This window comes from Pseudomonas sp. CFBP 13711 (genome assembly GCF_014842265.1).
In the GTDB taxonomy this organism is placed as follows: domain Bacteria; phylum Pseudomonadota; class Gammaproteobacteria; order Pseudomonadales; family Pseudomonadaceae; genus Aquipseudomonas.
In genome coordinates this window covers 114830-170478 of sequence record NZ_JACYVI010000006.1, presented here as the reverse complement: position 1 = coordinate 170478, position 55649 = coordinate 114830, and the positions used below count along the sequence as shown (strand labels likewise).

Below are 55649 nucleotides of genomic sequence, written 5' to 3'. Positions count from 1 at the left end.
ATCAAACACATCCCCTGTGGGAGTGAGCTTGCTCACGAAGACGGCATTTCAGCCGCTGAATTTATAGCGGATGCACCTGCCCATTCGCGAGCAAGGTGGATCGCCACCCCGGTCGCTCCCACAAATTACCTGTCAGTAGATACATCTGCGGCGTCTTCTCACACCGCGCTTTCTTGCATCAAACACATCCCCTGTGGGAGTGAGCTTGCTCACGAAGACGGCATTTCAGCCGCTGAAAGTTTGGTGGATGTACCGGCCCCTTCGCGAGCAAGCTCGCTCCCACAAATTACCTGTCAGTAGATACATCTGCGGCGTCGTCTGACACCGCGCTTTCTTGCATCAAACACATCCCTTGTGGGAGTGAGCTTGCTCACGAAGATGGCATTTCAGTCGCTGAAAGTTTGGTGGCTGTACCGACCCCTTCGCGAGCAAGCTCGCTCCCACAAATTACCTGTCAGTAGATACATCTGCGGCGCCTTCTGACACCGCGCTTTCTCGCAGCAGACACACCCTTGTGGGAGTGAGCTTGCTCACGAAGATGGCATTTCAAGCGCTAAATTTGTAGCGGATGTACCGGCCCCTTCGCGAGCAAGCTCGCTCCCGCAATTCCGATGCCGGCAGATACATCAGCGTTCTGGCGCGGAACGGCAGCACGTTGCTGAGGCCACGCATCCCAAAGCCTCAGCCCAAAATCCCGCGCACGATGAAGTACAGCAGCGAAGGCCCCAGCAGGCAGCCGAGCCCCGTGTGGAAGGTCGCCGTGAGCGCGCCGTAAGGCACCAGCCGCCGGTCCGTCGCCGCCAATCCGGCCGTCACGCCGCTCACGGTGCCGGCCAGACCGCCGAAAACCATCGCCGAGCGCGGGTTATCCAGCCCCATCCAGCGCGCAGCCATCGGGGTGCCGACCATCACCAGAATGGCTTTGATCAGACCGGTCGCGATCGACAGCGCCATCACATCCGAGGTCGCGCCCAATGCCGCACCGGTCACCGGCCCGACGATGTACGTCACTGCGCCCGCGCCAATGGTGGTGATGCTCACCGCATCGCGATAGCCAAACGCGTACGCCACACAGCAACCGACAATGAATGGCAGCAACGTACCCAACAGCAGCGAGAACGCGCCGATCCAGCCGGCCTTTTTCGCTTCGGTGGCCTGCACTTCGAAGGCCGTGGCGACGATGGCGAAATCACGCAGCATCGACCCGCCCATCAGGCCGATCCCGGAGAACAACGCCAGGTCCGCCAGCCCTTTCTGGCCACCGGTCATCGTGCCACCCACCCACGCCAGCACCAGGCCGATGACGATCGCAATGGCCGAACCATGAATGCGCCCGAACGTCAGGCGCTTGGACAGCACCACCGAAATCCACATCACCACGCCCACCACGGCGAACGCGGTGACCAGGCCCTGGCTGATCAGGTCTTTCTGAATGAGCTCCCACATATCAGCGGCCTCCTGCTGGCGAAACAGTCGGCGCGATCACCGGCAGCGGGTGCGCGAGTTCGTCTTCTTTGGGCAGTGGCTCGCCCTTGTTGATGCGGCTGATGACTGCAATCGTGCAGCCACAGACCACCACCGACACCACCGCCGCGATGACCGCGATCGGCCCGCCCTTGAGCGCCGTCACGACGTTTTGCTGAGCGGCCATGGCCACGACGACCGGGATGTACATGGCGCCCCAGAAGCCGACGCCCATTTCGCAGCCTTCGCTCATGCCGCCACGCTTTTGCATGAACAGCCGCGCGCAGATCAGCAGGATCATCGCGATCCCCACGCCGCCCACGTTGGATTTTACGCCCAGCAGCACGCCGAGCAGATCACCGAGAATCACCCCCGCGAGGGTGCAGATTGCGAGTAACGCCACGCCATAAATCACCATTGTTCTTATCCTCAAATTGCATCGTCGAAGTTGTTGTTTTTGTGTTCCTTCGAAAGCAGCAGTCGGTTTATGAGTGGCGGCGTTCCTCCTCTCGCGACAGCGCGCTGAGCGTGTCCAGCCGGGCGCCCTGAAAGGCGACGACCGATCCTTGTTCGAAAACGCGACGCGCCAGGCCTGTCAGCACGGTGCCCGGCGGCAGTTCGATGTGCAGCCGCGCACCTCGCTCGTAGACGGTTTGCACCGTGCTGCGCCAGTCGATCACCCGGCACATGTTGAACGCCAGATCGTCGCGGACCTTGTCGGCGCTGAGCATCGGCCGCGCGGTGCTGCCGCTGAGGTATTTCAGCGTCGGCGCTTTCACGGAAACTCGTGCGAATGCATCGGCAAGGGCGCGTGCCGGTTCGGCCAGCAGTTCGCAATGGGACGGTACGCTGACCGCCAGCCGCTTGGCCGCCGCAGCGCCCTGCTCTTTTGCGAGCGCAGCGACGGCCGTTATGGCTTCGTCTCGGCCAGCAATAACGAACTGGGTATCAGCGTTGATGTTGGCCAGATAGACCGGCGTCTCAACGCTGTGAATGCGTGCGATCAGGCTTTCGACCGTGGGTTGGTCCAGCCCGATCAGCGCGGTCATGCCGTAGCCCTGTGGATAAGCGCTCTGCATCAGCTCACCCCGCAGCGCCACCAGACGCACCGCATCTGAAAAATCCAGAGCCTCCGCGATCACCGCCGCCGGATAAGCACCGATGGACAAACCTGCGACCATGTCGGGGGGGTTCCCATCGGCCATCAGCACTCGGGCGCAGGCGACGCCCGCGATTAACAGGCACAGCTGAACAGCTCGCGTCGATTGCAGGGAGGCGGCCGTATCCAGCGTCAGGACGTCCTCGCTCAATGCAGCGCTCGCTTCTGCCAGGCACTGTTCAACCAAGGAGTGCTCCGGCAGCCCGTGGAGCATGCCCGGCTGTTGCGCGCCCTGGCCGGGAAACGCCCAGAAACTGCTCATGCCGCAACCGCCTGCGCCAGCCAAGGGTTATCCACAAGCCGCGCGCCGTCTTCGGCTTTGAGCAGCACCTGGCGTGACGGTCCTGCCCACTCGCGCAGCGCGACTGCACCAAAGGGGGTTTGCAACTGAAGGTCGATGCGACACACCGCGCTGGCAAGCTGATCGACCAAACGACCGGCGTGCTGGCGATCAAGAAAATCCGGGGTGCGCAAGATGAGATCGAGATCGCTGTCCGCGTGCAGCACGGCTACGCCACTCGCCAGCTCGAAACCGGCGCCACCCGCCACGCCCCACGGCAGGCCGAGCGCGTCCATCACTGGACGAATCTGCTGCAAGGCTCGCAACGCCGGCCAATCAGCGTCAGCCGTCATGTCGATCAACGCCTCAGGCCGCACGCGCCGCTGCACATCATCAAGTTTCATGTGGGTGGCGTAGCGCTGATCCCGGGACTGACCTCTCACGCCCACCGCTACCAGTCCTGCCCCGACACGAGCGCGGCGCACTACCACCGGATGACCGAGGCCGATGGCCTCGAACGCCCACGCCGGCGCGTCGATCGGCAACGCAGCCGTCGGCAGAGCCCACAACAGGTCGTGGGGCAGCACCGGCTGGGAACTACTCATTACCACTGCGCCCGCAACAGCTCGCGGACTTTCGACGACGCCCCACGGTTCGGCGCGCCGAGGCGTGAACTCAGGTCATTGGCGCCGGCCAAGGTGTCTTTGATCGCTGCAATCAGGCAGTCCTGAACCAGGGTGATATCCGAAACGCTGGGCTGTTCGATCTGGCTGACCGACAGGGTTTCCCACAGCAAACCGAGGCTGGCGTAGCTGTCGATGTCGTAGGCCATCGGCGGCACGCTGGCAGCGAGTTTTTCCAGTTCCTCGACGCTGCGCAGTGTCACCCGCGCTGCAGATGCCTTGCCCATGGCGTGAACCATCACACCCGGGTCGCGCAGGGCAATCAGCCGATTGGCCTGATAGCCGTGGGCGAGAAACGCACCGGACATCGCTTTGCCGACCAGTAGGCCAATTACCGGATGCCCGGCCAGGCGCGCCCGAGCATAGGCGTCAACCGCGCCGGCCAGTGCCTGGTGAATACCCAGCGCTTCTTCGCGGCGGCCATAGGCCTGACTCGGCACGTCGATGATCGCGATCAATGTCCGCTTGCTGTCGCTGTCCCGATCCAGTTCGATGGCGCCGTCCACGGCCTGGGCCAGACCCCATCCTTCAAGCAATCCGACTTCGCCGCTTTGTGCGCGGGGAAAGCGGTTGGCAGGGTCAGCGACCACCGCCAGGAATCGCGCCGGGCGATCACCCAGTACGCCATCCGCTGCTTTCACCGACGCCGGCAGCCCCGCCACTTCAGCAGCGTTTGCGGCCAGCGCGTTGAACCAGTTCAATCCACGGAGTGAGTAAGCACTCATGACCGGTCTCCTTGATAGGCAGCGCGCACCGAAGCGGGCGCTATCTGCTGGGCAGTCTCCACGTGCGACAAACGCTCGAGGAACCACGCGTATCGACTGCTGCGTTCCTGCTCGGGCTTGCCCTTGTGCAACAACGCATGCACCTGTTGCTGAATGGCGCTGATGTCGTCGGCGACAAAGGCGTCCACCAGACCGCTGGCAAAACGTTGCTCGCCCCCGGTCAGGCTCCAGATGAACGGCCGGTCGCGGGAGTCGTATTCTTCAATGCCGGCTTCCTGCTCGATCACTTGCGGGCCGTTCAGGCCGAGACGCGCTTCCTGAGTGACGACCAGATAACTGCACAAGCCCGCCGCAATCGACATGCCGCCGAAGCAGCCGACGCTGCCTGCCACTACGCCGATCACCGGCTGATAGCGACGCAGATCAACAATCGCGGCGTGAATGTCAGCGATGGCCGCCAGTCCGAGATTGGCTTCCTGCAAGCGAACGCCCCCGGTTTCCAGCAACAGAACGGCTGCGGTGGGAATGCCCTTGCGATTGTCTTCGGCGGCCAGCTCCAGCGCGCCAGCCATCTTCGCGCCGCCGACTTCGCCCATGCTCCCGCCTTGAAAGCCGCCCTCGATGGCGCAGATCACCACCGGTTTGCCCTCGATCGTGCCTTTGGCGATCACCACGCCATCGTCGGCCTGGGGGACGACGCCTTGCTTGGCGAGCCAAGGGGAGACGAGGCGCTCGAAGGGATCGATCAGCTCACGAAAACTGCCGTCATCCAGCAGTGCGCGCGCGCGTTGCCGGGCGCCGAGCTCGACGAAACTGTGCTGCTGCAGAAGCCGCGTGCTGTCAGTCATGACCGACCTCCTCGAAACCTTGCTCCAGGCGCAGCCGAACCACGCCCGGCGTGGCGCCGAAATCATGAATGTCGATGCTCATGGCCGGCGGCGTTTGGCCGTCGAACATGCGCTGAAAGAGGTTTTCCCAGCGCGCCGAACTGCCGTTGACCGACGTCAGCACCTGAATCGTCAGCTTGCCCGGCTGGCCCGGTTCAAGCAGCACTTCCAGATCACCCGAACCGACACAACCCACCAGCGCGCGCCCCCTTGGCGGCTGCCCGGCGGGGAATTCAAAAGAAAGGGTTTCCATGATCAGACGTTCCTCGTTGCATCGCCGAGCGCAGGCTCCAGGCGATCAATAAACAGGCAAGCGGCGAGCAAATCGGCGGCGCCGCCGGGGGAGGCGTTCAGGCCCAGCAGTTGTTGATCCAGCTGATTCAGCGCGCGACGGCCGCTGAGGGTCGCGCTGCCGCCGGCGTCCAGTACCCGCTGCGCACCGTGTTGCACGGCGTGCAGGCCTGCTTCACCCGCGCGATACAGCACGCAGGTATCGGACAGCGTGGTCATGATCGCCAGCAGCGCATCGAGTCGCGCGTTCTGCTCGCCATGTCCGGCGCCGCGGCTGCGGAGGAGTTGCGGCAAGCCGGTTTGGATGACGGCAGGGAAACCCGCTTGCGCTTGCTCCCGGGCGCCCATTGCGCCGTATTTCTGCGCAACGGTTTGGCCATGGCTGTGGCTCTGGTTGGCGGTCTGGTGACGATCCTCGATCAAGGCCAGATCGCCAGCACGTTGGCAAAGCGCTTCCGGGGAAAGCTCATCGGGATTCAGTGCTGCCGCGGTGACCAGCAAACCCAGTGCCCAGATCGCGCCGCGATGGGTATTCACCCCGTTGGTCGTGCGCATCATCGCCGCTTCGCCTTCGCGACCGAGGCGTCCGATGGTTTCCCGCAACAGCGGATTGATCTCGCCGATGGCAATGGCGGCGTCGGCCATCTGCTTGAACGCGGGCCATAGCGACAGCGCTGATGCGTGCATCAGACCCAGGTGCAGGTCCGTGTGGGCGCCACTGCTGCGACGATCAACCAGCGCCGGTTTTGGCGACAGGTCGGCTTCGTCGATCAGTGCATCAACCGCCAGATCAGCCAGGCGATCAGCCAGCGAGGCAGAACCGGGCGCGGCATCGAAAGTCTCGAAAGCTACGTTGAATGCGCGCATCACCAGCTCCTGAATTTCGCAGGCGGGTTGTACAAACCGCCGGACCATTCCACCAGTTCGGCGATGCTCTTGGCGGCAAGCAGTTCGCGGCTGGCGTCGGTGCGGCGAATGCCCAGGTCTTCGGGGAGCGCGATCAGCCCTTCGCGGCGCATACGGGCGGTGTCTTTGGGGTTGTGGCGCAGGCCGATGGAGGTCACGCCAGCGACGGCGGCGATCATGGCCTGACGCTCTTCCAGGCTGCGCGCCTTGTACAGATAGGCGATGCCTTCTTCGGTCACCAGGTGAGTGACGTCGTCGCCGTAGATCATGATCGGCGCCAGAGGCATGCCGCTTTTTTTCGCGACTTCGACGGCATCCAGTGTCTCGACGAACGTGGGTTTGCCGCCCTCCTGGAAGGTCTCGACCATTTGCACGACAAGCTTCTTGCCGCGCTCAAGATAGGCGTCCGGCCCGTCACCGCTCTGCTGGCGCATGTCCAGCCAGGCAGGCGTGGCGTGACGTCGGCCGCGCGGGTCGTGGCCCATGTTCGGCGCGCCGCCGAAGCCGGCGAGGCGCCCGCGGGTGACGGTGGAGGAATGGCCGTCGCCGTCGACTTGCAGCGTGGCGCCGATGAACAGGTCAACCGCGTATTGCCCGGCCAGCTGGCACATCATCCGGTTGGAGCGCATGGAGCCATCGTGACCGGTGAAGAACACGTCGGGCCGTGCCGCAATGTAGTTTTCCATGCCCAGTTCGGTGCCGAAGCAATGCACGCTTTCGACCCAGCCGCTTTCGATGGCGGGGATCAGCGTCGGGTGTGGGTTGAGCGTCCAGTTGCGGCAGATCTTGCCCTTCAGGCCCAGAGATTCACCGTAGGTCGGCAGGATCAGTTCGATCGCCGCGGTGTTAAAGCCAATGCCGTGGTTGAGGGACTGAACGTTGTGTTTTTCGTAGATCCCGCGAATCGCCATCATCGCCATCAGCACGTGCACCGGCTTGATGTGACGCGGGTCGCGGGTGAAAAGCGGCTCGATGTAGAACGGCTTGTCGGCGACGACCACGAAGTCGACCCATGACGCCGGGATGTCCACGCGCGGCAGGTCGCTGACGTCATCCACCAACTGGTTGACCTGCACGATGACGATGCCGTCGCTGAAGGCGGCCGGTTCGATCAGGGCGGGAGTGTCTTCGGTGCTGGCGCCGGTGTAGATATTGCCGGCGCGGTCAGCCATGAAACCGGCCGAAAGCACGACGTTGGGAATCAGGTCGACCAGCAGCCGGGAATACAGCTCGATGTAGGTATGAATCGCGCCGATTTCCAGCAGGCCGTCTTCCAGCAACTGGCTGATGCGCAGGCTTTGGGTACCGGCGAAAGAGAAATCCAGCTTGCGGGCGATGCCACGTTCGAACAGGTCCAGATGCTCGGCCCGACCCACGCTGGGCATGATCATGTGCAGGTCGTGGAGCTTGCCGGGATCGGCCTTCACCAGTGAGCGCGAAAGGAAATCCGCCTGCTTCTGGTTATTGCCTTCAAGTACCACGCGATCGCCCGGCGCAATCAGCGCCTCAAGCGCCGCGACAATCTTGTCGGTGGGCAGTACAACGCCATCGGCGAAGGAACGCACCAGGTCGAGCCGTCGCAGTTTTTCAGTGCGACGACGCGACCAGCGCGGGTCAAGTTTCGTTGTTGTGGTCATGCTGACTCCACGAGTTCGCTGTCGTGGGGCAGATTAGGAGGGGCGGCGGCTCGGCATCAATCAAGCAAATGCGCTAATCATTACCGTGAGAGTAATGATCAGTCGGGCCAGTTGATCTGATAGCGGGTGCTGCGCCCGCCGCCCGGAAGTCTACGCAGGCAGTCTTTTCCCAACAGATCTGCGAGATGCCGAGTGGCGGTGGCTTTACTGACCTTGGCGAGCGCCTGGTATTGAGCGGCGCTGATGCCGTCGGTGAAACCCGCGTCCGGCCTCTCCGACAACAGGTCGCCATTCAGCAAACGGTTGAGCACTTTGATTTGCTCGGTGGATAGCCCGTCATCCCGATGGGCTTGCCAGAATCTCGCCTTCGCCAAAACCCGGTCGATGCGCTGGATGGCCTGCTCAAACGTATGGAGCAGCGTCTGCAAAAACCAAACGAGCCACTCAGTGATATTCAGCCCACCGCGCTGGGTCGCCTCCAGAATCCGGTAGTAGTCCTGACGGCGGGCTAGGATGCTGACGGACATGGCGTAAAAGCGTATGGCCTGGTGTTCGCCCTGGGCCATGGCCAGATCAGTGATTGCGCGGGTCAAACGTCCGTTGCCATCGTCGAACGGGTGCAGCGTCACGAACCAGAAATGTGCGACGCCCGCGCGGATCAGCGGGTCGAGGGTAGGGTCGGCGCGGCTACTGTTGAACCAGTAGAAAAAGTCATCGAGCTTTTGCTCCAGGCCTTCGCGCGGAGGTGTTTCGAAATGCACCACGGGTCGGTCAATGCGACCGGACACGACCTGCATGGGTTCGGGGCCCCTAAGCACGCCAACCTGGATGGGCTTTGCCGTCAGCGCGTTCGTCTCGGGAAACAACAAGCGATGCCAATGCATCAGCCGTTCGGACGTCAGCGGGGCGTCATGTTGTTGGGTGGCATCCAGCATCAACTCTGCCAGACCCCGTCATATTCGGCTCAAGGTATGAGCCGAATATGCGGTTTATTCGGCTCATCGTCTAGGAGGGATTGGGCGTGATCGGCAATATCACCTTCAGCAAGCACTGAGCCGCTACCTGGAAGCCGAGATGCGCCAGATGCAGGCTATTTCGGACGGCATAGCAGATGCCAACGCAGCAAACCTTACCGATATCGAATCTGTAAAAGCGAAATACTTCAGCCTGATATGAGCCGGCTTCCGCTGGCAGTTCCTGGATGCTCCAGACAGACACAGGTTGAGCATGCTGGAGATCAAATGGTGGGAGCGAGCTTGCTCGCGAAAGAGCCGGGACAGCCGCTAAATCTTCAGCGTTTGAAATACAGCTTTCGCGAGCAAGCTCACTCCTACAGGGGGCTGTGTCCGGTATGCAATCTGCGGCGGCTGACATGCATTCGTGGGAGCGAGCTTGCTCGCGAATTGGCCGGGACAGCCGCTAAATCTTCAGCGGCTGAAATACTGCCTTCGCGAGCAAGCTCACTCCTACAGGGGGCTGTGTCCGGCATGCAATCTGCGGCGGCTGACATGCATTCGTGGGAGCGAGCTTGCTCGCGAATAGGCCGGGACAGCCGCTATAACTTCAGCGTTTGAAATGCAGCCTTCGTGAGCAAACTCACTCCCACAAGGGCTGTGTTGGGCATGAAATCTGCGGCGGCTGACATGCAGGCGTGGGAGCGAGCTTGCTCGCGAAGGGGCCGGTACATCCACCAAATCTTCAGCGTTTGAAATGCAGCCTTCGTGAGCAAGCTCACTCCTACAGGGGGCTGTGTCCGGTATGCAATCTGCGGCGGCTGACATGCAGTCGTGGGAGCGAGCTTGCTCGCGAATAGGCCGGGACAGCCGCTAAATCTTCAGCGGCTGAAATACAGCTTTCGCGAGCAAGCTCACTCCTACAGGGGGCTGTGTCCGGTATGCAATCTGCGGCGGCTGACATGCAGTCGTGGGAGCGAGCTTGCTCGCGAATGGGCCGGGACAGCCGCTAAATCTTCAGCGGCTGAAATACAGCTTTCGCGAGCAAGCTCACTCCTACAGGGGGCTGTGTCCGGCATGCAATCTGCGGCGTTTGAGAGCCGGGAAGTCTCTTACAAATTCGGCGTCATCTGAACCAACCCCGCCTCCACCAGCCACTCCTCCAGCGCCACAAGGTCAGGGATCTTCGCGACTGTCTCGCCCACTTGTACCGCGGCCAGTTCCAGCTCGGCCAGCGGCACGTCGACGTAGCTGAGTTGGCTGTCGAGTTTGCAGGAGCGCGGAATGCCTTGGGTCAGCAGCGCGATGAATTTGAGGTCAGGGCGGCCGCCGAGTGCGTTGAGCACGACGATGCGGGCGCGGCCTCCGACCCGGGCGCGGCTGCCGCAGGCGGCCTCGAAACTGAGCAGCGGCAAACTGCGGTTACGCCAGTTGATCGGGCCCAAATACCACTGCGGTGCGGCGGGGTCGGCAACGCTGTCTTGATAGTCGATCAGCTCGGCGACGGCGACGTTGGGCAGCAGCAGGTGCCGATCACTCAGGGGGATGAGCAATCCGGTCAGGCTGGTCAGCCGCGCCGTTTGCGTCGTGGTGTCAGACATGGGCGTGGCTCCAGTGAGCAATGCTTTGCAACAGAGCGGCTTCCTGATACGGCTTGCTCATGTATTCGTTCACCCCCAGCGCCATGGCGTGGTCGCGGTGCTTCTGCCCTGATCGCGACGTGATCATGATGATCGGCAGGTGCTTCAGGGCGTCGTCTCCGCGGATCTTGCTGACGACTTCAAAGCCGTCCATGCGCGGCATTTCGATGTCCAGCAGCATGATGTCCGGGGTGTGCTCCTGCAGCAGCGCCATGGCATCGACCCCATCTTTGGCCGTCAGCACGTTCATGCCGTTGCGTTCCAGCAGGCGGCCGGTGACCTTGCGCACCGTCACCGAGTCATCCACCACCATCACCAGCAACGGCCGCGCCTGTTCGGGTTCGACATAGCGCACCGGCGCATGCCCGGCGACCTGCAACGCCAGCAGCTTGGCGTGAAAGCGCCGGATGTGCGCAAACAGGTCGAGAATCAGCACCACGCGGCCGTCGCCCAGAATGGTCGCGCCGGCAATGCCGGGTATCGACGAAAACTGCGGACCCAGGTTCTTCACCACGATCTCCCGCGAGCCGGCCAACGTATCCACCTGCACCGCAATCCATTGATCGTGTACGTGCACGAGAAGCACCGGCAGCGGTTGGGTCTGTGTCTGGCCGCCCAGTTTCGGCGGATGACCGTTATTGAGCAGCTCGCCCAGATAACGCAGCTCGTAGGTTCGCCCGTTGTACTCATAGCGCGGCGGCACGGACTGATAACAGGTCTCCAGCTCGCTCGGCATCACGCGCACGATACCCTCGATGCTGTTCAGCGGCACGGCGTACTGTTCTTCGCCGCACTGCACCATCAGCGCACGGTTGACCGACACCGAGAACGGCAGGCGGACACGGAAACGCGCGCCCTCTCCCGCTTTGGAATCAATGACCATCGAACCGCCGAGATCCTTGACCTCGGCGTGCACCACGTCCATGCCGACGCCGCGCCCGGAAATCTGGGTGATGGTCTCGGCGGTGGAAAAGCCCGGGCGCAGGATGAACTGCAGGATGTCGTGCTCGCTCAGCTCGGCGTCCGAACTGATGATGCCGCGCTTGATCGCCTTGCGCCGCACGGCCTCGAAGTCGACACCGGCGCCGTCGTCGCGCATCTCGATAACGATGTCGCCGCCTTCGTGGGCCAGGCTCAGCGTGATATGCCCCCACTCGGATTTACCGGCGGCCAGGCGTTCCTCGACGCTCTCAAGCCCGTGATCGACGGCGTTGCGCAGCATGTGCTCCAGCGGCGCAACCATGCGCTCGAGCACGTTGCGGTCCATCTCGCCTTCGGCGTTGATGACGTCGAACTTGACCTTCTTGTTCAGCTCGCCCGACACCTGACGGACGATCCGACGCAGGCGCGGCACCATGCGCTCGAACGGCACCATGCGCGTGCGCATCAGGCTTTCCTGAAGCTGGGTGTTCACTCGCGCCTGTTGCTGCAAGAGGGTTTCGGCCTCATGGGCGCGGGTGTCGAGGGTTTCCTTGAGGTCCATCAGGTCGGATGCGGACTCGAACAGCGCGCGGGACAACTGCTGCAGCTGCGAATGCCGGTCCATTTCCAGCGGGTCGAATGCTTCGTAACCGCGCCGATCAACGGGGTGATCGCGGCTGAGAATACGGCCCTGGGTTTCGATATCGAGTCGGCGCAGTTGATCGCGCATCCGCTCGATGGTGGTTTCCATCTCGACCAGTGTGACCTGCGCGTCGCTGACCTGCTGCTCGACACGGCCCCGGAATATCGAGGTTTCCCCCGCCAGATTCGCCAGGTCTTCCAGTTGCTCGGCCGGTACCTTGATCATCTCCGGGCCGGTGCGCTCGCCGTCGGCCTCGGCCTGCGCCGCCGTATCAACAACCGGCGCGGGCAGCACAGCCGGCGCCTCCTGAGGTTTTTCGACAGGTTCGCGGGCGGCCCCGGATGACGTGTAATGACCGATGCTCTCGATCAGCAGCGCCGGGTTGGGCAATGGCTCGTAACCGCGAACGGCATCGACCATGTCGGCGAGCATGTCGTGGCCGCTTTGCATCAGGCCGTTGAGCAGCGCGCTGTTTTTCAGCGCGCCGGTCGACAGTCCTTCGTACAGCGACTCCAGCTCATGGGCCAGGTCGCCGATCGGCGCAATCTCCACCATGCGCGCGCCGCCCTTGAGCGTATGCAGATCGCGCAGCAGGTTTTCCACTTCCAGCATGTTCTGCGGATCGGTCTGCCAGCGCACCAACGCCGCGCTGCTGCTCTCGATGATGTCGTCGGCTTCTTCGAGGAAGATTTCCAGCAGTTCCGGATCGCGTTCGTCCAGCGAGTGAATCATCGAGCTGACATTGCGCGTCTGGCCGTCATTGGGCAGGAGGTAGCGATTGCGCTGGCGAAACTCGCGAATCTTCTCGATCAGCGGCGCGGGACTGGTCAATGCCGAACGGTGCTGCAGCTGTTCAAGCATCAGCGACAGGTGATCGTGGCTGTGCACCAACAGCTCCGCCAGTTGTGGCGAGTAACCGCAACGTCGATCAATCAGGCCTTCGTAGAGCGATTCCAGCTCATGGCCGAGGTCGCCCACCGGCCCGATTTCGGCCATGCGCGCGCCCCCTTTGAGGGTGTGCAGGTCACGTTGCAACGATGACAGCGGCAGCGGGTTTTCCGGGTCGTCGAGCCAGCGTTGCAGCGCAGGACCGGCGATGTCGAGAATATCCACCGCCTCTTCGAGGAAGATCTCGACGATTTCCTGATCGAAATCATCGCGCGAAGGCCGGGCGGGTTGAGCGAGGCGTTCGCTGACCTCTTCCATCTCCGTGATGCTTGTTGCTCCGGCGCCATTACTTTTGATCACCCCCATCGCGCCGGGGTCCAGCGCCTCGGCGAGCAGACCGCGCAAGGCGCTCACGCGCTCAGGGCACGGCTGGACTTCCTGTCCGGCGGCGACCTGATCAAGCATGTTGATCAGTGCTTCGTGGGCTTTTTCGGCTTCGTCGAAAAAACGCTCGCTGACGGCAAGGCTGCTCTCCTCTACGGCGCCATACAGGTCGAGCAGCGCTTCGCAGAGCTCATCGACCTGGGGCAGGTCGGCGACGTGCGCGCCGTGGCCGAGCATGGTCAGTTCGTCGAGCAACGCGTTCAATTCCTGGCGGTGGCCGGGGTGCTGGCGCCAGTCTTTGAGCAAGTTGTCGGCGTCCAGCAGGATGTCCATGCCTTCGGCCAGAAAGCTCGCGATCAACTGCGGATTACGCCGCGTGCGCAGGCCATTGCTGTCGTCGCTCAAGGCATCGGCCAGCCGTGCGTCGAGCAGCTCCTGGGCCTGTTGAATCAGGGCGGCTGCGCCTTCGATGGGCATCAGCGGGTCGACATTCAGCTGGGCGAGACCTAAATGAAACAAAGGCCCGGCCGCACGCAGCAGGTCGATCTCGGCCTGGCCGACCTCGATCAGGTTGGTCTTGAACTCGCGGACCAGTTGATCCAGCGGGCTCGCCAGCTCGGCGATCGGCAGGACGCCCGCCATGTACGCGCTGCCCTTGAGGGTGTGCAACGCGCGCAGCAAATCGTTGCTGAATACAGGTGCGTCAGTATCCTGAGCAGCATCGAGGTAGCGGCTCATCGTGTTCAGGTGGGTGTGGGCTTCCTGACGGAAAATTTCCAGCAACTGCGGGTCAAACCCCTCTTCGTCCTCCAGCCGTTGCGCAGGCTCGATGTCACCCGCTTCGCCCTGGGCTAGCGCATGGGCCTGGGCGGCCAGTTGGTCGACATCGTCACGCTGACGCTGAACGTCCTCGGCGAAATCGCGAATCACGTCCGGCAGCAAGGCTTGAACGTCCGTGAGCAACTGCTGCACCCGCGCGTCCGGCTCGACGCTGTGCTCCAGTACGCGGTTCAGGAGGTTTTCTACCGACCACGCCAGTTCGCCCAGAATCAGCGCGCGCACCATCCGGCCGCTGCCCTTGAGCGTGTGAAACGCACGACGAATCTCGCCCAGCGCCGAAAGGTTGCCGGGATCGGCAATCCAGCGCGGCACGTACTCGCGCAGTGCTTCGAGCATCTCGTCGGTTTCTTCGAGGAAGACTTCGCGCAGCTCGTCATCGATCGCCTGCTCACCCTTCGGTGGCGGCAACAGACTGGCCGGCATGTTCCGCGCCGGCGGGTTGACCGCCGACAGCGGGCTGGCCAGCACTTCGGCGATGGTCTGGCTTGGGCTGACCAAGGCCTGCCGCTCGTGCAAATCCTGCAGCTCTTCTTCGCTGATGACTTCTTCGAGCACCGGCACATCCAGTGCATCGGGGACCGGCGAGTAACCAAGCCGGGCGAGACTCTCCTGGGCCAGATCCAGCACGTGTTCACCCGGCGCTTCCGGGTCTTCGGCCATGCGTTCGAGGTAATACTCGACGCCAATGATCACGTCCGCCAGGTGATCGAGCTGCGAGGCCGCCGGGCTTTCGGTGTCAACCAGCAAGTGTTCGGTGATGTAGTCGTTACAGGCCGCCAGCAGTCCGGATGCCCGCGCCAGCGGGATCATCGCCAGCGCGCCGCGCACCTGAATCAACTGCTCCGACAGCGGCAGCAGACGTGCCCGGTCCATTTCACCGTCGACGTACTCGTCGATCACGTCCTTGGCCTGCTGCAGAACGATGCGCGCTTCCTTGATGACGAGTTGGTGAATCTGACTGAGATCAGTCGTCGGCAGACGGCTTTCTTCAGGGCTGCTCTGGTTAACCGTTCCGGCCATGCCCGCGAGGGTGGATTCGACGTACAGCAGCGCACCGGCGACGTCCATCAAGGTGGCATCGTCGGGTGCGCGTTGCCCCTGGGCCATGCCCTGCACCACGGTCATCTGATCGATGATGACTTTACGCGGCTGGCCGAAACCCAGCACCGCCAGGGTATCGGCGATCTGCCGCAACGGTGGCAGCAAGGCGTTCAGCTCGCTGACGTGCTGACGGTCCCCGCGCACAAAAACGTCGAGCCGCTCCTTGGTCCGAACCAGCTCGTCGCACAGGGCAATGATCACCGAGCGCATGGCGTCGCGATCCGGCCCGGCCATGCGCGCACGTTCTTCAGCGACCAAGGCGCTGTGCGGCAGCGCATCGGCGAGTGCGTACTGATCCTTCAAGTCCGTCATCTTCTGCGCCTCGCTGTCGGACTTGGCGATGTAAAACAACAGGCTTTTCAGGAGTTCGTCGGGCGCAGGCTGATTGATGCCTTCAATGCCTTGATCCAGCAGACGTTTGAGTTCTTTGTCGGCATCCTTGAACAGGCTGCGCAGCGCCGGGCTGTTGGTGAAATTGCCGCTGAGCATGGTTTCGACCAGCGCGGACGCGATACGCCACAGCGGTTCGAGGGGCGCGTCCTCGCACAACACCTCAAGCCGCGCGAACACCTTGCCCATGTAACCGAGTTGAGTCTGCACGTCCTGATCGCGAAGCAGCCCGACCAGCGCGGTTTGCAGCGTCTGCCGCAGCTTGCGCAATTTCGCGGGCAATTCGGGATTGTCGCGCTCGGCCAATGCCTGAGCATCAAGCGCGGGGATAGACAGCAATTGCGGCGAGAACAGGCTGGTTTCCGACAGCAGGCTTTCGCCCCGGGCGCTGCGTAAATCGTTGAGCAGCGGCAGCACCACCAACGGCAGGTCACGGCGGGCGGAGTGCACACGCTCCAGGTAAACCGGCAATTGCGTCATCGCCAGATTCAGCAGCTGGATCGCTTCGCTTTCCTGGGCGACGTGGCCCTCTTTGAGCGCCAGCGCCAGCTGTTCGATTTCCTCGGCGAACAGCGCGGCGCCGTAGAACTCGATCATCTGCAGGCTGCCGTGAACCTGATGGATGAGCTCCAGGCACTCGTCCATTGCCGCGGCGTCGTGCGGTTGGGCGACGAACGTGTCCAGCGCCTGTCGGGCGTGTGTGAGGGTTTCGGCTATTTCGCCTTTGACCCACTCCAGGGCCACGTAATCGTGACGGTCAGCCATGGTGACTCCGGTTGCCTGTGCCTTGACGCTGCTTCATGTGCATTGACTGGATTATTAACGGGGCTATCAAGCAGGCCATCAATGCCGCGAGGCCGGCAACTTGAAGCCGGACACCGAGCGGCGCATCTCGCTGGCCATCTTCGCCAGATTGCCCATGCTCCGGGCGGTCGCCGCCGTGCCTGAGGTGGTCTGTGTGGTGGTCTGCTGGATCACCAGCATGGTCGAGGAAATCTGCTGACCCAATGCAGCCTGCTGCTGCGCCGCGTTGGTGATGCTTTCGACCAGCCCGGCGAGGATCTTCGACACGCCTTCGATTTCTTCGAGCGCGACACCGGCATCCTGCGCCAGCCGCGCACCGCGCACCACTTCCGCCGTGGTTTGCTCCATGGAGATCACTGCTTCGTTGGTGTCGTTCTGAATCGCGCGCACCAGGGTCTCGATCTGCTTGGTCGCCGACGACGAGCGCTCGGCCAGCCGCTGCACTTCATCGGCCACCACCGCAAAGCCGCGCCCGGCATCGCCAGCCATCGACGCCTGGATCGCGGCATTTAGCGCAAGAATGTTGGTTTGGTCGGCAATGTCATCGATCAGGCTGACGATGTCGCCAATCTCCTGGGACGACTCGCCCAGACGCTTGATGCGCTTGGAGGTGTCCTGAATCTGCTCGCGGATGTTGTCCATGCCGGTGATGGTGTTGTGCACCACCTCGTTGCCCTTGTTGGCAATGGTCACGGACCGCTCGGCCACCGTGACGGACACGGACGCATTGGCCGAGACCTGATCAATGGAAGTCGCCATGTCGTTGATGGCATTGGACGCCGCGGCGATCTGCAACGCCTGATGCTCGGACGCCGCGGCCAGTTGGGTGGCGGTGGTCTGCGTGTCCTTCACGGCGCCGAACACTTGCTCGGCGGTGAGGTTAATTGTCGACACCAATTCGCGCAGTTGATCGATGGAGTAGTTGATCGAATCGGCAATGGCGCCGGTGAAATCCTCGGTGACCGAGGCGGCCACGGTCAGGTCGCCGTCCGCAAGGTCTTCGATTTCGTCGAGCAGGCGCATGATCGCGTTCTGGTTGCGCTCGTTCTTCTCGGCGGTTTCGCGCAGTTGCCGGTTGGTTTCGCGCACCATCACCAAGCCAATCAGGATGATCGACGCCAGCGCCAGCAGGCCCAGAATGTAGCCGCCATAGCTATAGGCTGCGCGACCACCGGCCATGTGCTCGAAACTGTTGGCCAGCACCGAGGCTTCGTCGAGGAGGGTTTGCGAGAGGTTGAAAATGCTACCCGACGCTTCACGGACTTCCAGCAGCTCCGGCGAGGTTTCGAGGATTTCGTCGACCGACCCGGAGACGAACTGGAACAGCTCGGCAATCTCGGCCAGCCGCGCCCGCGCATCGCGGTCTTCGACTTGGGCGATTTTCAGGGTGGCGTTGCCTTCGAGCATGCCGTTGAGTACGCGCCCGAACTGGCTGGCGTCGCGACCAAACGCATCGGCTGCCTGAACCGCCGTTTCGTCACCGGACAACACGGTGTTGACCGCGCCCAGTATCCGCTCGGCCAGCAGGGACTGGCGCTGGGCGAGGGCCACCTGGCTGGCGGGCGCACGGGTTTGAAGAAGGATGTCGACGACCTTTTCCGATTCGATCTGTAATTGCGGAATGGTCTCGGCAAGGGTTGCCGCCACCTGATGCAGCGAGAGCACGGTCTGCTCACGGGCAAGAATCACGTCGGTGCTTTTGCGCAGGTTTTCCCAGTCGGTCTGCACCGCTTTCAGCTCATCGCTCACCGCAGCTGGCGCAGCAGGCAGGCCGGTGTTCTTGTCGCCTTTCTTCAGATACTGCCAGCGCGTGTCGAAGTCGTTGCGCGCATCGGCCAGCAACTTGAATGCCGCCGCCTTGCCCGCCGCCGCTTCCGTGGCGTTCTTGGCGATGCGCTGGGACAGCACGCGCAGCTCGCCGGCGTGGCCGATATATTGTTTGTCGTAGTTGGACTGCGTGCTGAGGTACGCGAAGTTGACGAACAGCAGCATGATGAAAACGATGAGGCAGATGAACAGCACAACGATCTGCGATCGGCTGCGCGCGCCTTCCAGTGACTTGCCGGTATTACTCATTGCTCAGGGCTCCGCCTGATGTTCGATTGAGGGAGGGCATCAGCCTTCTGGACCTGCACTGTTCAGCCCGGCGCATCAGAGCGCCACGTCCATAAACTCAGCCGACTGCACCAGAGCGCGCGGGCTGAACACCTGCCAGGCCTGCTCACGGACGAACCGTCCTTGTATGTAGGGCGCGACGCGGGGTTCGCCGTCGTGCGCCAGTTCAGGCATCAGGCTGCGCTCGCTGAAATGCTGCATGCCCAACACCTCGTCAATGAGCAGACCGACGAACACACCCTCGAAGTCGATGACCAGCACGCGGCGGTGTTTGCGCAGGGGTGAGAGTTCGTGGCCGAAGAAGGCGCACAGATCCATGATCGGCAATAGGCGGCCGCGCAGATTGGCGATCCCGCAGACCCACGCCTTGGCACCCGGCAACACCGCACAGCGCGGCTCGTGGAGGATTTCGTCGACCTCGCCCATGGGGGCCACGTAATGGCGCTCGCCCATGCGAAAGCCAATGCCGCTCCAGCCTTGCTGGCGGGTTTCCTGCAGCGGCAGGCCGGCAGCGAGGGAGCGGCAGCGCTGGTCGATATCGAGCAGCAGCTGGAAGGCGGTTTGTGACTGAGCCATGAGCGTCAGCCGGGGGTCAGCCCGCAAGCACCGCGTTCAGGGTTTTCATGAGGGTTTCTTCGTCCACCGGCTTGGTCAGGTAATCCCGCGCGCCCTGGCGTTTGCCCCAGACTTTGTCGGTTTCCTGATCCTTGGTGGTGATCATGATCACGGGGATCATGCTGGTGTCAGCGTCTTTGGTCAGCTGACGGGTCGCCTGGAAACCGTTCAGGCCCGGCATGACGATGTCCATCAGGACGGCATCGGGCTTTTCCTGACGGGCCAGGGCCACGCCATCGGCACCGTTCTCGGCCTTGAGGACCTGATGGCCGTGCTTCTCCAGCATGCCGGTCAGCTTGTACATTTCGGTCGGCGAGTCATCGACGATGAGAATTCGAGCCATGGTGCTTCCCCATAGAAACAGCCGTCCCGCACGAGGGGGTCGGCATCAAGATAGTTGTTGTTCTACTGCAACGAAACCGGGCACGTGGGCCTTGATCGCACTGAGCAGTTCTTCCTTGCTGAACGGTTTGGTCAAAAACTGATCGGAACCGACGATGCGCCCCTTGGCCTTGTCGAACAGCCCGTCCCTTGAGGACAGCATGATCACCGGCGTGGATTTGAACGCCCGGTTGTTCTTGATCAACGCGCACGTCTGATACCCGTCGAGCCTGGGCATCATGATGTCGACGAAGATGATTCTGGGATGATGGTCGGCAATCTTGGCCAGTGCGTCGAAGCCGTCGATGGCGGTGATCACTTCACAGCCGACGTTTTTCAGCAGGGTCTCGGCGGTGCGACGAATCGTACGGGAGTCGTCGATGACCATCACTTTCAATGGGGCTGAATGCTGTTCCATATCTGCTCTACCATCGCCGCGGCGAATCAGATGGGTTGCCTTCTGCCGGGCATCTGGTTTTGGGTCGGGATCATCGGGAGGCGCCAAAGACAGCTGGCGCGACACCGGATGCCGAGCCTTTTTAGCACACTCTCCACGGTCAATCCATAAAGCCTTGCCCCTTGACCCAAAGCCGGCGCGGCGCCACCCTGACGCCTATTTTCGGCCTGTCGTGGCCATTACCGATCAGAGGATATTACCCATGAGCATTCGCCTGGGAATCGTCATGGACCCCATCGAGCGCATCTCCTATAAAAAGGACAGCTCGCTGGCCATGCTCCTGGCAGCGCAAGCCCGCGGCTGGTCGTTGTTCTATATGGAGCAGCACGACCTGTATCAGGACGCCGGCCAGGCCCGCGCCCGCATGAAGCCGCTGAAAGTCTTCGCCGACCCGGCCCACTGGTTCGAGCTGGAGGCCGAAGTCGACAACGGGCTGGACGACCTGGACGTGATCCTGATGCGCAAGGATCCGCCGTTCGACATGGAATTCGTCTACTCCACCTATCTGCTCGAACAAGCCGAGCGCGCCGGCGTGCTGGTGGTCAACAAGCCGCAAAGCCTGCGTGACTGCAACGAGAAGCTGTTCGCCACGCTGTTCCCGCAATGCACCCCGCCCACGCTGGTCAGCCGTCGCGCGGACATCATTCGCGAGTTCGCCGCCAAGCACGGCGACGTCATTCTCAAGCCGCTGGACGGCATGGGCGGCGCGTCGATCTTCCGCCACCGCGTCGGTGATCCGAACTTGTCGGTGATTCTCGAAACCCTGACCAAGCACGGCCATGAGCAGATCATGGCGCAGGCCTATCTGCCCGCCATCAAGGACGGCGACAAGCGCATTCTGATGGTCAACGGCGAACCCGTGCCGTATTGCCTGGCGCGCATCCCGGCCGCCGGCGAAACCCGAGGCAACCTGGCAGCAGGTGGTCGTGGCGAAGCCCGCCCCCTGACGGACCGCGATCGCGCGATCGCCGCCGAAATCGGCCCGACGCTGCGGGAAAAAGGCCTGCTGTTTGTAGGCCTGGACGTAATTGGCGAGCACCTGACCGAGATCAACGTCACCAGCCCGACGTGCATCCGCGAGATCGATAACGCGTTCGGGACGGACATTGGCGGCATGTTGATGGATGTGATCGAGAAGAAGCTGCAGGCCCGGGCTTAACCCGCCTCCTTGTGGGAGTGACCGGGGTGGCGCTCCACCTTGCTCACGAAGGCGGCGTTCCAGCCGCCGAGGATTCAGCGGATGCTCAGGCCGCTTCGCGAGCAAGCTCGCTCCCACAGGATATTCGTCTGTTCGAGGTATCGGGAAAGTCGCAGAACCGGCGGGAGTGAGCTTGCTCACGAAGAGGCCAGGACATTCATCCTCTTTCTCTGGGGCTTGAAGCAGGTCTTTGTGAGCAAGCTCCCAACGGGAAAGGCACCGCCCACTAATCGGCCCGGTGACATCAAACGCCAAGCCAGTCCTGACATTGCGTTATCATGCGCGGCCTGAATTTTTGCGCTAGGTGAGTAGTAATGCTGGCACATGTGCTGCCGGAGCGTGGATGAACGCTGCGGTCGACGATGATCTCCCCCTGTCCCTGACCCGCACCGGCGTGCGCCCTGCCGATCGCCTCGGGTTTACCCTGATGATCGCCGCACTGGTGCATCTGGCGGTGATCCTTGGCGTCGGTTTCACCTACGTCAAACCGGAAAAGATCAGCCAGACCCTGGAGATCACCCTCGCCCCCTTCAGAAGCGACACCAAGCCCAAGGACGCCGACTTCCTCGCCCAGGAAAACCAGCAGGGCAGCGGCACCCTCGACAAGAAAGCGGTGCCCAAGACCACCGAAATCGCCCCGTATCAAGACAACCAGATCAACAAGGTCACGCCACCGCCTGCCGCCAAACCGGTGATCAAGCAGGACGCGCCGAAGACCGCTGTCGCCACGAAAGCGCAGTCTCCGCAGAAGACCGTCGCCAGGCGCGATGAGGTCAAGCCGGAAGAACAGAAGAAGGTCGCGCCGACCATCGACAGCACGCAGCTGAACAGCGAAATCGCCAGCCTCGAAGCCGAGCTGGCGGATGAGCAGCAGGCGTACGCCAAGCGTCCGAAGATCCACCGCCTGAGCGCGGCCTCAACGATGCGCGACAAGGGCGCCTGGTACAAAGAGGACTGGCGCAAGAAGATCGAGCGCATCGGCAACCTGAATTACCCGGATGAAGCCCGCCGCAAGCAGATCTACGGCAGCCTGCGGATGATGGTCTCGATCAACCGCGACGGTTCACTCTACGAAGTGCTGATTCTGGAGTCATCAGGCCAGCCGCTGCTGGATCAGGCGGCGCAGAAGATTGTCCGCCTGGCAGCACCCTTTGCGCCGTTCAGTGGCGATCTGGCCGATATCGACCGGCTCGAGATCATCCGCACCTGGAAATTCGCGCGCGGGGACAAGCTGTCGAGTAATTGATCAGCCAATGCCGTGCAATATGAAACCTGACCTGCGTCGCGATTTATCCGCCCGTGAGTCGGTTCTGCCAGTTGTCACAACAGCCCCGCGACGCCACACTAGGGCTCATGAAAAACGTCTCTCCGTCGTACCTCAAACACCAGTTTCTGATCGCCATGCCCCACATGCACGATGAGAACTTCGCTCAGACCTTGACCTACATCGTCGAGCACAATGCCAATGGCGCCATGGGTCTGATCATCAACCGACCGCAAAGCCTGTCGCTGGCAGACATTCTGGAACAGCTGCGCCCCGAATTGCCGCCACCTGCGCGCTGCAAGGACATCGCCATTCACCTTGGCGGGCCGGTGCAAACCGATCGAGGGTTCGTCCTGCACCCTTCCGGCCAGGTGTTCCAGGCGACCGTGGACCTGGGCGGCATTTCGCTCTCGACCTCTCAGGACGTCCTCTTCTCCATCGCAGATGGCTACGGCCCTGATCAAAATCTGATCACCCTAGGCTATGCCGGCTGGGACGCCGGCCAGCTTGACGCCGAGTTCGCCGCCAATGCGTGGCTCAACTGCGCATTCGACCCGGCGATCCTTTTCGACGTCGAAAGCGAAGACCGCCTCGACGCCGCTGCCGCCAAACTGGGCGTCAACCTCAATCTGCTGACCAGTCAGGCGGGTCACGCCTGATGGCCGGACTGCGTCTGTTACTGGGATTCGACTACGGCACCAAACAGATCGGCGTGGCAGTCGGCCAGGTGATCACCGGGCAGGCCCGCGAGCTTTGCACATTGAAAGCGCAGAACGGCGTGCCGGACTGGGACAAAGTGCAGGCGCTGATTACCGAATGGAAACCGGACGCCATCGTCGTCGGCCTGCCGCTGAATATGGACGGCACGCCGAGCGAGATGAGCGCACGCGCCGAGAAGTTTTCGCGCAAGCTCAATGGCCGCTTCAACCTGCCGGTCTACACCCACGACGAGCGCCTGACCACCTTCGAAGCCAAGGGCGAACGCGCCTCTCGCGGCCAGCACGGCAGCTACCGGGACAATCCCGTGGACGCCATCGCCGCAGCGCTGCTGTTGCAAAGCTGGCTGGAAGCCAACGCCGCGCTGTTTGAAACCTGATCCATCTACGCTGAACCGAATTCGATTTACCCAGGACGTTCGTGCAGCGCACGCCGGGGCACCTGAAGGAGCAACCATGAGTCTGCCAAATCCCGCCGAACTGATCAGCCAGATGGCGATTGATCTCAACGCGCACCTGAACAAACGCGGCATCCAGGAGCCTCGCTTCATCGGCATTCGCACCGGTGGCGTGTGGGTCGCGCAGGCGCTCCTTGAAGCCCTCAACATCCAGTCGCCGCTGGGCACGCTGGACGTCTCTTTTTACCGCGACGACTTCAGCCAGAACGGCCTGCACCCGCAAGTGCGCCCTTCGGAACTGCCGTTCGAGATCGAAGGCCAGCATCTGGTGCTGATCGATGACGTGCTGATGAGCGGGCGCACCATTCGTGCGGCGCTCAACGAACTGTTCGATTACGGCCGCCCGGCCAGCGTGACCCTGGTGTCGCTGCTGGATCTGGACGCTGCCGACCTGCCGATCCGGCCAAACGTGACGGGCGCGACCCTGTCACTGGGGCCGAATGAACGGGTCAAGCTGTCCGGGCCAACGCCGCTGACGCTCGAACTGCAAGACCTCTCCACCGATTCCGCCGCCCTCTAAGAGTCCTTTGCGATGACGCCTCTCGACGCCAAGCGCCCGCTGCAACTGAACCATCAGGGCCAGCTGCAGCACTTTCTCTCCCTCGACGGTTTGCCCCGCGAACTGCTCACCGAAATCCTCGACACCGCCGACTCGTTCCTGGAAGTCGGCGCCCGCGCGGTGAAGAAGGTCCCGTTGCTGCGCGGCAAGACCGTGTGCAACGTGTTCTTCGAGAACTCGACACGCACCCGCACCACGTTCGAACTGGCGGCCCAAAGGTTGTCGGCGGACGTCATTACGTTGAACGTATCGACCTCCTCGACCAGCAAGGGCGAGACGCTGTTCGATACGCTGCGCAACCTTGAAGCCATGGCCGCCGACATGTTCGTGGTGCGCCACGGTGACTCCGGTGCGGCGCACTTCATCGCCGAACATGTCAGCCCTCAGGTCGCGATCATCAACGGCGGCGACGGCCGCCATGCGCACCCGACCCAGGGCATGCTGGACATGCTGACCATCCGTCGCCACAAGGGCAATTTCGAAAACCTCTCGGTGGCGATCGTCGGCGATATCCTGCATTCCCGCGTCGCGCGCTCGAACATGATCGCGCTCAAAGCGCTGGGCTGCCCGGACATCCGCGTGGTCGCGCCAAAAACCCTGCTGCCAGTGGGCGTCGAGCAATACGGCGTGAAGGTCTACACCGACCTGAACGAAGGCCTGAAGGACGTCGACGTGGTGATCATGTTGCGCCTGCAGCGCGAGCGCATGTCGGGCGGCCTGCTGCCGAGCGAGGGTGAGTTCTACCGGCTGTTCGGCCTGACCACCGCGCGCCTGGCCGGCGCCAAGCCCGATGCCATCGTGATGCACCCGGGCCCGATCAACCGCGGCGTGGAGATCGAATCAGCCGTAGCGGACGGTGCGCACTCGGTCATTCTCAATCAGGTGACCTACGGCATTGCCGTGCGCATGGCCGTTCTGTCCATGGCCATGAGTGGCCAAACCGCACAACGTCAGTTCGAGCAGGAGATCGCCCAGTGAAGTTCAGCATCCTCGGCGCTCGCGTCATCGACCCTGTCAGCGGTCTGGATCAAGTCACCGACATCCATCTTGAAGCGGGGAAGGTTCTCGCCCTCGGCGCGGCACCTGCCGGCTTCAGCCCTATGGAAACCATCGACGCCGCCGGCCTGATTGCTGCCCCCGGGCTGGTCGACCTGAACGTGTCGTTGCGCGAGCCCGGTTACAGCCGCAAGGGCAATATCGCCAGCGAAACCCGCGCAGCGGCGGCCGGCGGCGTCACCAGCCTGTGCTGTCCGCCGCGTACAAAACCGGTTCTCGACACGTCCGCCGTCGCCGAGCTGATCCTCGACCGCGCCCGCGAAGCCGGCCACAGCAAGGTCTATCCGATCGGCGCGTTGAGCAAGGGTCTGGAAGGCGAGCAACTGGCCGAGCTGATTGCCCTGCGCGACGCCGGTTGCGTGGCGTTCACCAACGGCATGGTCAATTTCCGCAGCAACCGCACGTTGTGCCGCGCGCTCGAATACGCGGCGACGTTCGATCTGACCGTGATTTTCAATTCCCAGGACCACGACCTTGCTGAAGGCGGCCTGGCCCACGACGGCCCGACGGCTGCGTTTCTGGGTTTGCCGGGCATTCCGGAAACGGCTGAGACGGTGGCACTGGCGCGTGACCTGCTGCTGGTCGAGCAAAGCGGTGTGCGCGCCCATTTCACGCAACTGACCAGTGCGCGCGGCGTGGCCTTGATTGCCCAGGCGCAGGCGCGAGGCCTGCCGGTGACCGCGGACGTGGCGCTGTATCAGTTGATCCTGACCGATGAAGCACTGACCGGCTTCTCGAGCCTGTACCACGTGCAGCCGCCGCTGCGCACCCGCGCGGATCGCGACGCATTGCGTGAGGCGGTGAAGTCGGGCGTGGTGCAGGCGATCTCCAGTCACCACCAGCCCCACGAGCGTGACGCGAAGCTGGCCCCGTTCGGCGCGACCGAGCCGGGCATCAGCAGCGTGGAGCTGTTGTTGCCACTGGCGATGACGCTGGTCGAAGACGGCCTGCTGGACCTGCCGACGCTGCTGGTACGCCTTAGCTCCGGACCCGCCGCTGCGCTGCGCCTGCCGGCCGGAACGCTGATTGCCGGCTCGCCTGCGGACCTGGTGCTGTTCGACCCCGCTGCGTCGACGGTGGCGGGTGAGAAATGGCTGTCGAAAGGCGAGAACTGCCCATTTCTGGGCCATTGCCTGCCAAGTGCCGTGAAGTACACGTTTGTGGATGGGCGGGTTAGCTATAACGGGTGAGACGCCCAACCTCAGGCAGACGTTGATTATGTGGGAGCGAGCTTGCTCGCGAAGGCTTACTTTCAGCCTCAGAGAAAATGGCTGAATGCACCGGCCCCTTCGTGAGCAAGCTCGCTCCGACAGGTTTTGTGTCGCGCCCTACCGTCAGCGATGACGCACCTCATCGTGGGGTGACGTCTCTCACTTCCACGGACGAGCCCAAAGCAACCTCTATTACCGGCGGGCGTTCTTCACCGAGATCTGGTCATTCAGCGTCCAGAAGTCGTACAGCACGCCCAGCAGCGCCAGACCTCCCGTGAACAGGTAAATGATCCCGGTGATCCATTTGCCCTGATACATCCGGTGCACGCCGAACACGCCCAGAAAGGTCAGCAGAATCCAGGCGAGGCTGTAATCGGTCGAGCCTGCGTTGAATCGCAGGTCCGCTTCCCGATCCATCGCAGGGATCAGGAACAAGTCGATCAGCCAGCCAATGCCAAACAGGCCCAGCGTGAAAAACCAGATCGTGCCGGTCACCGGCTTGCCGTAATAAAAGCGATGCGCCCCGGTAAATCCCACAATCCAGAGCAGATAGCCCATGACCTTGCTATGGGTGTCCGGACGTTGAACGTCGGGTTGATAGGTGTTCATTGTTGACCTCGCTTGCTGCAATAGAAAAAAATATGCGTAAGTTTTGTGACTTTCGTGACGCCGTCCGACGTATGGCTTGAACCTCTTTTCAATCGTGCAAACCCTTGTTCTGCAAGGTGATCAGCGCACTGAGATGACGATTCTGCAGCCAAAACTGACTTTGAGGGCAGTAAATTGTTCGACAAGGGGGCTCAGAATTTCGCAAAAAGCTGTTATAAAGTTGCGCGCTGACCAACAAGAGCCCTGCCTAATGCGTCCATTTTTCAAGACATGGCTGACTATTTGTCTATTTATGCCACTGGCCGCCCACGCCACCAATCGTGAGCAAACGCTTCCACCGAGCTTCACCGGTTTCACCGCCAGGTCCGAGTCGCCGGAATTCGTTTCACGCAACATCGCTGCTCAACGAGCTGCAATGGCTGCACTGGAACAGACGGCTACTCCACTCGAGACCTCTGGCAAGCGAGCCAAAGCTGTTAAGGGAAAACCATCCCGCAGCACTCGCAAGATTTCGCAGAACACTGTCGCCCTGGCCAACACGGCGCAGATGGGTACCAAACAGAGCAGCACCGTGGTCAACCGGGCCGTTAACGCCATCGGTACACCTTATCGTTGGGGCGGCACCAGCCCAACAAAAGGGTTCGACTGCAGCGGACTGGTGAAATACGCCTTCAACGACGTGAGCGAAGTCGATTTGCCGCGCACGTCCAACGCCATGGCCGAAGGTCACGGGCAGAAGGTTGACCGCAAGGATTTGAAGCCGGGCGACTTGCTGTTCTTCAACATCAAGAGCCGCACAGTGAATCACGTTGCGATTTACCTCGGCAACGACCGATTCGTTCACGCGCCACGCCGTGGCAAATCCGTGACGATTGACACGCTGAAGAAGCCGTATTGGGACAGCCATTACGTCGTCGCCAAGCGTGTGCTGCCAAAGCAGCCGCCGAGTCAGAAAGGCACCGTGCGCATCGCCCAGCGCTGATCGCACCCGCCGCCTGAAAAACACTGTGTGGAGCGAATTCATTCGCTCCACACAGTCGTTTGTATTCCTGATCAGAAATTATCAGGCGTCTTCGCCTTCTCCCGCGCACTCTCGCGCGTGATCAGCCCCTTGCTGATCAGGTCCTTCAGGCACATATCCAGCGTCTGCATCCCCAGCGATCCCCCGGTCTGAATCGACGAGTACATCTGCGCCACTTTGTCCTCGCGGATCAGGTTACGGATCGCCGACGTGCCGATCATGATCTCGTGGGCCGCAACCCTACCTCCGCCGACCTTCTTCAGCAGCGCCTGAGAAACAATGGCGTGGAGCGACTCGGAGAGCATCGAGCGGATCATCGACTTCTCCTGCGCCGGGAACACGTCGACGATACGGTCGATGCTCTTGGCTGCGGACGTGGTATGCAGCGTGCCGAACACCAAGTGGCCGGTTTCTGCCGCCGTCAGCGCCAGACGAATGGTTTCGAGGTCGCGCAGCTCACCCACCAGAATCACGTCAGGGTCTTCCCGCAGTGCCGATCGCAGCGCTTCGGCGAAGCCGTGGGTGTCGCGATGGACTTCGCGCTGGTTGATCAGGCTTTTCTTGGACTCGTGTACGAACTCGATCGGATCTTCGATGGTGAGAATGTGGTGATGCTTGTTGCTGTTCAGATAGTCGACCATGGCAGCCAGGGTGGTCGACTTGCCCGAGCCGGTCGGACCGGTGACCAGAACCAGGCCGCGCGGCACGTCGGTAATCTTGCGAAACACTTCGCCCATGCCCAGCTCTTCCATGCTCAGGACCTTCGACGGAATGGTCCGGAACACGGCGCCCGCACCGCGATTCTGGTTGAACGCGTTGACCCGGAAGCGCGCCACCCCCGGGACTTCGAATGAGAAGTCTGTTTCCAGATCTTCTTCGAAGTCCTTGCGCTGCTTGTCGTTCATGATGTCGTAGATCAGCCCCTGAACCTCTTTCTGGTCCAGTGCGGGCAGGTTGATCCGCCGCACATCGCCATCGACGCGGATCATCGGCGGCAGGCCGGCAGAGAGATGCAAGTCCGACGCGCCTTGCTTGGCACTGAAGGCCAGCAGCTCGGTAATATCCATACAGCTCCTCATCACATAGAATGCCGCAGACTTTAGCCCTGCTGGCGCAAATCAATGTCCACGATAGCAGAGAACATTTCAACGCTCGCCGAGCGAATTCGTAGCGCGGCGCAAGCGGTACAGCGCGACCCGGCGTCTGTCGGCCTGTTGGCGGTGAGCAAGACCAAGCCGGCGAGTGATCTGCGGGAAGCCTACGACGCCGGCCTCCGCGATTTTGGCGAAAATTACCTTCAGGAAGCCCTCGGCAAACAGGCCGAATTGAGTGACCTGCCCTTGATCTGGCATTTCATCGGCCCCATCCAGTCCAACAAGACTCGCGCCATCGCCGAGCACTTTGCCTGGGTGCATTCCGTGGACCGTCTGAAAATCGCACAACGGCTGTCCGAACAGCGTCCGCCGGAACTGCCGCCGCTGAACATCTGCATTCAAGTCAACGTCAGCGGCGAGGCCAGCAAGTCAGGCTGCAGCCCTGAAGACCTGCCTGCATTGGCCCAGGCCATCAGCGCGCTGCCGAATCTGAAACTGCGCGGCCTGATGGCCATTCCCGAACCCACCGATGACCGCGACGAACAGAACGCTTCGTTCGCCGCCGTCAGCACGCTGCAGGCGCAACTTGGCCTGCCGCTGGACACGCTTTCCATGGGCATGAGCCACGACCTCGAAGCCGCCATCGCACAAGGCGCGACCTGGGTGCGGATTGGCACTGCCCTCTTTGGCGCCCGCAATTATGGGCAGCCTTAACCTTTGCCCCACAGGAAACCGTTCATGAGCAAAACCCGTATCGCGTTCATCGGCGCCGGCAACATGGCCGCCAGCCTGATTGGCGGCATGCGCGCCCAGGGCGTCGACGCTGAGCTGATTCGCGCCAGTGACCCTGGCGCAGAGACCCGCGAGCGCGTGGCAAAAGAACACGGCATCAAGGTGGTCGCCGACAACGCCGAGGCCATTGAAGGCGCCGATGTGGTGCTGTTGGCGGTCAAGCCGCAAATGATGAAAGCCGTGTGCGAAGCACTGAAGCCGGCGCTCAAACCGCATCAACTGATCGTATCCATCGCCGCCGGGATTACCTGCGCCAGCATGCGGTCGTGGCTGGGCGAGCAGCCCCTCGTGCGCTGCATGCCGAATACCCCGGCCCTGTTGCGCCAGGGCGTCAGCGGCTTGTACGCCACGACGGATGTCACCCCGGCGCAGCGCGAGCAGGCCGAGATGCTGCTGTCGGCGGTCGGGATTGCACTGTGGGTCGATGAAGAAGCCCACATCGACGCCGTAACGGCGGTGTCGGGCAGCGGCCCGGCGTATTTCTTCCTGCTGATCGAAGCCATGACGGCCGCAGGCGTCAAACTCGGCCTGCCGGCTGACGTTGCCAGCAAGCTCACCCTGCAAACCGCACTGGGCGCTGCACTGATGGCGACCGGCAGCGACGTCGATGCCGCTGAACTGCGTCGCCGTGTGACCTCGCCTGCGGGCACCACCGAAGCGGCCATCAAATCGTTCCAGGCCGATGGCTTCGAAACAATTGTGGAGAAGGCGCTGGGCGCCGCTGCACATCGCTCCGCCGAACTCGCCGAACAGCTGGGCAAATAAGGAACCACTCATGAATGCACTCACCGGCGCCACGATTTTCGTCATCCAGACGCTCATCAGCCTGTACCTGACCATCGTTCTGCTGCGCTTCGTGCTGCAGCTGGTCAAAGCCAACTTTTACAACCCGCTGTGCCAGTTCGCCGTCCGTGCGACCCAGCCGTTGCTCAAGCCTATCCGGCGCATCGTGCCGAGCGTCTTCGGGCTCGATACTTCCTCGCTGCTGCTGGCGATCGTCATTCAGGCGCTGTTGATGGCCTTCGTACTGATGATGACCTACGGCACCATTGGCGATATCCCGCACCTGTTGATGTGGTCGATCATCGGCATCACGTCGCTGCTGCTGAAGATCTTCTGGGTCGCGATGATCATCATGGTTATCGTGTCGTGGATTGCTCCGGGCAGCCACAACCCGGCCGCCGAGCTCGCCTACCAGATCAGCGAGCCTATCCTGGCGCCGTTCCGTCGCATCATCCCCAACCTGGGCGGCATGGACATCTCGCCGATCTTCGCCTTCCTGGCGATTCAGGTGCTGCAGTCCTACGTCATGCCTGAACTGGCGGCCTACGCCGGCATGCCGCAAGAGCTTTGGCGGTTGATCTGACTGCCGCCGCATGCAGCCAATGAGAACGCGGTAACTCTGACAGCAGGACCGGCCTCAGCCGGGAAGCTTTAGATCTTGGGGCGACGGCGCCAGCAACCGTCGCCTTTTTCCCCAGTCGGATGAATGTCGCGCCGGCAAAAATCCAAAGCGTCACCCTCCGCGAAATCAGCCATTTACTTTGTTGCCGCACCCCCTCGCGATCTTTAGACTTACGCCTCATTTCAGCGAGAGCAGGTCGATGTCCACGGTCTTTCCCAAAGATTCTGTCGGTCTAGTCACGCCGCAAACGGCGCATTTCAATGAGCCGCTGGCCTTGGCCTGCGGACGCTCGCTGCCTGCCTACGACCTCATCTACGAAACCTACGGCCAGCTCAATGCTGCCAAAAGCAACGCGGTGCTCATCTGCCACGCGCTGTCGGGTCATCACCATGCAGCGGGCTACCACAGCGCCGAAGACCGCAAGCCGGGCTGGTGGGACAGCTGCATCGGCCCCGGCAAGCCCATCGACACCGACAAGTTCTTCGTCGTCAGCCTGAACAACCTCGGCGGCTGCAACGGCTCCACCGGCCCCAGCAGCCTCAACCCGGAAACCGGCAGGCCCTTCGGCGCCGACTTCCCGGTGTTGACGGTCGAAGACTGGGTGCACAGCCAGGCGCGTCTGGCCGACCGGCTGGGCGTCGATCAATGGGCCGCCATCGTCGGCGGCAGCCTGGGCGGCATGCAGGCGCTGCAATGGACGATCACTTACCCCGAGCGCGTGCGGCACTGTCTGGCGATTGCCTCCGCGCCCAAGTTGTCGGCGCAGAACATCGCGTTCAACGAAGTCGCGCGGCAGGCGATCCTGACGGACCCGGAATTCCACGGCGGCTCGTTTCAGGAACACGGCGTGATTCCCAAGCGCGGCCTGATGCTGGCGCGCATGGTCGGGCACATCACTTACCTGTCCGATGACTCGATGGGTGAGAAATTCGGCCGCGGCCTGAAAAACGAAAACCTCAACTACGACTTCCACAGCGTCGAGTTTCAGGTCGAGAGCTATCTGCGTTATCAGGGCGAGGAGTTTTCCGGGCGTTTCGACGCCAACACCTACCTGCTGATGACCAAAGCGCTGGACTACTTCGATCCGGCCGCCAACTTCAACGACAACCTCGCAGCCACCTTCGCCAATGCCAGCGCCAAGTTCTGTGTGATGTCGTTTACCACCGACTGGCGGTTCTCCCCGGCCCGCTCGCGGGAGTTGGTTGATGCGCTGATGGCGGCGAAAAAGGACGTCTGTTATCTGGAAATCGATGCGCCCCAGGGCCACGACGCCTTCCTGATCCCGATCCCGCGCTATTTGCAGGCCTTCTCCAGCTACATGAACCGAATTGCACTCTGAGGACACCATGAGAGCCGACCTGGACATCATCCAAGACTGGATACCGGCTGGCAGCCGTGTGCTCGACCTCGGCTGCGGCGACGGCGAATTGCTGTCCTGGCTGCAGCAGCACAAGCAAGTGACGGGCTATGGCCTGGAAAATGACGCCGACAACATCGCCCGTTGCGTGGCGCGGGGCGTCAACGTCATCGAACAGGATCTGGACAAGGGGCTGGGCAACTTCGCCAGCAACAGTTTCGATGTCGTGGTGATGACCCAGGCGCTTCAGGCCGTGCACTACCCGGACCGCATCCTTGATGAAATGCTGCGCGTGGGCCGTCAGTGCATCATCACCTTCCCCAACTTCGGGCACTGGCGCTGCCGCTGGTACCTGGCGAGCAAGGGGCGGATGCCGGTTTCCGAGTTCCTGCCGTACACGTGGTACAACACGCCGAACATCCACTTCTGCACCTTCGAAGATTTCGAAGAGCTGTGCCGCGGTCGCTCGGCGAAGGTCATTGATCGGCTCGCGGTCGATCAACAGCACCGGCACGGCTGGGCCAGCAAGCTTTGGCCTAATCTGTTGGGTGAAATCGGCATCTATCGCGTCAGCAGCCCGGGCTTGCAGGACCATCAGATAGCCGTGTGACCGGTGCCGCAGGGCAGTAAACCCCTGCCAGCCAGCGTTAGCACCCAAGTGAAGAAAGCGGGCGACAGCAACGCAACGGGCTCAGCTTCAATCAGCGGATTTAAACGCAGCAGTTTTCGCGCAGCCGATTTATACGGACTCATCATGAATCTCACCCAGCTTGTACTGGCCAGCCACAACGCCGGCAAACTCAAAGAACTTCAGGCCATGCTCGGCGCCAGCGTACAGCTGCGCTCGATCGGCGAGTTCAGCACCGTGGAGCCCGAAGAAACCGGGCTGTCGTTCGTCGAAAACGCCATCCTCAAAGCGCGCAATGCGGCGCGAATTTCCGGCCTGCCGGCGCTGGCCGATGACTCGGGGCTGGCGGTGGATTACCTGGGCGGTGCGCCGGGCATCTACTCCGCGCGTTACGCCGACGGCCAGGGTGATGCGGCGAACAACGCCAAATTGCTGGACGCCCTCAAGGACGTCCCCGCCGAACAGCGCGGCGCCCAGTTCGTCTGCGTTCTGGCACTGGTACGCCACGCCGACGACCCGCTGCCAATTTTATGCGAAGGCCTATGGCACGGGCGCATCCTCACATCCGCCAGCGGCGAACACGGCTTTGGTTATGACCCGCTGTTCTGGGTGCCGGAGCGCAACTGTTCAAGCGCCGAACTCACCCCGGCCGACAAGAACCAGATCAGCCACCGCGCCCGCGCCATGGCCATCCTGCGTCAGCGTCTGGGGCTGAGCCCTGATCAGCAATGACTCAGGACTCCACCACCCGGCCGCTGATTCTGGGCGCGGCCGGTTTCTCCTCTGAGCAGCCACGGGCCCCGCTCGCCGAGCTGCCACCGCTGTCGCTGTACATCCATATTCCGTGGTGCGTGCGCAAATGCCCGTACTGCGATTTTAACTCCCACACCGCGAGCCCGGTGTTGCCGGAGCAGGAATACGTCGACGCGTTGCTGGCCGACCTCGATCAGGACCTGCCCCACGTTTACGGCCGCGAGCTGAGCACGATTTTCTTCGGTGGCGGCACGCCCAGTCTGTTCAGCGCCGACGCGCTGGGCCGTTTGCTGCGCGGCGTGGAACAACGCATCCGTTTCGCGCCCGACATCGAGATCACGCTGGAAGCCAACCCTGGCACCTTTGAGCAGGTGAAATTCAGCGCTTATCGCGGCCTGGGCATCAATCGGCTGTCGATCGGCATCCAGAGTTTTCAGGAGGCCAAGCTCAAGGCGCTGGGGCGTATCCATAACGGCGATGAAGCCGTGCGCGCCGCAGACATGGCCCGTCGGGCGGGTTTCGATAACTTCAATCTGGACCTCATGCATGGTCTGCCGGATCAGTCCCAGGAAGACGCCCTCGGCGACCTGCGGCAGGCCATCGCCCTCGCCCCGACGCACCTGTCCTGGTATCAGCTGACCCTTGAGCCGAACACCGTGTTCTGGAATCAGCCGCCCACGCTGCCGGAAGATGACATCCTCTGGGACATTCAAGAAGCCGGTCAGACGCTGCTTCGGGAAAACGGCTACGGCCAATACGAAGTCTCGGCCTACGCGCAGCCGGGACGCGAAGCGCGGCATAACCTGAATTACTGGAGCTTCGGGGATTTCATCGGGATCGGAGCGGGCGCCCATGGCAAGCTCAGCCACCCGAACGGCCGCATCATTCGCACCTGGAAAACCCGGCTGCCCAAGGATTACCTCAATCCGGCCAAGGCCTATCAGGCTGGCGAAAAGCTGCTGCCACTGGATGAGATGCCGTTTGAATTCCTGATGAACGCCCTGCGCCTGACAAAAGGCGTGGACGCTGCATTATTTCAGCGCCGCACCGGTCTAAGCGTCGATTCGCTCGCCAGCGCCCGTCTTGAGGCGGAACAACGCGGCTTGCTGGAAACTGATCCGTCACGGCTGGTGGCGACCGCTCGCGGCCAGTTATTCCTCAACGACCTGCTGCAGCACTTTCTTCTGTAAGGCTCAACACTAAGGACACTGAATGGAATTCGTACTCGACTTGCTGGCCACCGTGTCGCGCTGGAGTCGCAGCAATTTGTCGGAAATCGCCCTGGCACTGGTGGGCTGTCTGCTGATTCTGTTCGGAACTGACATCAAGGGCTGGATCGAAGGCCGCATCGGCGGTTTTGCCGGCGCCCTGCGCATTCCGATCATGGCGCTGCTCTGCACCGTCGGCAGTGGCGCTGCGCTGATTTATGCAACGCCGTGGGTCGTGCGCGCACTGAGCCAGTTCAACAACTACAGCCTGGCACCGGTATTGGTGGTAGTGCTGGTGTTGATCGGGGTAGTGGCCGATCGGAAATAACCGACCGGACATGCAAAAGCGCCCTTGCCCGCGATGGCGGGAAGGGCGCTCTCAAAAATCACACTCCGCGGTTGCCGAGTGCGATCAGCCCATCAGCGGATGCTCTGGATGCTGCCTTTGTTGCCGGTCACTTTCACGTTCACTTGCTTGAAGATGAAGTAATCGTTGACGGTGACTTCGTAACGCGGCGCGACGATCAGGTCGGAACCGGACGATTTGACGGCCTTGAACGCTGCGGCGGCCTTAGTGGAGGAGATCGGGTCCGGCAGAGGCAGGCCGATGCCGCCACCACCGCTCGCGCCGCCGTAGGTCACGCCGTCCGCAAATTGCGTATCGCCGCCGATGTTCAACCAGCCGAACAGAACATTGGTGGACGACTCGCCGCTGATGGCTTCACCGACTTTGACGTCAGCCTTCAGATCAGTCTTCACGTCGCCGGACAGCGAAGCGCTTGGCTGGCTGACGTTATAGCTGACACAGCCGCTGGTGGTCGCAATCAGCGTGGCGATCGCAGCCATTTGCCAAAACTTGTTCATCTTCATTCCTCGTCATCAATATTGATATATGCAACGGCGGGGACTATGAAGATCAGAACTGAAAATGGATGTCGGACGATTCCGAAGACCTTGTAGCCTCCTTAGGAAGAAATCGAAGGGTTCGTCATACAAGGCAAAAAGCGGCTGAAATGTGCTGTAAAAACTCAAAAGCGGCCGCTACCGGACCGCTTCTGGTCGAGAAGTGATCAGGCCAGCTTCTCGAACTTCAGATCCCAAACCCCGTGACCGAGGCGTTCGCCACGGCGCTCGAACTTGGTGATCGGACGCTCCGCAGGGCGCGGAACGCATTTGCCGTCTTCGGCCAGGTTGCGGTAACCCGGCGCCACGTTCATCACTTCCAGCATGTATTCGGCATAGGGTTCCCAGTCGGTCGCCATGTGCAGCACGCCGCCCGGCTTCAGCTTAATGCGCACAAGCTCGGCAAATTCGGCCTGGACGATGCGGCGCTTGTGGTGGCGCGACTTGTGCCAGGGATCCGGGAAGAACAGCATCAGCCGGTCCAGGCTGTTGTCGGCCACACAACGGTTGAGCACTTCGATCGCATCGCAATCATAAACGCGCAGGTTGGTGAGCCCCTGGGTCAGCACGCCGTTGAGCAAGGCGCCGACGCCCGGACGGTGCACTTCCACGCCGATGAAATCCTGCTCTGGCGCGGCGGCGGCCATTTCCAGCAGCGAGTGGCCCATGCCGAAGCCGATTTCGAGCGTGCGCGGGGCCGAACGGCCAAACACCTGATCGAAATCCACCGGGGCGTCGGCCAGCGGTAGCACGAAACGCTCCTTGCCCTGATCCAGACCACGTTGCTGGCCTTCGGTCATGCGACCGGCACGCATCACGAAGCTCTTGATGCGCCGATGGTGGCTGTCATCGCCTTGGGCTTTGGTGTTTTCGTCGTTCATCACTTCATCGTCCGGAAGTGGGTCGGGCGTTTGCGAATCAATCATCAACAGGCTCTTACTTGATCAGACCATCCAGCGGCGAAGACGCGCTGGCATAGAGTTTCTTGGGCATACGGCCGGCCAGGTAGGCCATGCGGCCTGCCAGAATGGCGTGTTTCATGGCTTCGGCCATCAGCACCGGGTGTTGCGCGTGGGCGATGGCCGAGTTCATCAGCACCGCCTCACACCCCAGCTCCATGGCGATGGTGGCATCGGATGCAGTGCCGACACCGGCATCGACCAGCACCGGGACTTTCGATTCTTCGAGGATGATCTGCAGGTTGTACGGGTTGCAGATCCCCAGGCCAGTACCGATCAGGCCCGCGAGGGGCATCACCGCGCAGCAACCGATTTCGGCGAGCTGGCGGGCGATGATCGGGTCATCGCTGGTGTAGACCATGACGTCGAAGCCGTCCCTGACCAGCGTCTCGGCGGCCTTGAGGGTTTCGATGACATTGGGGAAAAGGGTTTTCTGGTCAGCGAGGACTTCCAGCTTGACCAGATTATGGCCATCGAGCAGCTCGCGAGCCAGGCGGCAGGTGCGCACGGCTTCGATGGCGTCGTAGCAACCGGCGGTGTTCGGCAGGATGGTGTAGCGGTCCGGCGGCAGCACGTCGAGCAGGTTCGGTTCGCCCGGGTTCTGGCCCAGGTTGGTCCGGCGCACGGCAACGGTGACAATCTCGGCGCCCGAGGCTTCGATGGCCAGTCGGGTCTGTTCCATATCCGCGTACTTGCCAGTGCCGACCAGCAGGCGCGACTGAAAAGTACGACCGGCCACGGTGAACGGCTTGTCGCTGCGAACGTTGCTCATCTGAAATCCTCTTTACGGTTGAGGTTTTTGCAGTGCCTGCGGATCAGGCCGGCGGCACGTCGAAGGCTAGCCGCCACCGATGGCGTGCACCACTTCGACCTGATCGCCTTCGGTCAGCGTCGTGGCGGCATGCTGGCTGCGCGGGACGATGTCCAGATTGAGCTCGACGGCGACTCGGCGCCCGGTCAGATCCAGACGTGTGAGCAATCCCGCGACGGTTTCGCCGTCGGGCAGCTCAAAGGATTCACCGTTCAACTGAATGCGCATGCGAGGGGCAGCCATCATTTTAGGGGGCGAGCATTCTAGCCCGTTCGGTCGGTATGACCAAGGCAAAGCCACGCCATTCGTCTCGGGCGTAGCCTGGGTATGGGGCGCGTCCGCGACAGGCGCGCGCCCCAGGCGGGATTAAAGCGTGTCGAGCCCCAGGCGCCATGCCGTCCAGCCGAGAATCGCCCAGCCGATCAGGAAAAACAGGCCGCCGAAGGGGGTGATGATGCCCAGCTTGGTCGCGCCGGTCAGCGTCATCAGGTAGAGGCTGCCGGAAAACAGGATGATGCCCAGTGTGAAGGAGATGCCTGCGTAGGTGACGAGCCGGCCCTGGATCTGCATCGCCAGCAGCGCCACGCCGAAAATCGCCAGCGCATGAATCAGCTGGTAGAGCACGCCGGTGTGGAAGACCGCCAGGTACTCGGGGGTCAGGCGATTTTTCAGGCCGTGGGCAGCGAACGCGCCAAGGGCGACGCCGGTGAATCCGAAGAAGGAGGCCAGCATCAGAAAGGTTCGTAACATGTACAACTCCAGGCAAGTTCAATGACGCGTGGTCTGTATAATGGCCCGCTCAAACGCTTCGGCCAAGCCATCTCTATGCTGCAATTACTTCTCCGTCGTGTCGCCAAAGGCCTGCTCTGGTTCGCAGCGACGAGTGTCGTGCTGGTGCTGATTTTCCGTTGGGTCCCTCCTCCGTTTACCGCGTTGATGGTCGAGCGCAAAATTGAATCCTGGTTCGACGGTCAGCCCATTGACCTGCAGCGCGACTGGGAGTCATGGGACAACATCTCCGATGACCTGAAAATCGCTGTTATTGCCGGCGAGGACCAGAAGTTTGCCGAGCACTGGGGTTTCGATATCGACGCCATTCAGGCGGCACTGGTTCATAACGAACGCGGCGGCTCCCTGCGCGGGGCCAGCACGCTGAGCCAGCAGGTGTCGAAAAACCTGTTTCTGTGGTCGGGCCGCAGTTACTTCCGCAAGGGTCTTGAAGCCTGGTTCACCGGGCTGATCGAGGTGTTCTGGTCCAAGCAGCGCATTCTTGAGGTGTACCTGAACAGCGTGGAGTGGGACGACGGCGTCTTCGGCGCCCAGGCCGCTGCACAGCATCACTTTCATGTGAATGCGAGCCAGCTATCGACGCAACAGGCCAGCTATCTGGCCGCCGTCCTGCCCAACCCACGGGAATGGAGCGCCAGCCACCCTAGCAGCTATGTCTCACAGCGGGCAGGCTGGATCCGCCAGCAGATGCGTCAGCTGGGTGGGGATGAGTATTTGATGGGGTTGAATCACAGCCGGAAGTGGTGAGCCCAAGTCTGGCTTTATGGCTTTCGTAGGACTGGATTTAAGCTTTCGTAGGACCGGCTTTAGCCGGGAACGCGTCACACGTCACGCCGCAAGCCTAATGGCGCTCAACCCGGCTTCTTCCCGGCTGAAGCCGGTCCTACCGAGATAGGCCCCACAAACAAAAACGCCCCGATCATCTCGGGGCGTTTTACGTTACAGCGTACTGATCAAGCAGCAATCGACAGCTTCAGCTTATTCATCGCGCTCTTCTCGAGCTGACGAATACGCTCGGCAGAGACGTTGTACTTCTCGGCCAAGTCGTGCAGCGTGGCCTTCTCTTCCGCCAGCCAGCGCTGATACAGAATGTCGCGGCTGCGGTCGTCGAGCACGTTCAGTGCTTCGTGCAGGTTAGCCGTCGAGCTGTCAGTCCAGTCAGAATCTTCCAGCTGACGCGCAGGATCGTAGCGATGGTCTTCCAGGTAGTTGGCCGGCGACTGGAAAGCGCTGTCATCGTCGGCTTCTGCCGCCGGGTCGAACGCCATGTCGTGGCCGGTCAGACGACTTTCCATCTCGCGCACTTCGCGGGGTTCGACACCCAAGCTCTCCGCTACGCGATGGACTTCTTCGTTGTTCAGCCAAGCCAGGCGCTTCTTCTGGCTGCGCAGGTTGAAGAACAGTTTGCGCTGAGCCTTGGTGGTCGCGACCTTCACGATGCGCCAGTTACGCAGGATGAACTCGTGAATCTCGGCCTTGATCCAGTGCACGGCAAAGGACACCAGGCGCACACCCATCTCTGGATTGAAGCGCTTCACGGCCTTCATCAGGCCGACGTTACCTTCCTGAATCAGGTCAGCCTGAGCCAGGCCATAACCGGAATAACTGCGTGCGATATGCACGACAAATCGCAGGTGGGCGAGCACCATCTGCCGAGCCGCCCCCAAATCCTGCTCATAGTAGAGACTCTCGGCCAGTTCACGCTCCTGCTCTGGCGTCAGCAGTGGGATGCTGTTAACCGTGTGCACATAGGCTTCCAGGTTCGCACCCGGGACTAAGGCATACGCAGGTTGCAAAGAATTGGTCATTACGAAAAACCTCCGACACATAACTCGTGCAGTTCAGCACTGCGAAATTGACCGGGAACCGCTAGACAAGTTCCCTGAGCTGAAAAGTCAATAGGTGAAACAAAATTTACTAACGATATAGCTACTCAACACTAACGAGGCGCCAACTCTCTCAAATGGCGTGCCACTGCAATCCACGCACCGATATACCCCAACAGCACCGCTCCAAGCAAGAGCGACACGCCGTCGGACACTGGCACGCCAGCAAGGGCAAAATTGCTGCCGTAGAGTCCGGCCAGCCGGACCACCGCTTCGTTCAACCAGTCTAGCCCGAAAGCGAGAACACCCCAGGAAAGAACTCCGGCACCCAGCCCGTACAACGCACCCATATAAAGGAAGGGCCGACGGACGTAACTGTCCGTACCGCCTACTAACTTGATGACCTCGATTTCCGTACGACGGTTCTCGATGTGCAGACGAATGGTGTTACCGATGACCAACAGCAGCGCTGCGACCAACAACACCGTCAGGCCGAACACGAACCGGTCACCCAGCTTGAGGATCGCTGCCAACCGCTCGACCCAGACCAGATCAAGCTGGGCCTGCTGCACTTTAGGCAGCTCGGCCAGATGCGTACGTAATGCTTCCAGCGCGGCTTTGTCAACTTCCAACGGTGTAACCAGCACAACGCCGGGCAGCGGGTTTTCAGGCAACTCCTTCAGTGCCTCGCCCAGACCGGACTGCTTCTGGAACTCGTTCAGTGCCTCATCGCGGCTGATGTATTCGGCATCGGCGACGCCGCCCATTTCCTTGATCTGACGGACAAGGCCCTCGCCTTCACTCGGCGATGCGTCCAGTTGCAGGTACAGAGATATCTGCGCCGCGCGCTGCCAGGATCCGCCCAAACGCTCGACATTGCTCAGCAACAACGACAAGCCCATCGGCAAACTCAGCGCAATGGCCATCACCAGACAGGTAAAAAAGCTGCCAATGGGCTGCTTGCCGAGACGGCGCAGGCTGTCCAGCAGGCTTGACCGGTGGGCCTCGATCCAGGCGTTGAACAACTCGCCGAAGCTCGGGCCATCGTCGTCATCGCGTTTCTTTTTCTTTTGCGGCGCCGGGTCTGAAGCTTTTGGCGCTACGCGTTCGGACACCTTGGGACTGCGAGTGGCACTCATACGCCAGCCTCCCCGTCGCCGATCAGTCGGCCGCGTTGCAACGTCAGCATGCGATGGCGCATCCGCGCGATCAATGCGAGGTCATGGCTTGCAATCAGCACACTGGTGCCCAGACGGTTGATGTCTTCGAACACACCCATGATTTCAGCTGCCAGTCGCGGGTCGAGGTTACCAGTGGGTTCGTCCGCCAGCAGCAGGGCCGGGCGGTGAACGATGGCGCGGGCGATGCCCACGCGCTGTTGCTGACCGGTGGACAAATCGCCCGGGTACAGCTCGGCTTTGTCCGATAACGCAACGCGCTCAAGGGCCGAGTCGACGCGCTTGACCACTTCGGTTTTGGACAGGCCGAGGATCTGCAGCGGCAGCGCGACGTTATTGAACACCGTGCGATCAAACAGCAATTGGTGGTTCTGGAACACGACGCCGATCTGCCGACGCAAAAACGGAATCTGCGCGGTGCTGATCTGACCCAGGTCCTGACCCGCCAGCAACAGCTTGCCCGTGGTCGGACGCTCCATCGCCAGCAGCAGGCGCAGCAAGGTACTTTTGCCCGCGCCGGAGTGACCGGTCACAAACAGAAATTCGCCACGACGTACTCGAAAGCTCAGCTCATGCAAGCCGACGTGTCCGTTCGGATAGCGTTTACCGACCTGTTCGAAACGAATCATGGGCGCTCCCGCTCGGCGAATAGGGCTTGGACGAACGGCTCGGCTTCGAAGGTGCGCAGATCGTCGATGCCTTCACCGACACCGATGTAGCGAATCGGCAGACCGAACTGCTTGGCCAGGGCGAAGATCACGCCGCCCTTGGCGGTACCGTCGAGCTTGGTCAGCGCAAGGCCGGTGAGCTGGACGGTCTGGTTGAACTGTTTGGCCTGGTTGATCGCGTTCTGGCCCGTACCGGCGTCCAGCACCAGAAGCACTTCGTGGGGCGCGTCGGCGTCGAGCTTGCCGATCACGCGGCGAACCTTCTTCAGCTCTTCCATCAGGTTGTCTTTGGTGTGCAGGCGGCCCGCCGTGTCGGCGATCAGCACATCGATACCGCGCGCTTTGGCGGCCTGAACGGCATCAAAAATCACCGATGCCGAGTCGGCGCCTGTGTGCTGGGCAATGACCGGGATCTTGTTGCGCTCGCCCCAGACCTGCAGCTGCTCAACGGCTGCGGCGCGGAAGGTGTCGCCTGCCGCCAGCATGACCTTCTTGCCTTCCAGCTGAAGCTTCTTGGCGAGCTTGCCAATGGTGGTGGTTTTACCCGCGCCGTTGACGCCAACGACCAGAATCACGAAAGGCTTGTGCTGCGAAGTGATGACCAGCGGAGCTTCCACCGGCTTGAGCATTTCAGTCAGCTCGTTCTGCAGCGACTTGTACAGCGCATCGCTGTCGGTGAGCTGCTTGCGCGCTACTTTCTGCGTCAAGTTGCGCACGATCGCCGACGTTGCTTCCACGCCGACGTCGGCAGTCAACAGCCGGGTTTCCAGCTCGTCGAGCATGTCGTCGTCGATGGCTTTTTTGCCGAGGAACAGGCTGGCCATGCCTTCGCCCAGGCTGGCGCTGGTTTTCGACAGGCCCTGCTTCAGGCGCGCGAAGAAACCAGGCTGCTTGGGTGCGGCGGATCCTTCGAACGGGACAGGCGGCACATTGGTTTCAAGAACGGGCACCGCAGCTGCGGCTGGAAACCTCGGCGCTGTCGTCAACGGCGGCGTCAGCGACGGGAGATCATTGCCAGACACCGGATCAGGCAGCGCGACCGGGGTCGGCTCGACAGACGGAGCCACTTCGAACGAGGTGGTGTCGATGAGCGCCGATTGAGCGGGGACTTCAGCCAAGGGAGCGGCCGCAGATTCCACGTTGGACTCGGTGTGAACCGGGATGGGCGGCGTGACGTGAGGCTCGCGCTCATCGGTGAAAGCGACTGGCTCTTCAGCAACAGGCAGGTGAAGCCAAGGATCTTCGACCGGGGCCGAAAGCGCTTCAGTCGTCGCTGTGTGTGGCAAGGGCTGCGACGTGGGTTGCGGCGCGCGCTCGGCCGGGATGACCGGGGCGTTGATCTGCTCAGCAACTGACGGCGCCTGATCGGGCACGGATTCTGGCGCGGGTGCGGGGGCATTCTGAGGCGGTTCTGGAGTGGCTTCCTGCGGCTTTTTGCGCAGCCATCCGAACAGGCCTTTCTTCTCGCCAGCCGGGGCTGGGGTCTTCTTGTCGTCGTTGGAACCAAACATGGAGGACGGCTATCTCACGGTAACGACGCGCCAGAGCGGCGCCTCTGAAAAATTCTGTATGCGAAACAGACTGTAATCGAGCCCGCTTGTTCAGCCAGAGCCCTTCCGTTTACGCCTTTTGCGCATCGCCTTCCGGCACTGGACGAAGAGTCCTACGTCACAGTCATAGTCGCCGAGCGAACTGGCCGCTATCCTAACACCCCCGCGCCCGCTGACGCTAAGCAGGCCGTCTCCAAGGTTCAAATCACGAATGAATGCTCTAGCCCGCTGTGCCGCAGGCCTGCTGCTCAGCACAATCTGTTTGCCCTTCGCCGCATCGGCTGCCGACCCACAACCCACCACCGAGTTCACGCTGGACAACGGCCTGAAGGTCGTCGTCCGTGAAGACCACCGCGCGCCGGTCGTGGTTTCGCAGGTCTGGTACAAGGTCGGCTCCAGCTACGAGACGCCTGGACAGACGGGCCTTTCCCATGCGCTGGAACACATGATGTTCAAGGGCAGCTCCAAGGCGGGCCCTGGCGAAGCATCGCTGATCCTGCGCGACCTGGGCGCTGAAGAGAACGCCTTCACCAGCGATGACTACACCGCTTATTACCAAGTGCTGGCCCGTGATCGACTGGCTGTTGCCTTCGAACTGGAAGCCGACCGCATGGCCACCCTGCGCCTGCCCCCTGAAGAGTTCGCCCGGGAGATCGAAGTCATCAAGGAAGAGCGACGCCTGCGCACCGATGACAAGCCGAACGCCAAGGCCTACGAGCGCTTCAAGGCCATCGCCTACCCCGCCAGCGGCTACCACACGCCGACCATCGGCTGGATGGCGGACCTTGAGCGCATGAAGGTCGAGGAGCTGCGCCACTGGTATGAATCCTGGTATGTCCCCAACAACGCCACGCTGGTGGTGGTCGGTGACGTGAAGCCCGATGAAGTGAAAACCTTGGCTGAGCGCTTCTTCGGCCCGGTGCCACGCCGCGACGTACCGCCGTCGAAAAAGCCGCTGGAGCTCGCCGAACCTGGCCTGCGCCAGATCACCGTGCATGTGGCCACGCAGATGCCGAGCCTGATGTATGGCTTCAACGTGCCGAGCCTGGCTACCGCCACCGATCCTCAGTCGGTCAACGCACTGCGCCTGATTTCGGCCTTGCTTGACGGCGGCTACAGCGCGCGCATTCCGACCCGCCTGGAGCGCGGCGAAGAATTGGTCACCGGCGCCGCGTCCGACTACGACGCCTACACCCGCGGCGACAGCCTGTTCACCATCAGCGCCACGCCCAATCAGCAGAAGAAGAAAACCCTCGCCGACGCTGAAGCCGGCATCTGGCGCCTGCTCGACGAGCTGAAAACCAAGCCGCCCGCCAAGGAAGAGCTCGAACGGGTCCGGGCCCAGGTGATCGCCGGATTGGTCTACGAGCGCGATTCCATCACCAGTCAGGCCAGCACCATTGGCGAACTGGAAACAGTGGGCCTGTCCTGGAAGCTCATCGATCAGGAACTGGCCGCGCTGCAAAGCGTGACGCCGGAAGACATCCAGAAAGCCGCCCGTACTTATTTCACCCGCGAGCGCCTCGCCGTTGCGCATGTTTTGCCTGAGGAGAAAGCCCAATGAACCAGCGCAACGACTCCCGCTTTGCGCGGACGCGGGCCTGCTCCTTCGCACTTGCCGTCACGTTTGGTCTGTTCGGTGCGGCATCGGCGATGGCAGAGACCGCCGAAGCCCCGAAAGCCATCGATAAGGCCGCCAGCACGCTGGAATCCCTGAAAGAGCTGGACGGTAAAGCGCCGGCTCGCCGCTCGCTGAACATCCAGTCGTGGAATACCGCCGAAGGCGCTCGCGTGCTCTTCGTCGAAGCCCATGAACTGCCGATGTTCGACATGCGCCTGCTGTTCGCGGCCGGCAGCAGCCAGGACGGCGCCAATCCCGGTATTGCGCTGGTCACCAACGCGATGCTCAACGAGGGCGTCAAAGGCAAGAACGTCAGCGCCATCGCCGAAGGTTTCGAAGGGCTGGGCGCTGATTTCGGCAACGGCTCCTATCGCGACATGGCGATCGCTTCGCTGCGCAGCCTGAGCGCCGCCGACAAACGCGAGCCCGCGTTAAAACTGTTTGCCGAAGTGGTGGGCAAACCGACGTTCCCGGCGGACTCGCTGGCGCGGATCAAAAATCAACTGCTGGCGAGCTTCGAATATCAAAAGCAGAACCCGGGCAAGCTCGCAGGCGATGAGCTGTTCAAGCGGTTGTACGGCGATCATCCCTACGCGCATCCGAGCATGGGCACGGCCAAAAGCATCGCGCCTCTGACCTTTGCTCAACTGAAGGCCTTTCATGCCAAGGCCTACGCCGCTGGCAACGCAGTGATTGCGCTGGCCGGAGACCTGACGCGAGCGGAAGCCGAAGCCGTTGCGGCGCAAGTTTCCGCTGCGCTCCCCAAAGGCCCGGCGCTGGCGCCAACCGTCGCACCGACCGAACCCAAGCCGAGTGAAACCCACATCGAGTTTCCGTCCAAGCAGACCCACCTGATGCTGGCTGAACTGGGCATCACCCGCGGCGATCCTGATTACGCGGCCCTGTCACTTGGCAACTCGATCCTCGGTGGCGGCGGTTTCGGCAGCCGTCTGATGACCGAAGTGAGGGAAAAACGTGGCCTGACCTACGGCGTCTCTTCGGGCTTTACGCCGATGCAGGCACAAGGTCCGTTCATGATCAGCCTGCAGACCCGGGCCGAACTCAGCGAAAACACCCTCAAGCTGGTGAAGGACATCACCCGTGACTTCCTTGCCAACGGCCCGACCCAAAAAGAGCTCGATGATGCCAAGCGCGAACTGGCCGGCAGCTTTCCACTGGCGACTGCCAGCAATGCGGCCATCGTTGGCCAACTGGGCGCAGTCGGCTTCTATAATCTGCCGCTGACCTACCTCGAAGATTTCATGACGCAGTCCCAGAGCGTCACGGTCGAGCAGATCAAGACCGTGATGAACAAACATCTGGACGCCGACAAGCTGGTGATCGTGACCGCAGGTCCGACCGTCCCGCAGAAGCCACTGCCACCCCCTACTGACAAACCCGCCGAGCAACCGCTCGGCGTTCCGGAGCACTGATGACCTCGACTTCCAAGCCGCCGCGTATCCACAAAGGGCACAAAATCCACACGGGCCTGGGCCAACTGCGGATCATCGGCGGCGAATGGCGCAGTCGGCGTCTGAGTTTCCCTGACGCCCCCGGTCTGCGCCCGACGCCGGACCGTGTGCGGGAAACTCTGTTCAACTGGCTGGCGCCGTACATCGAAGGCGCGCGCGTCCTCGATCCGTTCGCCGGCAGTGGCGCGCTGTACCTTGAAGCCCTATCGCGCGGCGCCAGCATGGGTCTGGCGCTGGACACCAACTCGATGGCGATCTCCAGCCTGCGCGAACACCTCGGCACGCTGCGTTGCACCGTCGGCAAAACCGCGACCGGCGACGCGCTCCGTCATCTGGAGACCCAGCCGGCCGAACAGTTCGACGTAGTGTTCCTCGACCCGCCGTTCCACCAGGACTTGCTGATGCCTGCCTGCACGCTGCTCGAAGAGCGCAACTGGCTGGCGGACAGCGCGTGGATCTACACCGAAAGCGAAACCGCGCCGTCGACGCTGGGCATGCCCGCCAACTGGCGCCTGCACCGTGAAAAGAAAGCCGGTCAGGTTCACTACGCGGTGTGGGAACGCAGTGCGGTCGCGAGCTGATCTTCCCGGGTTTGTCCCGGCATTCGGCCTGGGCAACCCGCACTTGCAGACGCTGTGGGGACCGCTCTGGCGGCCGACCACCCACCTCGAGCGTCGGCGCGAGCGCATCTGGCTGGAAGACGGTGATTTCCTCGACATGGACTGGCACGGCCCGCACGACGCCACTGTGCCGGTCGTGCTGGTGCTGCACGGTCTGACCGGCTCGTCCAACTCCCCCTATGTCGCCGGGCTGCAGCACGCCATGGAAAAACGTGGCTGGGCGAGTGTCGCCCTCAACTGGCGAGGCTGTTCAGGGGAGCCGAACCTGTTGCCCCGCAGCTATCACTCCGGCGCCAGCGAAGACCTTGCCGCCGTGATCGATCATCTGCGCAAGGCTCGACCGTTGGCGCCGCTTTACGCGGTCGGGTATTCCCTCGGCGGCAACATTTTGCTCAAGCACCTTGGCGAAACCGGGTTCGACAGCCACCTGCAGGGGGCTGCGGCGGTGTCGGTGCCGTTTCGTCTGGACGAATGCGCCGACCGGATCGGGCTGGGGTTTTCCAGGGTTTACCAACGGCACTTCATGCGCGAGATGGTCGGCTACATCAAGGACAAGCAGCGACGCTTTCAGCACGAAGGCCTCAGTGACGGGCTGGCAGAACTGGCGGCACTGGGCTCCCTGAAAGACATGCGCACGTTCTGGGATTTCGACGGGCGCGTGACAGCGCCGCTCAATGGATTCGTGGACGCCCATGATTACTACCAGCGCGCCTCCAGTCGGTACTTCCTCGGCGCCATCCGCACGCCAACGCTGCTGATTCAATCTCTTGATGACCCGTTCGTGTTCAAGCACAGCCTGCCTGAAGGCTCGGAGCTGTCGTCCAGCACCGAATTCGACCTGCAGAAAAAAGGCGGTCACGTGGGTTTTGTCGGCGGCACGATTAGAAAGCCGACGTATTACCTGGAGCAACGGATTCCGGCGTGGTTGACGGACGTCCATGGCACGCAGCCAAGCCGCTAACGCCTGCACGATCGTTCAAGACACGTGTGCGCCGCCCGCTTACCATCCGGGGCATAAGGAGAAAAACCATGTCCCGTCATCAACTCTTCGTCCGCGGCCTTCGCGACAGCGTGCCGATGCTGGTTGGCATTGCCCCATTCGGCATTATCTTCGGCACCCTCGCCGGTGTGGGTGGGCTGACCCTGTGGCAGGCGGTCGGCATGTCGATGTTCGTTTACGCAGGATCGGCGCAGTTTATCGTCATCAGCCTGATGGGCGCCGGGGCCGGCGCGGTTGTGATTCTGTTGACGACGTTCATCGTCAATTTGCGCCACGTGCTGTACAGCGCCACCCTGCAGCCACAGGTTCAGGGGCTGCCCCAGCGCTGGCGACTGCTGCTGGCGTTCTGGCTGACGGACGAAACTTTCGCCATTGTTCAACGCCACTACCTGGTCCACGGCCGGACGCCGCTCGCGCATTGGTACTGGCTGGGCGTGGCGAGCTCGCTGTATGCCTGCTGGGTAAGCAGCTCGCTGGTGGGCGTGCTGTTTGGTCAGGCTTTTCCCGACATGGCCAGTTGGGGCCTGGAATTCGCGATGCTGGCAACTTTCATCGGTATCGTCGTGCCGCTACTGCGCACCCACCCACAAATCGCCGCCGCGCTGGTCGCTGGCGCGGTTGCCCTGCTGACATGGTCATGGCCCTACAAGCTGGGGCTCATGGCCGCAGCGTTCAGTGGCATCGCGACGGGGGTGTTTCTGGAGAGAAGGCAAGCGGCAAGGCTGGACGACATGACCCCGAACGAGGTGCGCCCATGACGTACTGGTGGCTGATTCTGGGCATGGCGGCGATCACTTTTCTGATGCGCTACAGCCTGTTCGCCTGGCCGAACCTGCGTTTCCCGCCGCTGGTGCGCCAAGGCCTGCATTACGTACCCACCGCCGTGCTGACCGCCATCGTCGTCCCTGGCATGTTGCTGCCCGACGGCGCGCACTGGCAGTTGTCCCTGGACAACGCCTACTTGCTGGCCGGGATCGTGTCGATTGGCATTGCGGCATTCAGCCGCAATCTTCTGGCGACCATCGGCGGCGGATTGCTGGTGTTCTTCTTGCTGCGCTGGGCGATGGGCCAGATGTGAGGCAGATACGCCGCTACCTTAGTCCCCGGTCGCGACGCCCCGCTGCGGGTCGTTGATCCATTCGCTCCATGACCCCGCGTACAGCGCCCCCAACGGATACCCGGCGAGAGTCATGGCAAACAGGTTGTGACAGGCCGTTACGCCGGAACCGCAATAAGCGACGAGCGCATGGGCAGGACGGCCTTGTAGTGCCTCGGCGAAGCGCTGCTTCAGCTGCTCTGCCGGGAGAAAGTGGCCATCCGGCCCGAGGTTGTCGGTGAATGCCGCGCACTGTGCGCTCGGAATGTGCCCCGCAATAGGGTCGATAGGCTCGACTTCACCCCGGAACCGCGCGGGGGCACGTGCGTCGATCAGCGTCATGGCGGGATCGCCGATGCGGGCCTGCAGTTGCTCGGCCGCCAGCACCATCGATTCATCTGGCACGCCGTCGAATGAACCCTCGGGTTGGTGCGGTGGATCAAGACTCAGCGGCAGACCCGCCCCATGCCAGGCCTTGAGCCCGCCATCGAGCATATACACGCCGTCGCGCTTGCCCAGCCACGCCAGCAACCACCAGGCTCGGGCGGCATACGCACCCGGGCCATCGTCGTAAAGCACGATATCGCTGTGGTTGTTCACACCCCAGAACCGCAAGCGCTCGATCAGTGTCTGCGGATCCGGCAGCGGGTGGCGACCGGTCACACCCTTGGTGATGGCACCACTGAGATCATTGAGCAAGTCAGCGTAAGAAGCGCCTTCGATATGGCCCTCTGCGTAGCTGCGCTGGCCGTAGTCCAGATCGTCCAGCGACGAACGACAATCCAGTATCACAAGCCCGGGCTGGGTCAGGCGTTCTGACAATTGTTGCGGGCTGATCAATTGCGCGATGGACATGACAGGCTCCTGCAGGCAGTAAAAAGGGCGATATGACAATCGAGTGAGACAACCGGGCCGAGTCAGCCAGCGTCTTCCAGTGCCTTGGCCAACGGCACGTAAAACTCCGCGCACAGCGCATTCACTGCTTCCAGCGCCTGGGGCGTGACGTAGGCCAGTTCCAGCATCAGCACCTGATAAACGCCGCGACGTATCGCGTCCTCATTCAGGTGAGCGGCGTTCTCCCGGGTGGTGCACAGAAAACGCACCCAAGACGTTAGGATGATCCACGCATTGAGCGTCAGCGATTCGATCTGGACCTTGTCCATGCTCAGAATCTGCGCGTCGACAAAGCCGCTGTAAATGGACATCGCCTTGATCAGGCAGTGTTGGGAAAAGCGTCGGTAACGCACTGCCAGCTCGGGATCGGTTTCAAGCAGGTGCTCGAGGTCGCGGTGCAGAAAACGGTAGCGCCACATGCCGTCGATGATCGCCATCAGGTAATGGCGTTTGTCTTCGACACCCGGCAGACGGCCCTTGGGCGGGTGAAGAAAGCTGTCGACCAGCGTTTCGTATTCGGTGAACAACTCGGCGATGATCGCCTGCTTGTTGGGGAAGTGGTAGTACAGATTGCCGGGCGACATTTCCATGTGCGCAGCGATGTGATTGGTGCTGACGCTGCGCTCGCCCTGCTGATTGAACAGCTCCAGGCTGCTGTGCACGATGCGTTCACGGGTGTTGATGCGTACGGTTTTGATGCGCGGCGCCATGTTCAACTCGAACGTCGAAACGTAACAGGGATGTGCCGGATCTTAACGCAAGCGTCGGATCCGTTGCAGACTTCATCGCTCCACGGCCGTTGCCACCCTGAGCCGAACCACCGCTGCGACGCCAACACCGAGCACGGCTGCCGCCAGCACGTTGATTAAAATGACGCCGCGCAGACCGATCGGCGCCGTCAGCACTCCCACCAGTAACCCGGCCAGCGGTTGCGACAGGTTGTTCAGCAGCGTGATGACGCCGACGGTCTTGCCGAAGTCCCGCGCCGGAATGACCCGCTGACGAATGCTGCGCATGTAGACGTTGAACATTTTGTCGAAGCCGACGATCAGCAGAAAGCCGACAAGGTAGACCTCGGATGACGCACTCGTGGCGGTAATGAATGCACCCAGCAGCAAGGCGATGTATGACATCGCACCGAGCAGTTTCAGCGGCAGGCTGACCCGGGCCAGAACAAACAGAATCGCGATGGTCAGCAAGGCGCCCGCCGCCTGCAGACCGGCGTAGAAATCTTTGCTCTCGCCAAACGAGCCGATCACCATGGCCGCCGAGCTGGCCAGGGTGACGCCGACGATCAGGTTGACGCCGACCGCCAGCAAAATGATCTTCTTCAGTTCGGCCAGTCGGAAGATGTGTCCGAAGGCGATTTTCAGTGGCTGGGTCCAGCGGCCTGCGTGCTGATCAAAGCGCTCCAGCGTGACGTCGCTCTTGCGTTGCCAGACGCCCATGGCGAGATCCGCCGCAACGAACACCAGCGCCACACCCATCACGACGCCCCACCACGGGCAGATTTCCAGGGCCAGCGCGGCCAGCAAAGGCCCGAGCACCAGGCCGGTCTGGTCGGCGATCTGAGAGTAGGAGAGCGTCTTGCCGTAGCGGTAATCCGGGAAAATATGCGGCATCACCACTTCCCGGGCCATGATCCCCTGGGTGGTCAGGACGCCGCAGATCGCCGACAGCCCGATCAGCCAGCCGATGCCGCCAAACAGGCCGTACAGCCCCATCGCGACCAGACAGATCAATGCGCGGTAGATCTGGCTGATGTGCAGCAACCGGATGGGCGAGTATTTGTCGCACAGCGCGCCGCAAATCGGGAAGGCAAGGAAGCGCGGCAATGTCTCGACGAAAAACGCCAGCCCCGCCAGGGACGCGCTGTTGGTGGTTTGAAAGACAATCAGCGGCACCAGAAACAGCAGAACCTGATCGGCGAGGCGGGAGAGAAACAGGGAAATGAAAAACGCCAGATAGTCCGTGCGCATTGAGACTCCGTGTCGGGTGGTGCAGGGGCGGCAGTTCAGTTTTAGCCGGGACAGTCTGGCGTGCGTCTGCGAGCGAATGCAAGGACCGTTGACTTCGTAGAGCAATGACTCTAAAAACCCCTGCATAACGTTAATAAGGACTGCTGCGATGCCCGTCGAATCCAAGCTTCTGCCCTATGCAGACGATGCCCCTCCCTTTCGCAGCAGCCTGGAGCAGGTATTCGACGAACAACGTCGCGCATTCGCCGCCAATCCGATGCCGACGCTGCAAGAACGCAAGCAATGGCTCGACCGCCTGCACGGGCTGCTCAGCACCGAGCGTCAGGCAATCATTGACGCGATCAGCGCTGATTTCAGCCACCGCAGCGCCGATGAAACGCTCCTCGCCGAGCTGATGCCCTGCCTGCACAACATCCGCCATGCCCAGCGTCATTTGAAGCAATGGATGCGGCCTTCCCGCCGAAGCGTCGGCCTGGCGTTCCAGCCCGCGAGCGCGAAAGTCGTTTACCAGCCGTTAGGCGTGATTGGCGTGGTGGTGCCGTGGAATTACCCGCTGTATCTGGCCATCGGGCCGCTGGTGGGCGCGTTGGCGGCGGGTAACCGCGTGATGCTCAAGCTCAGCGAATCCACGCCCGCCACCGGCGCTTTGCTAAAAAGCCTGCTGGCACGAGTGTTTGCGGAGGATCACGTCGGGGTTGTGCTGGGCGAGGCGGAGGTCGGCGCGGCCTTTTCGAGGTTACCGTTTAATCACTTATTGTTCACGGGCGCCACCAGCGTCGGGCGGCATGTCATGCGCGCGGCGGCGGAAAACCTCACGCCCGTGACGCTGGAGCTGGGCGGTAAATCCCCCGCCATCGTGTCCCGCGACGTCCCGCTCAAGGACGCCGCCGAACGCATCGCTTTCGGCAAAACCCTCAACGCCGGACAAACCTGCGTAGCGCCCGACTACGTGCTGGTGCCCAGGGATCGCGTTGACGAATTCGTCGAATCCTACAGGGAAGCGGTCATGCGTTTTTATCCCACGCTGGCCGACAACCCGGACTACACCGCAATCATCAATCAGCGGCATGTCGCACGGCTGAATTCGTATCTCGCCGACGCGCAAACCAAGGGTGCCCGGGTGGTTCAGCTGTTCGCCGAGGGGCAGGACCGCAGAATGCCGTTCAGCCTGATTCTGGATGTGAGCGACGACATGCTGATCATGCAGGACGAGATCTTCGGACCGCTGCTGCCGATCGTGCCCTATGACCAGATCGAGCACGCGTTCGCCTACATCAATCAACGCCCAAGGCCACTGGCGCTGTACTACTTCGGCTACGACCGACATGAACAGAACCGCGTGCTGGAGCAGACGCATTCGGGCGGCGTCTGCCTGAATGACACCCTGCTGCATGTCGCCCAGGACGACTTGCCTTTCGGCGGCATCGGCGCGTCGGGCATGGGCCATTACCACGGGCACGAAGGGTTTCTGACGTTCAGCCATGCCAAAGGCGTGCTGATCAAACAACGCTTCAACGCCGCACGCCTGATCTACCCGCCCTATGGAAAGGCGATCCAGAAGCTGATTCAGAAACTGTTCGTGCGGTGATGCGTGTGCGAATTCACACCGACACAACGCGCCCCGCAGGACTGGCTGTGGAACATTCTGGGGCCGGCTTAGCCGGGAATGCATTTGGCGTCACGCCGCAAGTCTGATGGCGCCCACATTGGCCTCTTCCCGGCTGAAGCCGGTCCCACTCTTTGAACGCGATCATCCTGTAGGACTGGCTTTAGCCGGGAATGCATTTAGCGTCACGCCGTAAACCCAAGGGTTATCACACCGGCAGGCCCACTCCAGACTTGCGCGACTTGGCCGGCTCAGCGTGCTGCGCTACCATCCAGTCCCCAACGAACTCCGACCAGGACGACGCGATGAACCGAGTGTTGTACCCCGGCACCTTCGACCCTATCACCAAGGGTCATGGCGATCTGGTCGAGCGCGCTTCGCGCCTGTTCGATCAGGTGGTCATTGCCGTCGCCGCCAGCCCCAAGAAAAACCCCCTGTTTCCGCTGGAGCAACGGGTTGCGCTTGCCCGCGAAGCGACCAAACACCTGCACAACGTGGAGGTCGTAGGATTCTCGACACTGCTGGCGCACTTCGCCCAGGAACAGAACGCCAACATCCTGCTGCGCGGCCTGCGTGCGGTGTCGGATTTCGAGTACGAATTTCAGCTCGCCAACATGAACAAGCAACTGGCCCCGGACATCGAAAGTCTTTTTCTTACGCCGTCCGAACGCTATTCGTTCATTTCATCTACGCTGGTCAGGGAAATCGCAGCGTTAGGTGGTGATATCACCAAATTCGTACACCCCGCCGTGGCCCAGGCGCTAAGCGAACGCTTCAAAAAAGCCTGAGGCCTTGCGTCGAGGCGAGGTGCATACCGAGCGCTAATGCGGCACAATCCGCCGCATTCGTTTTGATATGCCCCGGTGTCGACCGTGGCAGGAGTATCCATGTCCCTGATCATCACCGACGATTGCATCAACTGCGACGTCTGCGAACCCGAGTGCCCGAACGAAGCGATTTCCCAGGGTGAAGAGATCTACGTGATCAATCCCAACCTGTGCACCGAATGCGTGGGTCACTATGACGAGCCGCAGTGCCAGCAAGTCTGCCCTGTGGACTGCATCCCGCTGGATGAAAACCACGTGGAGAGCAAGGACGAGCTCATGGCCAAGTACAACCTGATCACAAGCAAGGCATAACCGAACGCATATCCTGTCGGCATACGTGCTTTCGCCGAAGACACT

54 protein-coding genes and 2 pseudogenes are annotated in these 55649 nt (G+C 61.8%); 26 read left to right on the top strand and 30 right to left on the bottom strand.

The annotated features are described in order from the left end of the window. Nucleotides 1–681: 681 nt before the first annotated feature. From madM to pilG, 16 genes and pseudogenes are all read right to left on the bottom strand, one after another. Nucleotides 682–1446: a malonate transporter subunit MadM gene (gene madM, locus IFT47_RS13540; protein WP_122624431.1), complete on the bottom strand. Its 765-nt coding sequence runs from the start codon at nt 1444–1446 to the stop codon at nt 682–684. Nucleotide 1447: 1 nt separating this feature from the next. Continuing rightward, nucleotides 1448–1882 carry a malonate transporter subunit MadL gene (gene madL / locus IFT47_RS13535; protein WP_192172962.1) on the bottom strand — a complete coding sequence of 145 codons (435 nt, stop codon included), beginning with the start codon at nt 1880–1882 and terminating at the stop codon, nt 1448–1450. A 67-nt stretch (nt 1883–1949) separates the two neighbouring features. Next, nucleotides 1950–2885 (bottom strand): malonate decarboxylase subunit epsilon, encoded by a 936-nt coding sequence (gene mdcH / locus IFT47_RS13530; protein WP_192172963.1) that lies wholly within the window; start codon nt 2883–2885, stop codon nt 1950–1952. Beyond that, nucleotides 2882–3514: a malonate decarboxylase holo-ACP synthase gene (locus tag IFT47_RS13525; RefSeq protein WP_192172964.1), complete on the bottom strand. Its 633-nt coding sequence runs from the start codon at nt 3512–3514 to the stop codon at nt 2882–2884. Before IFT47_RS13525 ends, mdcH begins: the two co-directional genes overlap by 4 nt. Continuing rightward, a complete protein-coding gene (gene mdcE, locus IFT47_RS13520; RefSeq protein ID WP_192172965.1) occupies nt 3508–4311 on the bottom strand; it encodes a biotin-independent malonate decarboxylase subunit gamma in 804 nt (267 codons plus the stop codon). Before mdcE ends, IFT47_RS13525 begins: the two co-directional genes overlap by 7 nt. Then, nucleotides 4308–5159, bottom strand: coding sequence for a biotin-independent malonate decarboxylase subunit beta (locus IFT47_RS13515; protein WP_192172966.1), 852 nt, complete (start codon nt 5157–5159; stop codon nt 4308–4310). The genes mdcE and IFT47_RS13515 overlap by 4 nt, the downstream gene beginning before the upstream one ends. Next, nucleotides 5152–5451, bottom strand: coding sequence for a malonate decarboxylase subunit delta (locus IFT47_RS13510; protein WP_133775589.1), 300 nt, complete (start codon nt 5449–5451; stop codon nt 5152–5154). Before IFT47_RS13510 ends, IFT47_RS13515 begins: the two co-directional genes overlap by 8 nt. Nucleotides 5452–5453: 2 nt before the next feature. Next, the gene (locus tag IFT47_RS13505; protein ID WP_192172967.1) at nt 5454–6356 is read right to left on the bottom strand and encodes a triphosphoribosyl-dephospho-CoA synthase; all 903 of its coding nucleotides are present in this window, start codon (nt 6354–6356) and stop codon (nt 5454–5456) included. Further along, a complete protein-coding gene (gene mdcA, locus IFT47_RS13500) occupies nt 6356–8032 on the bottom strand; it encodes a malonate decarboxylase subunit alpha (RefSeq protein ID WP_192172968.1) in 1677 nt (558 codons plus the stop codon). Before mdcA ends, IFT47_RS13505 begins: the two co-directional genes overlap by 1 nt. A gap of 98 nt (nt 8033–8130) precedes the next feature. Continuing rightward, nucleotides 8131–8982 (bottom strand): annotated as a pseudogene (locus IFT47_RS13495) (Fic family protein); the annotation flags it as partial. Nucleotides 8983–10097: 1115 nt separating this feature from the next. After that, nucleotides 10098–10586, bottom strand: coding sequence for a chemotaxis protein CheW (locus tag IFT47_RS13490; RefSeq protein ID WP_122536410.1), 489 nt, complete (start codon nt 10584–10586; stop codon nt 10098–10100). Next, entirely contained in the window at nt 10579–16557 is a 5979-nt protein-coding gene (locus IFT47_RS13485; protein ID WP_192172970.1) for an Hpt domain-containing protein, read from the bottom strand. Before IFT47_RS13485 ends, IFT47_RS13490 begins: the two co-directional genes overlap by 8 nt. 78 nt (nt 16558–16635) lie before the next feature. Then, nucleotides 16636–18672: a methyl-accepting chemotaxis protein gene (locus IFT47_RS13480; RefSeq protein WP_192172971.1), complete on the bottom strand. Its 2037-nt coding sequence runs from the start codon at nt 18670–18672 to the stop codon at nt 16636–16638. A gap of 75 nt (nt 18673–18747) precedes the next feature. Beyond that, complete coding sequence (locus IFT47_RS13475) at nt 18748–19287, bottom strand: chemotaxis protein CheW (protein WP_192172972.1); 540 nt, start codon at nt 19285–19287, stop codon at nt 18748–18750. 16 nt (nt 19288–19303) lie between these two features. Further along, a complete protein-coding gene (pilH, locus tag IFT47_RS13470; RefSeq protein ID WP_065991171.1) occupies nt 19304–19669 on the bottom strand; it encodes a twitching motility response regulator PilH in 366 nt (121 codons plus the stop codon). Between the two features lie 45 nt (nt 19670–19714). Beyond that, complete coding sequence (gene pilG, locus IFT47_RS13465) at nt 19715–20125, bottom strand: twitching motility response regulator PilG (protein ID WP_037018874.1); 411 nt, start codon at nt 20123–20125, stop codon at nt 19715–19717. Between the two features lie 241 nt (nt 20126–20366). Between pilG and gshB the strand changes: the two genes are divergently transcribed. From gshB to IFT47_RS13430, 7 genes are all read left to right on the top strand, one after another. Then, nucleotides 20367–21323, top strand: a complete 957-nt coding sequence (gshB, locus tag IFT47_RS13460; RefSeq protein WP_192172973.1) for a glutathione synthase — start codon at nt 20367–20369, stop codon at nt 21321–21323. Between the two features lie 382 nt (nt 21324–21705). Then, nucleotides 21706–22608 (top strand): energy transducer TonB, encoded by a 903-nt coding sequence (locus tag IFT47_RS13455; RefSeq protein WP_192172974.1) that lies wholly within the window; start codon nt 21706–21708, stop codon nt 22606–22608. A 107-nt stretch (nt 22609–22715) separates the two neighbouring features. After that, nucleotides 22716–23285 (top strand): YqgE/AlgH family protein, encoded by a 570-nt coding sequence (locus IFT47_RS13450; protein WP_192172975.1) that lies wholly within the window; start codon nt 22716–22718, stop codon nt 23283–23285. After that, nucleotides 23285–23722 carry a Holliday junction resolvase RuvX gene (gene ruvX / locus IFT47_RS13445; RefSeq protein WP_192172976.1) on the top strand — a complete coding sequence of 146 codons (438 nt, stop codon included), beginning with the start codon at nt 23285–23287 and terminating at the stop codon, nt 23720–23722. Before IFT47_RS13450 ends, ruvX begins: the two co-directional genes overlap by 1 nt. 76 nt (nt 23723–23798) lie before the next feature. Next, the gene (gene pyrR, locus IFT47_RS13440; protein WP_172610020.1) at nt 23799–24320 is read left to right on the top strand and encodes a bifunctional pyr operon transcriptional regulator/uracil phosphoribosyltransferase PyrR; all 522 of its coding nucleotides are present in this window, start codon (nt 23799–23801) and stop codon (nt 24318–24320) included. A gap of 12 nt (nt 24321–24332) precedes the next feature. Further along, entirely contained in the window at nt 24333–25337 is a 1005-nt protein-coding gene (locus IFT47_RS13435) for an aspartate carbamoyltransferase catalytic subunit (protein ID WP_037018862.1), read from the top strand. Beyond that, nucleotides 25334–26605, top strand: coding sequence for a dihydroorotase (locus tag IFT47_RS13430; RefSeq protein ID WP_192172977.1), 1272 nt, complete (start codon nt 25334–25336; stop codon nt 26603–26605). The genes IFT47_RS13435 and IFT47_RS13430 overlap by 4 nt, the downstream gene beginning before the upstream one ends. Nucleotides 26606–26818: 213 nt before the next feature. Here the strand turns inward: IFT47_RS13430 and IFT47_RS13425 are convergent, their stop codons facing one another. After that, nucleotides 26819–27235 (bottom strand): NINE protein, encoded by a 417-nt coding sequence (locus IFT47_RS13425; RefSeq protein ID WP_133775604.1) that lies wholly within the window; start codon nt 27233–27235, stop codon nt 26819–26821. A 250-nt stretch (nt 27236–27485) separates the two neighbouring features. Between IFT47_RS13425 and IFT47_RS13420 the strand changes: the two genes are divergently transcribed. Beyond that, nucleotides 27486–28217, top strand: a complete 732-nt coding sequence (locus IFT47_RS13420; RefSeq protein ID WP_192173226.1) for a C40 family peptidase — start codon at nt 27486–27488, stop codon at nt 28215–28217. Nucleotides 28218–28288: 71 nt separating this feature from the next. On the opposite strand, the gene IFT47_RS13415 is transcribed toward IFT47_RS13420, so the two are convergent. Next, nucleotides 28289–29323 (bottom strand): type IV pilus twitching motility protein PilT, encoded by a 1035-nt coding sequence (locus IFT47_RS13415; RefSeq protein ID WP_192172978.1) that lies wholly within the window; start codon nt 29321–29323, stop codon nt 28289–28291. Between the two features lie 54 nt (nt 29324–29377). Here IFT47_RS13415 and IFT47_RS13410 point away from each other — a divergent pair, with 54 nt between their 5' ends. The 8 genes from IFT47_RS13410 (at nt 29378) to IFT47_RS13375 (ending at nt 35821) form a co-directional block, all read left to right on the top strand. Further along, nucleotides 29378–30064 carry a YggS family pyridoxal phosphate-dependent enzyme gene (locus IFT47_RS13410; RefSeq protein ID WP_192172979.1) on the top strand — a complete coding sequence of 229 codons (687 nt, stop codon included), beginning with the start codon at nt 29378–29380 and terminating at the stop codon, nt 30062–30064. Nucleotides 30065–30088: 24 nt separating this feature from the next. Continuing rightward, entirely contained in the window at nt 30089–30907 is an 819-nt protein-coding gene (gene proC / locus IFT47_RS13405) for a pyrroline-5-carboxylate reductase (RefSeq protein WP_192172980.1), read from the top strand. A gap of 10 nt (nt 30908–30917) precedes the next feature. Next, nucleotides 30918–31508: a YggT family protein gene (locus tag IFT47_RS13400; protein ID WP_192172981.1), complete on the top strand. Its 591-nt coding sequence runs from the start codon at nt 30918–30920 to the stop codon at nt 31506–31508. A gap of 238 nt (nt 31509–31746) precedes the next feature. Beyond that, on the top strand, nt 31747–32886 hold the full coding sequence (gene metX / locus IFT47_RS13395; protein ID WP_192172982.1) for a homoserine O-succinyltransferase MetX: 1140 nt from the start codon (nt 31747–31749) through the stop codon (nt 32884–32886). Between the two features lie 7 nt (nt 32887–32893). Next, nucleotides 32894–33514 (top strand): methionine biosynthesis protein MetW, encoded by a 621-nt coding sequence (gene metW / locus IFT47_RS13390; RefSeq protein ID WP_192172983.1) that lies wholly within the window; start codon nt 32894–32896, stop codon nt 33512–33514. A gap of 141 nt (nt 33515–33655) precedes the next feature. Then, nucleotides 33656–34264: an RdgB/HAM1 family non-canonical purine NTP pyrophosphatase gene (gene rdgB / locus IFT47_RS13385; protein WP_192173227.1), complete on the top strand. Its 609-nt coding sequence runs from the start codon at nt 33656–33658 to the stop codon at nt 34262–34264. Further along, nucleotides 34261–35475: a radical SAM family heme chaperone HemW gene (gene hemW / locus IFT47_RS13380; protein ID WP_192172984.1), complete on the top strand. Its 1215-nt coding sequence runs from the start codon at nt 34261–34263 to the stop codon at nt 35473–35475. The genes rdgB and hemW overlap by 4 nt, the downstream gene beginning before the upstream one ends. A gap of 22 nt (nt 35476–35497) precedes the next feature. Further along, nucleotides 35498–35821 (top strand): DUF3392 domain-containing protein, encoded by a 324-nt coding sequence (locus IFT47_RS13375; RefSeq protein ID WP_192172985.1) that lies wholly within the window; start codon nt 35498–35500, stop codon nt 35819–35821. Nucleotides 35822–35913: 92 nt separating this feature from the next. On the opposite strand, the gene IFT47_RS13370 is transcribed toward IFT47_RS13375, so the two are convergent. From IFT47_RS13370 to IFT47_RS13350, 5 genes are all read right to left on the bottom strand, one after another. After that, a complete protein-coding gene (locus IFT47_RS13370) occupies nt 35914–36357 on the bottom strand; it encodes a hypothetical protein (RefSeq protein WP_074892395.1) in 444 nt (147 codons plus the stop codon). A gap of 206 nt (nt 36358–36563) precedes the next feature. Continuing rightward, entirely contained in the window at nt 36564–37277 is a 714-nt protein-coding gene (gene trmB, locus IFT47_RS13365; protein WP_192173228.1) for a tRNA (guanosine(46)-N7)-methyltransferase TrmB, read from the bottom strand. 55 nt (nt 37278–37332) lie between these two features. Continuing rightward, nucleotides 37333–38127 carry a thiazole synthase gene (locus IFT47_RS13360; RefSeq protein ID WP_192172986.1) on the bottom strand — a complete coding sequence of 265 codons (795 nt, stop codon included), beginning with the start codon at nt 38125–38127 and terminating at the stop codon, nt 37333–37335. Nucleotides 38128–38193: 66 nt separating this feature from the next. Continuing rightward, nucleotides 38194–38394 (bottom strand): sulfur carrier protein ThiS, encoded by a 201-nt coding sequence (gene thiS, locus IFT47_RS13355; protein WP_192172987.1) that lies wholly within the window; start codon nt 38392–38394, stop codon nt 38194–38196. Between the two features lie 138 nt (nt 38395–38532). Then, nucleotides 38533–38916: a DUF423 domain-containing protein gene (locus tag IFT47_RS13350; protein ID WP_065991125.1), complete on the bottom strand. Its 384-nt coding sequence runs from the start codon at nt 38914–38916 to the stop codon at nt 38533–38535. Between the two features lie 75 nt (nt 38917–38991). On the opposite strand from IFT47_RS13350, the gene mtgA reads away from it, so the two are divergent. Beyond that, nucleotides 38992–39702 (top strand): monofunctional biosynthetic peptidoglycan transglycosylase, encoded by a 711-nt coding sequence (gene mtgA, locus IFT47_RS13345; protein WP_192173229.1) that lies wholly within the window; start codon nt 38992–38994, stop codon nt 39700–39702. 206 nt (nt 39703–39908) lie between these two features. Here mtgA and rpoH read toward each other — a convergent pair whose 3' ends face one another. The 4 genes from rpoH to ftsY form a co-directional block, all read right to left on the bottom strand. Next, complete coding sequence (gene rpoH / locus IFT47_RS13340) at nt 39909–40763, bottom strand: RNA polymerase sigma factor RpoH (RefSeq protein WP_065991120.1); 855 nt, start codon at nt 40761–40763, stop codon at nt 39909–39911. 131 nt (nt 40764–40894) lie between these two features. Then, on the bottom strand, nt 40895–41920 hold the full coding sequence (gene ftsX / locus IFT47_RS13335; RefSeq protein ID WP_192172988.1) for a permease-like cell division protein FtsX: 1026 nt from the start codon (nt 41918–41920) through the stop codon (nt 40895–40897). After that, nucleotides 41917–42588 carry a cell division ATP-binding protein FtsE gene (gene ftsE, locus IFT47_RS13330; RefSeq protein ID WP_037018829.1) on the bottom strand — a complete coding sequence of 224 codons (672 nt, stop codon included), beginning with the start codon at nt 42586–42588 and terminating at the stop codon, nt 41917–41919. Before ftsE ends, ftsX begins: the two co-directional genes overlap by 4 nt. Continuing rightward, nucleotides 42585–44138: a signal recognition particle-docking protein FtsY gene (ftsY, locus tag IFT47_RS13325; RefSeq protein ID WP_192172989.1), complete on the bottom strand. Its 1554-nt coding sequence runs from the start codon at nt 44136–44138 to the stop codon at nt 42585–42587. The genes ftsE and ftsY overlap by 4 nt, the downstream gene beginning before the upstream one ends. Nucleotides 44139–44388: 250 nt before the next feature. Here ftsY and IFT47_RS13320 point away from each other — a divergent pair, with 250 nt between their 5' ends. The 6 genes and pseudogenes from IFT47_RS13320 (at nt 44389) to IFT47_RS13295 (ending at nt 49968) form a co-directional block, all read left to right on the top strand. Next, a complete protein-coding gene (locus IFT47_RS13320) occupies nt 44389–45741 on the top strand; it encodes a M16 family metallopeptidase (RefSeq protein ID WP_192172990.1) in 1353 nt (450 codons plus the stop codon). A gap of 113 nt (nt 45742–45854) precedes the next feature. Then, a pseudogene (locus IFT47_RS13315) lies at nt 45855–47231 on the top strand (M16 family metallopeptidase); the annotation flags it as partial. Further along, on the top strand, nt 47231–47851 hold the full coding sequence (gene rsmD / locus IFT47_RS13310; protein ID WP_065991110.1) for a 16S rRNA (guanine(966)-N(2))-methyltransferase RsmD: 621 nt from the start codon (nt 47231–47233) through the stop codon (nt 47849–47851). The pseudogene IFT47_RS13315 and the gene rsmD, both read left to right, overlap by 1 nt. Next, nucleotides 47835–48851 carry a hydrolase gene (locus tag IFT47_RS13305; protein WP_192172992.1) on the top strand — a complete coding sequence of 339 codons (1017 nt, stop codon included), beginning with the start codon at nt 47835–47837 and terminating at the stop codon, nt 48849–48851. Before rsmD ends, IFT47_RS13305 begins: the two co-directional genes overlap by 17 nt. A 68-nt stretch (nt 48852–48919) precedes the next feature. Beyond that, nucleotides 48920–49648, top strand: coding sequence for an AzlC family ABC transporter permease (locus IFT47_RS13300; protein WP_192172993.1), 729 nt, complete (start codon nt 48920–48922; stop codon nt 49646–49648). Further along, nucleotides 49645–49968 (top strand): AzlD domain-containing protein, encoded by a 324-nt coding sequence (locus IFT47_RS13295; protein ID WP_192172994.1) that lies wholly within the window; start codon nt 49645–49647, stop codon nt 49966–49968. Before IFT47_RS13300 ends, IFT47_RS13295 begins: the two co-directional genes overlap by 4 nt. Nucleotides 49969–49986: 18 nt before the next feature. Here IFT47_RS13295 and IFT47_RS13290 read toward each other — a convergent pair whose 3' ends face one another. From IFT47_RS13290 to IFT47_RS13280, 3 genes are all read right to left on the bottom strand, one after another. After that, entirely contained in the window at nt 49987–50841 is an 855-nt protein-coding gene (locus tag IFT47_RS13290; RefSeq protein ID WP_192172995.1) for a sulfurtransferase, read from the bottom strand. A gap of 62 nt (nt 50842–50903) precedes the next feature. Then, nucleotides 50904–51590, bottom strand: a complete 687-nt coding sequence (locus IFT47_RS13285) for a TetR/AcrR family transcriptional regulator (protein WP_192172996.1) — start codon at nt 51588–51590, stop codon at nt 50904–50906. A 72-nt stretch (nt 51591–51662) separates the two neighbouring features. After that, entirely contained in the window at nt 51663–52859 is a 1197-nt protein-coding gene (locus IFT47_RS13280; protein WP_192172997.1) for an MFS transporter, read from the bottom strand. A gap of 148 nt (nt 52860–53007) precedes the next feature. Here IFT47_RS13280 and IFT47_RS13275 point away from each other — a divergent pair, with 148 nt between their 5' ends. The 3 genes from IFT47_RS13275 to IFT47_RS13265 all read left to right on the top strand — a co-directional run bounded on the left by IFT47_RS13275 (nt 53008) and on the right by IFT47_RS13265 (nt 55604). Continuing rightward, on the top strand, nt 53008–54447 hold the full coding sequence (locus IFT47_RS13275; RefSeq protein WP_192172998.1) for a coniferyl aldehyde dehydrogenase: 1440 nt from the start codon (nt 53008–53010) through the stop codon (nt 54445–54447). Between the two features lie 323 nt (nt 54448–54770). Continuing rightward, nucleotides 54771–55253: a pantetheine-phosphate adenylyltransferase gene (gene coaD / locus IFT47_RS13270; RefSeq protein WP_192172999.1), complete on the top strand. Its 483-nt coding sequence runs from the start codon at nt 54771–54773 to the stop codon at nt 55251–55253. Nucleotides 55254–55352: 99 nt separating this feature from the next. Beyond that, nucleotides 55353–55604 (top strand): YfhL family 4Fe-4S dicluster ferredoxin, encoded by a 252-nt coding sequence (locus IFT47_RS13265; protein WP_065991092.1) that lies wholly within the window; start codon nt 55353–55355, stop codon nt 55602–55604. Nucleotides 55605–55649: the final 45 nt, after the last annotated feature.

What these genes read in the sequence shown, in the direction of transcription:
- IFT47_RS13425 (WP_133775604.1), bottom strand. Translation starts at nt 27,235, where the DNA reads ATGAACACCTATCAACCCGACGTTCAACGTCCGGACACCCATAGCAAG.
- IFT47_RS13360 (WP_192172986.1), bottom strand. Translation starts at nt 38,127, where the DNA reads ATGAGCAACGTTCGCAGCGACAAGCCGTTCACCGTGGCCGGTCGTACT.
- ruvX (WP_192172976.1), top strand. Translation starts at nt 23,285, where the DNA reads ATGGCCGGACTGCGTCTGTTACTGGGATTCGACTACGGCACCAAACAG.
- IFT47_RS13480 (WP_192172971.1), bottom strand. Translation starts at nt 18,672, where the DNA reads ATGAGTAATACCGGCAAGTCACTGGAAGGCGCGCGCAGCCGATCGCAG.
- IFT47_RS13300 (WP_192172993.1), top strand. Translation starts at nt 48,920, where the DNA reads ATGTCCCGTCATCAACTCTTCGTCCGCGGCCTTCGCGACAGCGTGCCG.
- ftsE (WP_037018829.1), bottom strand. Translation starts at nt 42,588, where the DNA reads ATGATTCGTTTCGAACAGGTCGGTAAACGCTATCCGAACGGACACGTC.
- madM (WP_122624431.1), bottom strand. Translation starts at nt 1,446, where the DNA reads ATGTGGGAGCTCATTCAGAAAGACCTGATCAGCCAGGGCCTGGTCACC.
- IFT47_RS13450 (WP_192172975.1), top strand. Translation starts at nt 22,716, where the DNA reads ATGAAAAACGTCTCTCCGTCGTACCTCAAACACCAGTTTCTGATCGCC.
- mdcH (WP_192172963.1), bottom strand. Translation starts at nt 2,885, where the DNA reads ATGAGCAGTTTCTGGGCGTTTCCCGGCCAGGGCGCGCAACAGCCGGGC.
- madL (WP_192172962.1), bottom strand. Translation starts at nt 1,882, where the DNA reads ATGGTGATTTATGGCGTGGCGTTACTCGCAATCTGCACCCTCGCGGGG.
- IFT47_RS13410 (WP_192172979.1), top strand. Translation starts at nt 29,378, where the DNA reads ATGTCCACGATAGCAGAGAACATTTCAACGCTCGCCGAGCGAATTCGT.
- IFT47_RS13455 (WP_192172974.1), top strand. Translation starts at nt 21,706, where the DNA reads ATGAACGCTGCGGTCGACGATGATCTCCCCCTGTCCCTGACCCGCACC.
- IFT47_RS13435 (WP_037018862.1), top strand. Translation starts at nt 24,333, where the DNA reads ATGACGCCTCTCGACGCCAAGCGCCCGCTGCAACTGAACCATCAGGGC.
- gshB (WP_192172973.1), top strand. Translation starts at nt 20,367, where the DNA reads ATGAGCATTCGCCTGGGAATCGTCATGGACCCCATCGAGCGCATCTCC.
- rsmD (WP_065991110.1), top strand. Translation starts at nt 47,231, where the DNA reads ATGACCTCGACTTCCAAGCCGCCGCGTATCCACAAAGGGCACAAAATC.
- IFT47_RS13505 (WP_192172967.1), bottom strand. Translation starts at nt 6,356, where the DNA reads ATGCGCGCATTCAACGTAGCTTTCGAGACTTTCGATGCCGCGCCCGGT.
- pilH (WP_065991171.1), bottom strand. Translation starts at nt 19,669, where the DNA reads ATGGCTCGAATTCTCATCGTCGATGACTCGCCGACCGAAATGTACAAG.
- IFT47_RS13285 (WP_192172996.1), bottom strand. Translation starts at nt 51,590, where the DNA reads ATGGCGCCGCGCATCAAAACCGTACGCATCAACACCCGTGAACGCATC.
- trmB (WP_192173228.1), bottom strand. Translation starts at nt 37,277, where the DNA reads ATGAACGACGAAAACACCAAAGCCCAAGGCGATGACAGCCACCATCGG.
- IFT47_RS13320 (WP_192172990.1), top strand. Translation starts at nt 44,389, where the DNA reads ATGAATGCTCTAGCCCGCTGTGCCGCAGGCCTGCTGCTCAGCACAATC.
- pyrR (WP_172610020.1), top strand. Translation starts at nt 23,799, where the DNA reads ATGAGTCTGCCAAATCCCGCCGAACTGATCAGCCAGATGGCGATTGAT.
- IFT47_RS13510 (WP_133775589.1), bottom strand. Translation starts at nt 5,451, where the DNA reads ATGGAAACCCTTTCTTTTGAATTCCCCGCCGGGCAGCCGCCAAGGGGG.
- ftsX (WP_192172988.1), bottom strand. Translation starts at nt 41,920, where the DNA reads ATGAGTGCCACTCGCAGTCCCAAGGTGTCCGAACGCGTAGCGCCAAAA.
- hemW (WP_192172984.1), top strand. Translation starts at nt 34,261, where the DNA reads ATGACTCAGGACTCCACCACCCGGCCGCTGATTCTGGGCGCGGCCGGT.
- IFT47_RS13475 (WP_192172972.1), bottom strand. Translation starts at nt 19,287, where the DNA reads ATGGCTCAGTCACAAACCGCCTTCCAGCTGCTGCTCGATATCGACCAG.
- IFT47_RS13290 (WP_192172995.1), bottom strand. Translation starts at nt 50,841, where the DNA reads ATGTCCATCGCGCAATTGATCAGCCCGCAACAATTGTCAGAACGCCTG.
- metW (WP_192172983.1), top strand. Translation starts at nt 32,894, where the DNA reads ATGAGAGCCGACCTGGACATCATCCAAGACTGGATACCGGCTGGCAGC.
- pilG (WP_037018874.1), bottom strand. Translation starts at nt 20,125, where the DNA reads ATGGAACAGCATTCAGCCCCATTGAAAGTGATGGTCATCGACGACTCC.
- IFT47_RS13375 (WP_192172985.1), top strand. Translation starts at nt 35,498, where the DNA reads ATGGAATTCGTACTCGACTTGCTGGCCACCGTGTCGCGCTGGAGTCGC.
- IFT47_RS13350 (WP_065991125.1), bottom strand. Translation starts at nt 38,916, where the DNA reads ATGTTACGAACCTTTCTGATGCTGGCCTCCTTCTTCGGATTCACCGGC.
- IFT47_RS13280 (WP_192172997.1), bottom strand. Translation starts at nt 52,859, where the DNA reads ATGCGCACGGACTATCTGGCGTTTTTCATTTCCCTGTTTCTCTCCCGC.
- IFT47_RS13295 (WP_192172994.1), top strand. Translation starts at nt 49,645, where the DNA reads ATGACGTACTGGTGGCTGATTCTGGGCATGGCGGCGATCACTTTTCTG.
- mdcA (WP_192172968.1), bottom strand. Translation starts at nt 8,032, where the DNA reads ATGACCACAACAACGAAACTTGACCCGCGCTGGTCGCGTCGTCGCACT.
- rpoH (WP_065991120.1), bottom strand. Translation starts at nt 40,763, where the DNA reads ATGACCAATTCTTTGCAACCTGCGTATGCCTTAGTCCCGGGTGCGAAC.
- mdcE (WP_192172965.1), bottom strand. Translation starts at nt 4,311, where the DNA reads ATGAGTGCTTACTCACTCCGTGGATTGAACTGGTTCAACGCGCTGGCC.
- IFT47_RS13420 (WP_192173226.1), top strand. Translation starts at nt 27,486, where the DNA reads ATGCGTCCATTTTTCAAGACATGGCTGACTATTTGTCTATTTATGCCA.
- mtgA (WP_192173229.1), top strand. Translation starts at nt 38,992, where the DNA reads ATGCTGCAATTACTTCTCCGTCGTGTCGCCAAAGGCCTGCTCTGGTTC.
- IFT47_RS13370 (WP_074892395.1), bottom strand. Translation starts at nt 36,357, where the DNA reads ATGAACAAGTTTTGGCAAATGGCTGCGATCGCCACGCTGATTGCGACC.
- IFT47_RS13515 (WP_192172966.1), bottom strand. Translation starts at nt 5,159, where the DNA reads ATGACTGACAGCACGCGGCTTCTGCAGCAGCACAGTTTCGTCGAGCTC.
- IFT47_RS13275 (WP_192172998.1), top strand. Translation starts at nt 53,008, where the DNA reads ATGCCCGTCGAATCCAAGCTTCTGCCCTATGCAGACGATGCCCCTCCC.
- IFT47_RS13485 (WP_192172970.1), bottom strand. Translation starts at nt 16,557, where the DNA reads ATGGCTGACCGTCACGATTACGTGGCCCTGGAGTGGGTCAAAGGCGAA.
- IFT47_RS13400 (WP_192172981.1), top strand. Translation starts at nt 30,918, where the DNA reads ATGAATGCACTCACCGGCGCCACGATTTTCGTCATCCAGACGCTCATC.
- thiS (WP_192172987.1), bottom strand. Translation starts at nt 38,394, where the DNA reads ATGCGCATTCAGTTGAACGGTGAATCCTTTGAGCTGCCCGACGGCGAA.
- coaD (WP_192172999.1), top strand. Translation starts at nt 54,771, where the DNA reads ATGAACCGAGTGTTGTACCCCGGCACCTTCGACCCTATCACCAAGGGT.
- proC (WP_192172980.1), top strand. Translation starts at nt 30,089, where the DNA reads ATGAGCAAAACCCGTATCGCGTTCATCGGCGCCGGCAACATGGCCGCC.
- metX (WP_192172982.1), top strand. Translation starts at nt 31,747, where the DNA reads ATGTCCACGGTCTTTCCCAAAGATTCTGTCGGTCTAGTCACGCCGCAA.
- IFT47_RS13265 (WP_065991092.1), top strand. Translation starts at nt 55,353, where the DNA reads ATGTCCCTGATCATCACCGACGATTGCATCAACTGCGACGTCTGCGAA.
- ftsY (WP_192172989.1), bottom strand. Translation starts at nt 44,138, where the DNA reads ATGTTTGGTTCCAACGACGACAAGAAGACCCCAGCCCCGGCTGGCGAG.
- IFT47_RS13415 (WP_192172978.1), bottom strand. Translation starts at nt 29,323, where the DNA reads ATGGATATTACCGAGCTGCTGGCCTTCAGTGCCAAGCAAGGCGCGTCG.
- IFT47_RS13490 (WP_122536410.1), bottom strand. Translation starts at nt 10,586, where the DNA reads ATGTCTGACACCACGACGCAAACGGCGCGGCTGACCAGCCTGACCGGA.